General features: G+C 61.9%; 51 protein-coding genes (2 of these 51 running past the window's edge). 17 read left to right on the top strand and 34 right to left on the bottom strand.

Annotated features, from left to right (window positions below; all coding sequences use genetic code 11):
- The 4 genes from BG57_RS01890 to BG57_RS01905 form a co-directional block, all read right to left on the bottom strand.
- On the bottom strand, window positions 1–1227 hold the 5' portion of the coding sequence (locus BG57_RS01890; protein WP_052005558.1) for a fimbria/pilus outer membrane usher protein. Its footprint begins 1503 nt before the window's first position; only the first 1227 of its 2730 coding nucleotides appear in the window; its start codon is at window positions 1225–1227; its stop codon lies beyond the left edge, outside the window.
- Window positions 1228–1444: 217 nt separating this feature from the next.
- On the bottom strand, window positions 1445–2188 hold the full coding sequence (locus BG57_RS01895) for a fimbrial biogenesis chaperone (protein ID WP_035959879.1): 744 nt from the start codon (window positions 2186–2188) through the stop codon (window positions 1445–1447).
- A 234-nt stretch (window positions 2189–2422) separates the two neighbouring features.
- Window positions 2423–2968, bottom strand: coding sequence for a fimbrial protein (locus BG57_RS01900; RefSeq protein WP_035959736.1), 546 nt, complete (start codon window positions 2966–2968; stop codon window positions 2423–2425).
- Window positions 2969–3445: 477 nt separating this feature from the next.
- Window positions 3446–4846, bottom strand: a complete 1401-nt coding sequence (locus tag BG57_RS01905) for a phosphomannomutase/phosphoglucomutase (RefSeq protein ID WP_035959737.1) — start codon at window positions 4844–4846, stop codon at window positions 3446–3448.
- A gap of 436 nt (window positions 4847–5282) precedes the next feature.
- Between BG57_RS01905 and BG57_RS01910 the strand changes: the two genes are divergently transcribed.
- From BG57_RS01910 to BG57_RS01930, 5 genes are all read left to right on the top strand, one after another.
- Window positions 5283–6545 (top strand): oligosaccharide flippase family protein, encoded by a 1263-nt coding sequence (locus BG57_RS01910; RefSeq protein ID WP_035959880.1) that lies wholly within the window; start codon window positions 5283–5285, stop codon window positions 6543–6545.
- A complete protein-coding gene (locus tag BG57_RS01915; RefSeq protein WP_035959738.1) occupies window positions 6542–7345 on the top strand; it encodes a glycosyltransferase in 804 nt (267 codons plus the stop codon). Before BG57_RS01910 ends, BG57_RS01915 begins: the two co-directional genes overlap by 4 nt.
- Window positions 7346–7360: 15 nt before the next feature.
- Window positions 7361–8500 (top strand): glycosyltransferase family 4 protein, encoded by a 1140-nt coding sequence (locus BG57_RS01920; protein WP_035959739.1) that lies wholly within the window; start codon window positions 7361–7363, stop codon window positions 8498–8500.
- 25 nt (window positions 8501–8525) lie between these two features.
- Entirely contained in the window at window positions 8526–9572 is a 1047-nt protein-coding gene (gene galE / locus BG57_RS01925) for a UDP-glucose 4-epimerase GalE (RefSeq protein ID WP_035959740.1), read from the top strand.
- Window positions 9573–9644: 72 nt separating this feature from the next.
- Window positions 9645–10754, top strand: coding sequence for an MraY family glycosyltransferase (locus BG57_RS01930; RefSeq protein WP_035959741.1), 1110 nt, complete (start codon window positions 9645–9647; stop codon window positions 10752–10754).
- A 48-nt stretch (window positions 10755–10802) separates the two neighbouring features.
- On the opposite strand, the gene BG57_RS01935 is transcribed toward BG57_RS01930, so the two are convergent.
- From BG57_RS01935 to BG57_RS01945, 3 genes are all read right to left on the bottom strand, one after another.
- Window positions 10803–11507 carry a dienelactone hydrolase family protein gene (locus BG57_RS01935; RefSeq protein ID WP_035959742.1) on the bottom strand — a complete coding sequence of 235 codons (705 nt, stop codon included), beginning with the start codon at window positions 11505–11507 and terminating at the stop codon, window positions 10803–10805.
- A gap of 96 nt (window positions 11508–11603) precedes the next feature.
- Window positions 11604–12686 carry a glycosyltransferase gene (locus BG57_RS01940; protein ID WP_035959744.1) on the bottom strand — a complete coding sequence of 361 codons (1083 nt, stop codon included), beginning with the start codon at window positions 12684–12686 and terminating at the stop codon, window positions 11604–11606.
- The gene (locus tag BG57_RS01945) at window positions 12686–13909 is read right to left on the bottom strand and encodes an oligosaccharide flippase family protein (protein ID WP_371875850.1); all 1224 of its coding nucleotides are present in this window, start codon (window positions 13907–13909) and stop codon (window positions 12686–12688) included. Before BG57_RS01945 ends, BG57_RS01940 begins: the two co-directional genes overlap by 1 nt.
- A gap of 350 nt (window positions 13910–14259) precedes the next feature.
- On the opposite strand from BG57_RS01945, the gene BG57_RS01950 reads away from it, so the two are divergent.
- The gene (locus tag BG57_RS01950) at window positions 14260–15444 is read left to right on the top strand and encodes a glycosyltransferase (RefSeq protein ID WP_229753883.1); all 1185 of its coding nucleotides are present in this window, start codon (window positions 14260–14262) and stop codon (window positions 15442–15444) included.
- Between the two features lie 59 nt (window positions 15445–15503).
- Here the strand turns inward: BG57_RS01950 and BG57_RS01955 are convergent, their stop codons facing one another.
- Entirely contained in the window at window positions 15504–16640 is a 1137-nt protein-coding gene (locus BG57_RS01955; protein ID WP_035959748.1) for an acyltransferase family protein, read from the bottom strand.
- A gap of 450 nt (window positions 16641–17090) precedes the next feature.
- On the opposite strand from BG57_RS01955, the gene BG57_RS01960 reads away from it, so the two are divergent.
- Window positions 17091–18572 (top strand): hypothetical protein, encoded by a 1482-nt coding sequence (locus BG57_RS01960; protein ID WP_035959750.1) that lies wholly within the window; start codon window positions 17091–17093, stop codon window positions 18570–18572.
- A gap of 58 nt (window positions 18573–18630) precedes the next feature.
- Window positions 18631–19833, top strand: coding sequence for a glycosyltransferase (locus tag BG57_RS01965; protein WP_035959881.1), 1203 nt, complete (start codon window positions 18631–18633; stop codon window positions 19831–19833).
- On the opposite strand, the gene BG57_RS01970 is transcribed toward BG57_RS01965, so the two are convergent.
- The 3 genes from BG57_RS01970 to BG57_RS01980 form a co-directional block, all read right to left on the bottom strand.
- Window positions 19814–20263 carry a hypothetical protein gene (locus tag BG57_RS01970; protein ID WP_035959751.1) on the bottom strand — a complete coding sequence of 150 codons (450 nt, stop codon included), beginning with the start codon at window positions 20261–20263 and terminating at the stop codon, window positions 19814–19816. The two genes, BG57_RS01965 and BG57_RS01970, sit on opposite strands and share 20 nt — an antisense overlap.
- A gap of 105 nt (window positions 20264–20368) precedes the next feature.
- Window positions 20369–22093: an FAD-dependent oxidoreductase gene (locus BG57_RS01975; protein ID WP_035959753.1), complete on the bottom strand. Its 1725-nt coding sequence runs from the start codon at window positions 22091–22093 to the stop codon at window positions 20369–20371.
- A gap of 86 nt (window positions 22094–22179) precedes the next feature.
- A complete protein-coding gene (locus tag BG57_RS01980) occupies window positions 22180–22863 on the bottom strand; it encodes a DapH/DapD/GlmU-related protein (protein WP_229753884.1) in 684 nt (227 codons plus the stop codon).
- 321 nt (window positions 22864–23184) lie between these two features.
- Here BG57_RS01980 and BG57_RS33475 point away from each other — a divergent pair, with 321 nt between their 5' ends.
- Window positions 23185–23637 (top strand): hypothetical protein, encoded by a 453-nt coding sequence (locus BG57_RS33475; protein ID WP_035959883.1) that lies wholly within the window; start codon window positions 23185–23187, stop codon window positions 23635–23637.
- Window positions 23638–23684: 47 nt separating this feature from the next.
- Here the strand turns inward: BG57_RS33475 and BG57_RS01990 are convergent, their stop codons facing one another.
- The 9 genes from BG57_RS01990 to BG57_RS02030 form a co-directional block, all read right to left on the bottom strand.
- A complete protein-coding gene (locus tag BG57_RS01990) occupies window positions 23685–25001 on the bottom strand; it encodes a glycosyltransferase WbuB (RefSeq protein WP_035959754.1) in 1317 nt (438 codons plus the stop codon).
- 117 nt (window positions 25002–25118) lie between these two features.
- Complete coding sequence (locus BG57_RS01995) at window positions 25119–26261, bottom strand: glycosyltransferase family 4 protein (protein ID WP_035959756.1); 1143 nt, start codon at window positions 26259–26261, stop codon at window positions 25119–25121.
- A 35-nt stretch (window positions 26262–26296) separates the two neighbouring features.
- Window positions 26297–27253, bottom strand: coding sequence for a GDP-L-fucose synthase family protein (locus tag BG57_RS02000; RefSeq protein WP_035959757.1), 957 nt, complete (start codon window positions 27251–27253; stop codon window positions 26297–26299).
- A 6-nt stretch (window positions 27254–27259) separates the two neighbouring features.
- Entirely contained in the window at window positions 27260–28378 is a 1119-nt protein-coding gene (gene gmd, locus BG57_RS02005; RefSeq protein WP_035959759.1) for a GDP-mannose 4,6-dehydratase, read from the bottom strand.
- A 78-nt stretch (window positions 28379–28456) separates the two neighbouring features.
- The gene (locus tag BG57_RS02010; RefSeq protein ID WP_035959760.1) at window positions 28457–30685 is read right to left on the bottom strand and encodes a polysaccharide biosynthesis tyrosine autokinase; all 2229 of its coding nucleotides are present in this window, start codon (window positions 30683–30685) and stop codon (window positions 28457–28459) included.
- 85 nt (window positions 30686–30770) lie between these two features.
- A complete protein-coding gene (locus tag BG57_RS02015; RefSeq protein ID WP_035959884.1) occupies window positions 30771–31925 on the bottom strand; it encodes a polysaccharide biosynthesis/export family protein in 1155 nt (384 codons plus the stop codon).
- A gap of 51 nt (window positions 31926–31976) precedes the next feature.
- Window positions 31977–33356 carry an undecaprenyl-phosphate glucose phosphotransferase gene (locus tag BG57_RS02020; protein WP_035959761.1) on the bottom strand — a complete coding sequence of 460 codons (1380 nt, stop codon included), beginning with the start codon at window positions 33354–33356 and terminating at the stop codon, window positions 31977–31979.
- Window positions 33357–33479: 123 nt separating this feature from the next.
- A complete protein-coding gene (locus tag BG57_RS02025) occupies window positions 33480–35003 on the bottom strand; it encodes a mannose-1-phosphate guanylyltransferase/mannose-6-phosphate isomerase (RefSeq protein WP_035959762.1) in 1524 nt (507 codons plus the stop codon).
- Window positions 35004–35195: 192 nt separating this feature from the next.
- A complete protein-coding gene (locus tag BG57_RS02030) occupies window positions 35196–36197 on the bottom strand; it encodes a GlxA family transcriptional regulator (protein ID WP_035959886.1) in 1002 nt (333 codons plus the stop codon).
- A gap of 162 nt (window positions 36198–36359) precedes the next feature.
- Between BG57_RS02030 and BG57_RS32395 the strand changes: the two genes are divergently transcribed.
- From BG57_RS32395 to BG57_RS02040, 4 genes are all read left to right on the top strand, one after another.
- A complete protein-coding gene (locus BG57_RS32395; RefSeq protein ID WP_152562478.1) occupies window positions 36360–36719 on the top strand; it encodes a hypothetical protein in 360 nt (119 codons plus the stop codon).
- A 452-nt stretch (window positions 36720–37171) separates the two neighbouring features.
- Window positions 37172–37297: a hypothetical protein gene (locus tag BG57_RS34085; RefSeq protein ID WP_268237989.1), complete on the top strand. Its 126-nt coding sequence runs from the start codon at window positions 37172–37174 to the stop codon at window positions 37295–37297.
- 43 nt (window positions 37298–37340) lie between these two features.
- Window positions 37341–39272 (top strand): hypothetical protein, encoded by a 1932-nt coding sequence (locus BG57_RS02035; protein ID WP_174447178.1) that lies wholly within the window; start codon window positions 37341–37343, stop codon window positions 39270–39272.
- A 146-nt stretch (window positions 39273–39418) separates the two neighbouring features.
- Window positions 39419–39871, top strand: a complete 453-nt coding sequence (locus BG57_RS02040) for a GDP-mannose mannosyl hydrolase (RefSeq protein WP_035959888.1) — start codon at window positions 39419–39421, stop codon at window positions 39869–39871.
- A 230-nt stretch (window positions 39872–40101) separates the two neighbouring features.
- Here BG57_RS02040 and galU read toward each other — a convergent pair whose 3' ends face one another.
- Window positions 40102–41043 carry a UTP--glucose-1-phosphate uridylyltransferase GalU gene (gene galU / locus BG57_RS02045; protein WP_052005559.1) on the bottom strand — a complete coding sequence of 314 codons (942 nt, stop codon included), beginning with the start codon at window positions 41041–41043 and terminating at the stop codon, window positions 40102–40104.
- Window positions 41044–41411: 368 nt separating this feature from the next.
- On the opposite strand from galU, the gene BG57_RS02050 reads away from it, so the two are divergent.
- The 3 genes from BG57_RS02050 to BG57_RS02060 all read left to right on the top strand — a co-directional run bounded on the left by BG57_RS02050 (window position 41412) and on the right by BG57_RS02060 (window position 44124).
- Window positions 41412–42497, top strand: coding sequence for a GlxA family transcriptional regulator (locus tag BG57_RS02050; RefSeq protein ID WP_035959763.1), 1086 nt, complete (start codon window positions 41412–41414; stop codon window positions 42495–42497).
- 35 nt (window positions 42498–42532) lie between these two features.
- Complete coding sequence (locus BG57_RS02055; RefSeq protein WP_035959764.1) at window positions 42533–43123, top strand: phosphatase PAP2 family protein; 591 nt, start codon at window positions 42533–42535, stop codon at window positions 43121–43123.
- Between the two features lie 89 nt (window positions 43124–43212).
- The gene (locus BG57_RS02060) at window positions 43213–44124 is read left to right on the top strand and encodes a LysR family transcriptional regulator (protein WP_035959765.1); all 912 of its coding nucleotides are present in this window, start codon (window positions 43213–43215) and stop codon (window positions 44122–44124) included.
- A 14-nt stretch (window positions 44125–44138) separates the two neighbouring features.
- Here the strand turns inward: BG57_RS02060 and BG57_RS02065 are convergent, their stop codons facing one another.
- From BG57_RS02065 to BG57_RS02100, 8 genes are all read right to left on the bottom strand, one after another.
- The gene (locus BG57_RS02065) at window positions 44139–46022 is read right to left on the bottom strand and encodes a polysaccharide biosynthesis protein (RefSeq protein ID WP_035959767.1); all 1884 of its coding nucleotides are present in this window, start codon (window positions 46020–46022) and stop codon (window positions 44139–44141) included.
- Entirely contained in the window at window positions 46019–47068 is a 1050-nt protein-coding gene (locus BG57_RS02070) for an MraY family glycosyltransferase (protein WP_035959768.1), read from the bottom strand. The genes BG57_RS02065 and BG57_RS02070 overlap by 4 nt, the downstream gene beginning before the upstream one ends.
- Before the next feature lie 100 nt (window positions 47069–47168).
- Window positions 47169–48116, bottom strand: coding sequence for a UDP-glucose 4-epimerase family protein (locus BG57_RS02075; protein WP_035959769.1), 948 nt, complete (start codon window positions 48114–48116; stop codon window positions 47169–47171).
- On the bottom strand, window positions 48113–48922 hold the full coding sequence (locus BG57_RS02080) for a glycosyltransferase family 2 protein (RefSeq protein ID WP_035959891.1): 810 nt from the start codon (window positions 48920–48922) through the stop codon (window positions 48113–48115). The genes BG57_RS02075 and BG57_RS02080 overlap by 4 nt, the downstream gene beginning before the upstream one ends.
- A 75-nt stretch (window positions 48923–48997) precedes the next feature.
- Window positions 48998–50614 (bottom strand): hypothetical protein, encoded by a 1617-nt coding sequence (locus tag BG57_RS02085; RefSeq protein ID WP_035959770.1) that lies wholly within the window; start codon window positions 50612–50614, stop codon window positions 48998–49000.
- An 87-nt stretch (window positions 50615–50701) separates the two neighbouring features.
- On the bottom strand, window positions 50702–51133 hold the full coding sequence (locus BG57_RS02090) for a GtrA family protein (RefSeq protein WP_052005561.1): 432 nt from the start codon (window positions 51131–51133) through the stop codon (window positions 50702–50704).
- Window positions 51130–51843, bottom strand: a complete 714-nt coding sequence (locus tag BG57_RS02095; protein ID WP_035959772.1) for a class I SAM-dependent methyltransferase — start codon at window positions 51841–51843, stop codon at window positions 51130–51132. Before BG57_RS02095 ends, BG57_RS02090 begins: the two co-directional genes overlap by 4 nt.
- A 3-nt stretch (window positions 51844–51846) precedes the next feature.
- Window positions 51847–52848 carry a glycosyltransferase family 2 protein gene (locus BG57_RS02100; protein ID WP_081850806.1) on the bottom strand — a complete coding sequence of 334 codons (1002 nt, stop codon included), beginning with the start codon at window positions 52846–52848 and terminating at the stop codon, window positions 51847–51849.
- Window positions 52849–53171: 323 nt separating this feature from the next.
- Between BG57_RS02100 and BG57_RS02105 the strand changes: the two genes are divergently transcribed.
- Entirely contained in the window at window positions 53172–54212 is a 1041-nt protein-coding gene (locus BG57_RS02105; protein WP_035959773.1) for an acyltransferase family protein, read from the top strand.
- A 42-nt stretch (window positions 54213–54254) separates the two neighbouring features.
- On the opposite strand, the gene BG57_RS02110 is transcribed toward BG57_RS02105, so the two are convergent.
- The 5 genes in view from BG57_RS02110 to BG57_RS31090 are tightly spaced (at most 34 nt apart) and all read right to left on the bottom strand, a layout consistent with a single transcriptional unit that may run on beyond the window.
- Window positions 54255–55364, bottom strand: a complete 1110-nt coding sequence (locus BG57_RS02110) for a DegT/DnrJ/EryC1/StrS family aminotransferase (RefSeq protein WP_035959775.1) — start codon at window positions 55362–55364, stop codon at window positions 54255–54257.
- A complete protein-coding gene (locus BG57_RS02115; RefSeq protein WP_229753885.1) occupies window positions 55361–55801 on the bottom strand; it encodes a sugar 3,4-ketoisomerase in 441 nt (146 codons plus the stop codon). Before BG57_RS02115 ends, BG57_RS02110 begins: the two co-directional genes overlap by 4 nt.
- A complete protein-coding gene (locus BG57_RS02120; RefSeq protein ID WP_035959777.1) occupies window positions 55785–56456 on the bottom strand; it encodes an HAD family hydrolase in 672 nt (223 codons plus the stop codon). Before BG57_RS02120 ends, BG57_RS02115 begins: the two co-directional genes overlap by 17 nt.
- Entirely contained in the window at window positions 56453–57448 is a 996-nt protein-coding gene (locus tag BG57_RS02125; protein ID WP_035959779.1) for an ATP-grasp domain-containing protein, read from the bottom strand. The genes BG57_RS02120 and BG57_RS02125 overlap by 4 nt, the downstream gene beginning before the upstream one ends.
- A 34-nt stretch (window positions 57449–57482) precedes the next feature.
- A protein-coding gene (locus tag BG57_RS31090) for a glycosyltransferase (RefSeq protein WP_052005562.1) crosses the window boundary here: on the bottom strand, window positions 57483–57671 show its 3' portion. Its footprint extends 1290 nt past the window's final position; only the last 189 of its 1479 coding nucleotides appear in the window; its start codon lies beyond the right edge, outside the window; the stop codon is at window positions 57483–57485.

The following is a 57671-nucleotide window of genomic DNA, read 5'->3' on the forward strand; positions in this document are numbered from 1 at the left end:
CGTGTGCTGGCTGCCGTCGGCTTCCGTCACGATGACCCGAAGATCGCCGCCATAGCCAGTCGGATACAGGTCGTCGATCTGGAACGGACCGGGCGCGACCGTCGTCGTGTAGATGATGTTGCCGCTCTGCCTGACCTCGACCTTCGCGTTCGAATTGGCGATCCCGCGCACCGTCGGCGCGTAGCCGCGCTGCGAATCCGGGTACATGCGGTCGTCCGTGCCGAGTCGCACGCCGCGCAAGCCGAAGCTGTCGAATATGCTGCCGTCGGTGTAGGAATCGCCTAGCGTGAACTGGCTCTTGATCGGCGCGAACGAGCGCTGCAGATACGTCTCCAGACTCTGGACGTGCGCGCCCGACCCCGAGTTGGTCGTGACGTTGCCGTTATAGCGGAACCGCCAGGCACCCACGTTCAGGCCCGCGTTCACGCCAACATAGCCTTGCGTGTCCGAACGTCCGTGGCCCCTGGTGTTGAAGACGTTGGCGTTGTACTGGAGCAGCGAGGCAGTCGCACCGTCGTCCCAGAACTGTGGATCGACCCAGCCGCGCGCGTTGCGGCTCATCGCCGCCTGCGGAACGCTCAGGTCGAGCCGCTGCTCGCCCACGTCGAACGTCGCGCTCGCCTCCGGAATCAGCTTCGGCAGCAAGACCGCACCGCCGCCGGTGGTGGCGTTGAGTTGGGCGCGCGCCGTTTCGGACAGACGGGTCAGGTCCACGCCCGCCCGCATGAGCAAATCACGGGTGAACGTCGGTTGCACGTTCGCGCGATTCCCGTCGACTTCGACAAGATCGACGTCGACTACGCCGATCCAGATTCCGTTGACATGGAGCGTTGCGCGATAGTGACCGGGCAGCGCCACATTACCCTTGTCGAAACGCGAGATGTCCACCCGCGCGGCGCCGCTGCCGACCAGGAAGCTCCGGTTGAACTCGACGACCGGCGCACCCTGCGCGTCCGCGTTCGCATTTGCCGTCGGGGCATTCGGCGCACTCGCCGCACTCGCCGCACTCGCCGCACTCGCGGCATTGGCGGACGGAGGCGGCGCGGCACGATGGGCATCAGCCGATGCCGCGGTTTCCGGCTCGATCGTTTGGGCGGCATCCTGCGGGGCGTCGGCCCGGGCCTGCGCAGCGGCGAAAGCGAGCAGCACTGCCACGCTGACCTGTCCCATCAGAAGGACGTCGGCGTGACTTTCCCGGGAATTGAATTTCGAGTTACGGTCATTCATGGTAGGCCCGATTGCAGGCGTGTTACGCCGTGCAAAATCGTCGGATCATCGGTTTACGCGCAATCTGTTTGCGACGATCTTCGTTGTGACTTATGCGCATCGGGACGTGGTTTCGCGCCCGTTTGCGCACCTTCTGGCCGGAGAGTCTTGCTTGCACTCGTTTAGGAATGCATCACAAATACTCTGAGGTCCACCGTTCGCCCGATGCGCGACGCGTTTACTGCAGTGCCGCCTCGTGCTTGGCGGGGCCGCCGTAGTCGTTCAGCGTGGTGAAGGAGACCTTGCCGCCCGCAGTGGGAGCAGCGGAAAGCGGCAGCGCCAGTTGACCGCCGGGGAGAACCATGTTCCCGTCTTCGTAGGCCGGCGCATGCGGGCCATCGCCCACCTGAGCCTTGATGATCGTGACGTGATACGGGGTAGGATTCGAGACGAGCAGTGCTGGCTTGCCCTGTGCCGTGCCCAGGCGCCATGTCAGCCTGGCCGGCGCGTCTTCCGGCTTGCCTTCCAGTCCTGCGGGACGGAAGAAAAACTTCAGGCGGGAACGAAATGCAAGCTGGACATAATTCGCGCCTGCTTCTTCAGCCGATGGCTTGGGCGGAACATCCAGCAGGTTGAAGAAGAACAGCGTTTCGCGGTCTTTGGGAAGCGCTTCACCCGTATATGAAATGCGGATGGTCTGCGATTTGCCCGGCTCGATGCGCGCCAGCGGCGGAGTCAGAATGAACGGCAAATCCAGCTTGCTTGGGTCGGCCGCAGGATCGCCCCTGTCCAGCCAGACCTGAATGAGCGACGGCGACTTGCTGCTATTGGAAAGCTTGAGCGTCACTTCACTGTCCGTAGCGTTATAAAGCACGCGAGTGCCGGCGATAACAACGGATGCTCGCGCGGCGAAAGGCAACATCGCGCTCAAGGTGAGCATGCTCGCGGCAATTGCGTAGCCAACGATTTTTCGGATATTCATGAAGCTCGGCATAAAAACAGGAACTGGAGGGAACGGGCGATATGCATGGATGCATGCGTATTGCCCGAGAGAACGGCAGCGCTCGACGGCAGCAACCACTTCACCGTCAAGGGCAGACCGCACGCAGGCGAATGCATGCGCATGCCCGATATGAAGCGCCGTGAATGGCGGCGAACGGCGCTCGATTCCGTCACCGGACGGGAACCGGCTGCGCTCCCGTCCGTGTGCCAGCGATTACTGGTAAGCCAACGAGTAGGTGACGCTGGTCGTCACCGTGCCGACGCCCGCGCCGCCAGTCGGCGAGATGTATTGCGCGGCATAGTTCAGATTGGCGGTGCCGCTCGCGATTGCGACTGACTGCGAGTTCTGCGAGCCATCCGGCTTGCTGACGTCGATACTCTTGACACCGTTGTTCTTGTCGAGCAGTTGAACCTCGACTTTGGTAGCCGTACCGTTGTTCAGCAGGTGACCATTGGCCAGCGTCGTCGCGCCGCTTTCCCAGAACGTGTGAACGTTGCCCGTCGCCGGCGTGCAGTTCGACAGGGCGATCGAGAACCCGGTGGCGCCGCCGAACGAACCGGCGTCGGAGAACTCGGACGCGGACAGCGTCGGCAGCGTTACCGTGAAGTTTCTGCCTTGGCCTTCGCCGCTCACGTCGCAGGTGTTCGCCGTCAATTGACCGTTGACGGTCAGCACTCCGCCGTTGCTCGAACCGGCGGCGTGAGCTGCAGACGCAGCCACGCACATTGCCGCGATAATGGGAAACGCAATCTTCTTCATTTCGATATCCTTATTTTTTGCATCACGAATGTGACTGCACGGTTACGGACCAGCCAGCGAGACTCGAACTTCGACACACATCTCGCGACCGGCAGAGGCCTCCCTTTACCAGTCGGATTGTTTACTGCAGCCGATCGATTTCTGTGGGCCGTACGAATTATGAAATATTTCGCCTTTTCGCGACAGCGCGATTATTCCTAAATTCAAGGGTTTAGTAGGGAATTCCCAAGCAGGAAAAGCGAAATACGAAGATTAATATTGCTTGAAAACGGAGATGGCGAAAGACTCACTGCGTCTGGAGATAGCCAGTTCAGTTGAAAAGGACGCCTCGTGCGAGGTCGAGGCACCCCAAAAAAAACGGCGCGGTAAAGACCGCGCCGTTATGCGTTTGAGGCTTCCAGCTACGACGCCTCGACATCGAGTGAGACGTCCTGCTTTTGCGCCACGGAGAAACTTGCTAGAAAATTTGCCTTTGCCTCAGAACGGCAACTGCGCGTCCGGCTTCTCCGCCAGAATCACCCGGCGGAAATCTTCCTGAATGCGCTTCAGCGCTTCCTCACTGTCCGCCTCGAAACGCATCACGACAACCGGCGTCGTGTTCGACGAGCGCGCAAGGCCGAACCCGTCCGGATACTCCACACGCAGTCCGTCGATCGTCAGCACGTCGTCCGCGCCTTCGAACTTCGCCGACTTCTGCAGACGCCCGATCAGTTCGAAGTTCTCGCCTTCCTGCAGCTTCAGTTGCAGTTCCGGCGTCGATAGCGAGTTCGGCAGATCGTTCAGCAGCTTGCTCGGATCGTCCACGCGCGACAGGATTTCGAGCATGCGCGCGCCGGTGTAAAGGCCGTCGTCGAAACCGTACCAGCGGTCCTTGAAGAACACGTGACCGCTCATCTCGCCCGCGAGCGGCGCGCCCGTTTCACGCAGCTTCGCCTTCACGAGCGAGTGGCCCGTCTTCCACATCACCGGTTCGCCGCCCTGCTCACGCACCCACTTGGCGAGATTTCGCGTGCACTTCACGTCGTAAATGATCTGGCCGCCCTTGTTGCGCGACAGCACTTCCTGCGCGAACAACATCAACTGACGGTCCGGATAAATCACTTGTCCGTCCTTCGTGACGACGCCGAGACGGTCGCCGTCGCCATCGAACGCGAAGCCGATTTCCGCATCCGTTTCCTTCAGCGCCTTGATGACGTCCTGCAGATTCTCGGGATGCGCCGGGTCCGGGTGATGGTTCGGGAAGTTGCCGTCGATGTCCGTGAACAGTTCGACGCACTCGCAGCCAAGCGCCTTGAACAGACGCGGCGCGAGATCGCCCGCGACGCCGTTGCCCGCATCGACGACGATCTTCATCGGGCGCGCCGGCTTGATGTCCGACACGATGCGATCGAGATAGATCTGCGATACGTCGAACTCCGTATAGCTGCCTTCGCCCGACTCGAAGTCGTCGTTGACGATGCGCTGATACAGGCTTTGAATCTGCTCGCCGTAGATGGCCGCGCCGCGCAGCACCATCTTGAAGCCGTTGTAGTCGGGCGGGTTATGGCTGCCCGTCACGACGATGCACGAATCCACGCGGCGCTCGCCCGAGGGCAGCGGCAGCGGCACGCTCGCCGCGAAGTAACCGACAGGCGTCGGCACCATGCCGATATCGATGACATCGACGCCCGCCGCGCGCAGGCCGTCCGCCAGCGCGCCGACGAGTTCCGGACCGGACAGGCGGCCATCGCGGGCCACGACGACGGAATCGCCGCCCTGCTTGCGAATCTCGCTGCCGAACGCACGGCCGATGTTCTTCGCGACATCCGTGTCCACCGTCTTGCCGACGATGCCGCGAATGTCATACGCCTTGAAAATGGATTGGGATACCTGGCTCATAAGATGGCTACCTCTTCTGTATTAATTGATGAATTCTCGGCGATGCAGCCATAAGGGCGTGGCAAGTAGTGGCGACAGGTGCGCGCCGACTCCGCCAATATGCGCGCGAACGACTGCGAAGCTCATGTGTCGAGCGTCGGACCATCGCGAGCCTGCCGACGAAACGTTGCAAGCGCCACGCGAGGGCGGGCTTCGGTTCGCACTTATAATCGCTGTCTTTCAGCGCTTTCGATGTTGCGCGTCGCGGTTCAAGCCTGCGCATTCATTCTAATCCAATGCCCAAACGCTCTTTGGCCTTCAGGCCGACGAATGAGTCGCCTTCGCGCGCAACCGCACATAAGTTGATCCTTGATGCGGTTTTATTACGTGATGCGCAGCACGTCAAGCGGGCTTCGATAGCACGGCGCGTGCCCGCCATCATTCAAGGATGCCGCGCATGAAGGTGCTGACGCGCTCGGGCAATCCGGACGTCGCCCGCGCGCTCGCGAACATCGTCTGGCTTGGCCTCGAGCGGCTCACGCAGATCGCGGTAGCCATCGTTATCTCGGGGCTGCTCGCGCGCTATCTCGGCCCCGACGCGTTCGGCAAGTGGCAATACGCGAACACGCTGCTGCTCGTCATTGCACCGATCACATGGGTATGCGGCGCGGAGATTCTCGTCCCCACCATCGTCGATAAACCGCCCGCGGAAACCGGCGCAGTGCTCGGCAGCGCGTTCGTGTTGCGCATGGGCGTGTCGATCGTCGCGCTGCTTCTGACATGGGCGTGGATTGCAGCGGGCGGCGCCGATCCGCTCGTCGGGGCGATGCTCACGGGCCTTGCCGTCACGCTGCTTTTTCGCGAACCGTTCATCGGCGTGATCAACGCGTGGCTGCAAAGCATGACGTACAGCAAGCCGCAACTGATCGCGAGCATGACGACGGCCATCGTGAAAGCCGCGCTGGTCTACGCGCTCGTGCGCATGGCGGAGGGTGCCGCGACGTTCGGCTGGCTATGGGCGCTCGAAGCGGCGGCCATCGCCGGCGCGCTCGTGTTCTATTACATGCGCCGTCACGGCGGCACGCTCGGCTGGCGTTTCGACCGCGCGCTCTTTCGTCATTTCGCAAGCGCGGGCACGGTGTTCTGGATCGGCCTCATCTGCATGTATCTGTTTTTGAAGCTCGACCGCCTGATGCTCGCGCATCAAGTCTCGTTCGCCGAACTCGGGCTTTATTCCGCCGCGCAACAACTGAATGAAAACTGGATTGCGCTTGCGCTGATGCTCTCGCAAACCATCGCGCCGGCGTTCGTGTATGGCGTGACGGAAACGGCGCGGCTGAAGCGCAACCTGCTGCGCCTCTTCGCAATGACCGCCGTGCTGATGATCGCGGGCGCCGCCGTGCTGGATGCGCTCGCGGGCTTCATCATCGCGCGCGTGTTCGGGCCGAACTATGCGAGCGCGGCGGATATCTTCCGCTGGGCCGTGTGGCTTTCGGTGCCCGCGGGCATCGAAGCGATCGGCAATCTCGTGTTGCTCAAGTATCAGGCGAAGTACGTGCTGCTTGCGAAGTGGCTGCTTGCGCTTGCCGTTGCGTTCGCGGTCAATGCGTACGCCATTCCGCGTTTCAACGGCTACGGCGCGTTGATCGGACTGGCAGCGGGTTACGTGGCAGCGGCATCGGTGAACTTCTACTACATTCGTTTCCGGCTGCGCGCATGACCGATCTTTCCGACGTAGCCGTCCTGATTCCGGCCTATCACGGCCAGGCCGATGTCGAACGCACGCTTGCCTCGTTCAAGGAAGCGTCGCGTGTGCGCGTCTTGATCGTCGACGACGGCAGCACGCCGCCCATCGTCGCGCCTTCGATCGACGGCATCGACATTGAAATCGTGCGCATGGCGCGGAACGGCGGCATCGAGCGCGCGCTGCAAGCGGGCATCGACGCGCTCGCTGAACACGGCATGCGTTACGCGGCGCGCATCGACGCTGGCGACCTCGCGACGCCTGGCCGTCTTGCAGCACAACGCGCGTATCTCGAAGCGCATCCGCATGTTGCGGTCGTCGGCATGTGGACGCATGTCGTCGCGACGAACGGCGCCCCGCTCTTCGATCTCACGCCGCCCACCGACCCCGCCTCGATTCGCCGCACGATGCTCGCGCGTTCCTGCTTCGCGCATCCGTCGCTGATGCTGCGTGTCGATGCGGTACGCGAAGTCGGCAACTATCAGGCGAAGTACCGCGCCGCTGAAGACCTCGATTTGGTGCTGCGTCTGATGGCGCGCTACGACGGTGCGAACCTGCCCGAATTCGGGCTTTACTACGAGCTGAACGAAGGCGGCATCAGCGCGACGAAGCGGCGAACGCAGACCCTGTCAACGCTGCGGCTGCAACTGCGTTACTTCCGTGCGGCGAATCCGTTCGACTGGATCGGCGTCGTGAAAAGCATCGCGCATCTGCTGCTGCCGTATCGCGCGCTGCGTGCGATCAAGGCCCGGCTGTTCAAAGCCGCATCGCGCTAAAACCAAAACTTCCGGATGAACGAAAACAAGTCCAGCCTACGCATCGCCCTCGTGTGCAACACGGCCTGGGCCATTTATACGTATCGGCGCGGCGTATTGCGCATGCTGACCGAACGCGGCGCGGAAGTGACGATCATCGCGCCGCGCGATCGCACGTTCGAGCCGCTCGTCGAAATGGGCTGCCGCTGCGTCGAACTGCCGGTGGCCTCGAAGGGCACCGATCCGCGCCAGGACCTGAAGACGATGATCGCGCTCTACCGCGAATATCGCGCAACGCGTCCGCATCTCGTCTTTCACTACACCATCAAGCCGAACATCTACGGCTCGCTTGCCGCCATGCTCGCGCGCGTGCCGTCCATCGCGGTGACCACCGGTCTCGGTTACGTGTTCATTCAGAAGAGCCGCACGGCGCGGATCGCGAAGCGGCTCTATCGGTTCGCGTTTCGCTTTCCGCGCGAAATCTGGTTCCTGAATCGCGACGATCATCAGGCGTTCGTCGATGAAAACCTGCTCGCGCATCCGGATCGCGCGCGGCGTCTGCATGGCGAAGGCGTCGATCTCGATGACTTCGCGCTCGCACCCCTGCCGCGCCGCGAAGACTTCGTGTTCATCCTGATCGGGCGCCTACTGTGGGACAAAGGCGTGGCGGAATACGTGGAAGCGGCGCGGCGTTTGCGGCGGCGCTACCCCCAAGCGCGCTTTCAATTGCTCGGGCCGGTCGGCGTCGATAATCCCAGCGCGATCAGCCGCACGGACGTAGAGGCGTGGGAGCATGAGAATATCGTCGAGTATCTGGGCGAAGCGAACGACGTGCGTCCGCTCGTCGCCGCAGCGGATTGCGTCGTGCTGCCGTCGTATCGCGAAGGCGTGCCGCGCACGCTGATGGAAGCCTCCGCGATGGGCCGCCCGATCGTCGCGACCGATGTGCCCGGCTGCCGCGAAGTGGTCGAGCACGGCGTCAACGGCTTTCTGTGCGAAGTAAAAAGCGCCGACAGCCTGGCCGAGCAACTCGAACGCATGCTGACGCTGCCCTTCGAAGAACGCGAAGCGATGGCGCTGCGTGGCCGCGAGAAAGTCGCCCGCGAATTCGACGAGAAAAAGGTCGTCGAACGATACAAGAGCACAATACACGCCATTACCGGCATTTCACTCTGAACCGCGCTTCCTGGAGAGCATCACGATGAATGGCACGAACCCAAGCGCCAGCGGCATCAAAGGCACCATCCTCGTGACGGGCGGTGCGGGCTTTATCGGCTCGCACACGTGCGTCGAACTGCTCGACGCGGGCTACGGCGTCGTGGTCATCGACAACCTCGTCAACAGCCGCGCGAAATCGTTGCAGCGCGTGGAGCGCATCGCGGGCAAGCGCGTGACCTTCTATCAGGAAGACGCCCGCGATGAAGCCGCGCTGAACCGCATCTTCGACGCCCATGCGATCACCGCCGCGATCCACTTCGCCGCGCTGAAGGCCGTGGGCGAATCGGTGGCGAAGCCGATCGACTACTACAGCAACAACATCGGCAGCCTGCTCGCGGTGCTGAAGGTGATGGGCGAGCGCAACGTGCGCAACTTCGTGTTCAGTTCGTCGGCAACGGTGTACGGCGTGCCGCAGTCCGTGCCGATCGACGAATCGTTTCCGCTGTCCGCGACGAATCCCTACGGCCAGTCGAAGCTGATCGCCGAGCAGATTTTGCGCGATCTCGAAGTCTCCGATCCGTCGTGGCGCATCGCGACGCTGCGCTATTTCAATCCGGTCGGCGCGCACGAAAGCGGCCTCATCGGTGAAGATCCGGCGGGCGTGCCGAACAACCTGATGCCTTATGTCGCGCAAGTGGCGGTCGGCAAGCTCGAACGGCTGCGCGTGTTCGGCAGCGATTACGATACTCACGATGGCACCGGCGTGCGCGATTACATCCATGTGGTCGATCTCGCACGCGGACACATTGCCGCGATCGACGCGCTGAAGCGGCTCGACCGCAGCTTCGTCGTCAATCTCGGCACGGGGCAAGGCTATAGCGTGCTGGATGTCGTGAAGGCGTTCGAGCGTGCTTCGGGCAAGCCCGTGCCTTATGAACTCGTGCCGCGCCGTCCGGGCGATGTCGCCGCCTGCTATGCCGACCCCGGCGCCGCGCTGGCGCTGATCGGCTGGCGCGCGGAGCACGGCATCGAACGCATGTGCGCAGATCACTGGCGCTGGCAGTCGCAGAATCCGCAAGGGTTCGCTTAAAGTCGCGCCGCGCCCTGCATCGCACCTTCGTTGGTTCGATGCGGGGCGCTGTCATCAACCGGTCTATTTTTCATGCTTAGTTTCGCGCTTGCTTTTCTGGTCTCGCTGTTCGTGACCTTGTTGATCGTGCGCTTTGCACACTTGCAGGAAGGCGTGCTCGGCGACACCGATCTCGCCGGCGTGCAGAAGTTTCACGCGCGTCCGGTGCCGCGCATCGGCGGCGTTGGCATCCTGTGCGGGCTGACCGCATCGGCGGTGCAGTTGCGATGGAGCTATCCGCTCGTATCGGCCGGCATTCTCGGCATCATTGCGTGCGGCATGCCCGCGTTTTTGTCCGGGCTGCTCGAAGACCTGACCAAACGCGTGACGCCCCTCGTGCGCCTTCTCTGCACGATGGCTGCAGCCGGTCTCGCTTATGCGGTCCTGAATATCGCGGTAACGCGCATCAGCGTGCCGCCGCTCGATTTCCTGCTCTCCTACGCGGTCATTTCATGCGCGGTGACGGTGCTTGCCGTCGCGGCGCTGGCCAATGCGGTGAACATCATCGATGGCTTCAACGGCCTTGCATCGATGGTCACGTTCATGATGTTCGCGTCGCTCGCCTACGTCGCGTTCCAGGTGCATGACCCGATCGTGCTGTCGGGCTCGCTCATCATGATGGGCGCGGTGATGGGCTTCTTCATCTGGAATTTTCCGGCGGGCCTGATCTTTCTCGGCGATGGCGGCGCGTACTTCGTCGGCTTCATGCTGGGCGAACTGTCGATCATGCTCGTGATGCGCAACCGCGATGTCTCCGCCTGGTATCCGGTGCTGCTTTTCATGTACCCGATCTTCGAGACGTGCTTCTCGATCTATCGCAAGAAGTTCATTCGCGGCATGTCCCCCGGCATTCCGGATGGCGTGCACCTGCATATGCTCGTCTACAAGCGGCTGATGCGCTGGGCCGTCGGCGCGCAGAACGCACGCGAAATCACGCGGCGCAATTCGCTGACCTCACCTTATCTGTGGCTGCTGTGTCTGATCGCCGTGATTCCCGCGACGCTCTTCTGGCGGCATACGGTGCATCTGTTCTGCTTCGTCGTCGTATTCGCGGTGACTTACGTGTGGCTGTACGTGAGCATCGTCCGCTTCAAGGCGCCGCGTTGGATGGTGTTTCGGAGGCCGCATACGGTGAAGAAATAGCGCCCGCCTTTGCACGAGCCGACGCCGCCCTCTTCGGGCGGCGTTTGATTACACGCCCTGTTTCAAGTGCTTTTTGAAGAAATCGGCGGTCCGGCCATTCGCGAGTTTCGCTGCGGCGGCATCGTAATGTGCGCCCTGATTGCGTGCGAACGCATGATGACAGCCGGGATAGGTGTACGCCTCGATATTCTCGCGCCCCTGCACAGCCGCGAGCACACGATTGCGCGCTTCGGCATTGATGAACTCGTCTTCTTCCGCCAGATGAATGAGCAACGGAATCTTGATGTTCGGCACTTCATCCAGGTGCTGGTCCATGCCGCCGCCGTAGTACGACACCGATGCATCGACATCCGTGCGCGCGGCGCTGAGAAACGACAGCAGCCCGCCTAGACAAAAGCCGACCGAGCCGATCTTTCCCTGCACCTGCGATAACCCGCGCGCGAAGCCGATGGTCGCCGCGATATCCTCGACGCCGGTGTTCAGGTCGAATGCGTTGTAGTACTTCATCGCCTGCTGCCATTCGGCTTCGGTGCGATCCGTGAGATTCACGTTCGGCTCGATCCGCCAGAACAGGTCCGGGCATAACGCGACGTAACCCTGTCGTGCGTATTCGTCGGTGGTTTCGCGCATGTCGCCGTTGATACCGAAAATCTCCTGAAGAACGACGACGGCGGGCGCGGGCGTCTGCGCGGGAAAGGCCACGTAGGCGTCGAAATCGCCATCGGGTGTAGAGATGCTGAGCATGTCGGACATGGGTTCTCCTTCCATGAGAGCTGCGGCATCTCTTTGATACGCGAAAAACGACGGATGCGCCAGAACGATTCGCTGGCGCGATCGCCGTCCAATCCTTCAGGCGGGCGCTGCACCCGGCAGGCCACGGGCGACGCCGCGTGCGACGGCCAGATATTGCGCAGCGGTATCGGCGAGCGTGAGGCCGTTGAGCGGCCTGTGAGAACGCGGCTGCGTCAGCGCCGCAACGAGCGCATCGGCGTAGGCGGCGGTATCGTCGGGATCGCAAAGACGCACGCCGGGAAAATCCGCCGCGAATGCAAACGGCCGGATCGTGCTCGCGACCACCGGCACGCCTGACGCCAGCGCCTCCAGAAACGCGATGCTGTGTCCTTCGGAGCGCGAAGGCATCGCGAACACGCTCGACGAAAACAGCAGTTCCGCGATGTCCGAACGCGGCCCCTGCAGCGTCACGTTAGCGGAGAGGCCTAGCTTGTCGATGAGATCGCCCACGGCTGCGTGATACGCCGGATCTTCGATCACGCCGCACAGAAGCAGCCGCGCATCGGGCACGCGTTCGACGACCCGCTGGAACGCATGCACCGTCGAGAGCTGATTCTTCACCGACGTATAACGTCCGATCTGCACGATCTGTTGCGATGCGTTCGACGGAACATGCGCCGCTCGCATCGAAAAGCGCGACATGTCGACGCCGTTCGGGATCAGCGTCATCGACGGATGACGGCCGACGGCGCGCACGTAATCGTCGATATTCGCCGGCGATACGGCGATCACCGCGCGCGCCCGCCGCGACAGCATGCGTTCGACACGCCGGAACATCGCGCTCTCGAAGTCGTTGGTGGCCGAGTGCATCACGTAGACGACCGGCACGCCGAGCGGCAGCATGCGCGCATAGAACGCGGGGATCGTCGCGTGCGCGAAGATCACGTCCGCGCGATACCCGCTCATGGTCCGATACAGATTCCACAGCTTGCCGAAGCGTCCTTGCGCGTGCTGCGGAAAGAGACACTGCACGCCGTTCGCCACCAGTTCCGCCTGCAACGCGGTGAAGTCGTCATGTGCAGGCGTCAGCGATGCGATCGCGACCGTCTGCCCGCCGCGTTGCTGATGTATCGCCAGGTCTTTCGCCAGCACTTCCGCACCGGAAAGACGCGGCGCGAGCACGAGATGGATGATCCGCATTAAGCCTCCTTCACGCTTCGATAGAGCATCCATGCAGCAGCCGAACCGAGGCCCGCTGTCATCGCCCATGCGATGCCCGTCACACCCCACAGATGCATCGCGACAGGCACGGTCACGCACAGCACGATCGCCTGAATGATCGACGCGTGCGTCGCGACCTTCGGCATGCCCGCCGCACGCAGCCACGACACGAGCACCGCGATGACCGCGCCGATCGCCATGTTGATGACGAAGATCCTGAAGAGCGGCACCGCCGACAGCCACGCCGGTCCCAGCACGAAATTGAAGAGCGGTTCGGCGGCGATGCGCAGCACGATCACGAGCACCGTCAGGCCGACGCCCGCGAGCAGCAGATAGCGGCGAAACAGCTTGCGTGCGCCTGCAACGTCGCGCCGGAGATGCTCGGAGAACGTCGGAAACAGATACTGCGACATCGCGATGGCGGCATCGGCGAGCAGCATCTGCGCGAGCTTCGACGACATCTGATACGCGCCCAGCTGCATCGGTCCGAGCAGCTTCGCGACGACCACCTTGTCGAACTGATTGAGCAGCAGATTGACGACGCTGCCCGCCCAGATCCATCGGCTGAAGTTGACGTAGTGCGAGATGCCCGCGAACGAAAAGCGAATCGGCGGACGCGGCGACATGGCGGTCCAGGTCAGCGTAGTCTTCAGCAGTTCGCCCGCAACGAGGCCGATGAGCACCGAATAGGCGCCCGCGCCCGATAGCGCGCATACGAGTCCCACTGCGCAATCGGTGAACGCCGCCGATGTCTCCACGCCCGCCAGCGTCTGAAAGCCGCGCTGCCGCGTGACGATGAAATACGCTGGCGAGGCAACGCCGCGCATGATGGGCAACACGGCCGCAAGCAGAATCAGCCCGATGGAGCCGCTCATGTGGAACTGGCTCGTCATCAGCGGCGCGAGCGCGGCAAGCAGGAGGCCGATCAACACGCCGCGCATTGCGAGCGTGGCCCATACCGCGCCGAGTTCATCGTGCGTGGGCGCATCCCGTCCTTGCACGACGGCCTGTGCAAGCCCGGTATCGGACAAGGACTCGGCGATAGCCACTGCAAGCAGCGCAATGCTCACCGCGCCGATCGCTTCCGGCCCGAGTATGCGGCCGATGGCCAGGAACTTCACGGCAACGAGGCCGCGCACCACCACTTGTTGCAGGAGCACCCAGAACGCGGCATCGTGCCCGAATCGCGCGCGTGCTGGCATAAAAGGTAGCCGGACAGATCTCACTCAATTTCCCCGCGCTGCTGATGTTTATTCGATTCGTGGCGCGGCGATATGTCGGTATCGCGCGCGATCCACCTTGCGCGCCACGCCGACGCACCATGTCCGGACGACGGGTGCGCGCACGACGACGCTTGTTTTCAGGCGACTGACGCAAAGTATCGTGACCGCATCCGTTGCGGACGACAACGCGTAGTGCTAATCGGCCCTGCGTGGTGTTAGTGAGGATTGACGGATCACGTTGCGTGTCCTCGACCACATCCCGTGATGCCGGTGACGCCTCAAAATGCAGCGTGCCTCACTCCACCATTACCATGCCGGATACCAACATCATGGCGAACGAGACCGTCCTCATCATCGAGCCCGATTTCAGCGGCCATCGCTGGCGCTATGCAGAATGGGCCGCGAACGCGTATATGGAAGCGGGTTATCGCTGCCTCATCGTGACGCAGCCGCGTAACGCCGAGCATCCGCTCGTCAGGAAGATTCGCGAGCAAGGCGGCGGTGCGCTCGACATCACGCTCGTTGCGCCGCCGGAGCATCGCGGGCGCAAGGGTCTTTCCTCGATCAGCTATATGCGCTCGCACGAAGAATTCCGGCATGCGTATGCAATGGCCAGCCGCGAGCGCAAGGTCGCGCTCGTCGTCGTGCCTTATGTCGATTACTTCCTGCTCGCGCTGCCGTTTCTGCGCTCGCCGTTCGGCAAGACGCCGTGGGTCGGCGTCACGATGCGCTCGAACTTTCATCATCATCTCGTCGGCGTGCGCGCGCCGCGCCGGCCGCTCGTCAATGCGGTGAAATCGAAGCTCTTTGCGCGTGCGGTTCGCGTGGGCGGCATGAAGACGCTGCTGACCATCGACCCGACTTTGCCCGACTGGTGGAAGCGCAACGCGGGCCATAGCGGGCGCACGGCGATCGAATATCTCGCCGATCCGTTTCCGGATGCGCGCGCAGCCGAGCCATCGGCGGCGAAGCAAAGGCTCGGGCTTTCGGGCGGCAAGCATGTGCTCGTGTATGGCGCGATCAACGATCGCAAGGGCCTCTTTGAACTGATCGATGCGCTGGCCGCGCGCAACGGCGATGCACATGCGCCGACGCTCGTCATCGCCGGAAAGCAGGACGACGATGCCCGCGCCCTGCTGACAGCCGCGGTCGCCAGGCTTACGCCCGCGCCGGTCGTGATCGATCGCTTCATCCCGAGCGAGATGGAGCTGGACCTTTTCTCCGCGTGCGATGTGGTGTGGCTCGGCTATAAAGGCCACTACGGCATGAGCGGCGTGCTCGTGCAGGCGTTCCGCTTCGGCAAGCCGGTGGTCGCGACGGCCGATGGACTGATCGGCTGGTTCTGCCGCACGGGGGATCTGGGACCGGTCATCGATGATCTGTCGCCTGCATCGATCAACCGTGCGCTCGACGATGTGCTCGCGCGACGCACTCGGCCTGTCGTTCAAGGACATCTGCTCGAACGCAATACGCTTGCGCAATTCAAGGAAACGCTGCGTCAGGCGATGGCCTGATCCGTTGCAAATGAAAAACCGGTGCTTGCGATAACCGCAAGCACCGGTTTTTTTTCATCTCAAGCCTGACGGCCCACCACTTCGGACACTTCGACTTTCCGCTTCGCCGGGAACAGCGCATCGCGAATGCGGAGGAACGGAAACTCGACAGCACGCGTCGTTACATAGCCCACGATGATTGCGATGGCGAATTGCGCCGCCATGATGACGCCCCACGCGGGTATCGCCGGCAGATTCAGCGCCGCCGCCTTGCGGATGAGCATGTCGCCCGGCGCAAGCGCCAGCGAATGCCACAGATAGATGCCATACGAATACACGCCGATCCACCCGATCACGCGATAGATGAGCGTCTCGCGCACGCGCCCGGAATACTCGAGCGTCAGCACGATGAGCGCGCAATAGCCGAACGCCTGAACCGTATAACCGATGCTTTGATCCACCGCCGCGTTGCGCGTGCCGAGCACGAGCCACAGCGCGAGGCCCGCGACGAGCGCAATCAACACGCCCTTTCTCTCGGCGATCCCGCGATACACCGCGGGCTTGAGCCAGTAGATCGCGGCGAGCATCACGCCGAACAGCAGGCTGTCGATGCGGTATTGCGTATAGAAGAACGTGCCCTGAAGATCGCCGTTATAGACCGCGATGCTGCGCGCAATCAGCACGGCGACGCAGATGCCGGCGAGCACGGTCAGTATCGTATTGATGCGGGTTTGCCAGCGCGCGAACACGATCAGCAGCAGCGGCAGGAACAGATAGAAATGCTCCTCGACCGCGAGGCTCCACGTCTGCGCCACCGACGAGCCGAAGTAGTTCTGCATGTGCGTGAGGTTCTGCACGAGGAACGTATCGGCCGGATGCCGCCCCACGATCACATGGAAGATAATCAGCGCGTAGTACGCGGGCCATATCTTGAAGATGCGCCGCACGATAAAGCGCCCTGCATCGATGCGCCCTTCCTGCGCGTATTGCTTTAACAGCAAGCCGCCGACGAGAAAGCCGCTCAGCGTGAAGAAAAGGTTCACGCCTTCATGGCCGAAGCTCTTGAGCGGATATTCGATCGCGGCAATCAACGCACTGCCAGTCGGATACGAATGAAAGTGAAACCCCATGACTGCGATGATGGCAAGGCCCCGGATGAAATCGAGCTCGATCGATCGATTGGGTCCTGACATGCGTGTGGCGCCGAAAAGGCTCATGGCCTTCCCCCTGTCTGCGAAGGTCTTGTTTGTATTGGATGCCTCGCCGCCCGGGTCCTCATATCGGCGCACGCACGCGCATCGCGATTATCGTGGTCTCACACCGGTATTCCGGCAGTGCAATGTTCGTTCGAGAAGGGCGGTGCAATCGGCCAGAATCGCGTTGTTAGCCGACAGCGCGTCGCGCACTACGTGACCTCGCCAACACACGAACGATGCGAACCTGACGAGCGTGGTACGGCGCACATGGCCATCCGTCGATTCGCGCCGAAGACTAGTTGCTAAACGCCGCGTCGGCGGATCGCGCTTCTACCCGCTGATATATTCGACGCACAAATACGGGGTACCCGGGGACCGTCGCTCGAGCTTTGACCAAGCATCCGACACGCGACTTCAGGCTTCCAGGGCACGCACCGGCTCAATGCCGCGAAGCCATCTAAAGAGAACGCCATGCGCAACAAGTTCGCCGTCGTCTGGATCTGGCTTTTTCTGCTGCCGCTCGCTTTCGACTTCAAGGCCGCAGAAACCGCCAGCAAGGCCATACAGATTCTGCTCACCATTCCCGCGATAGGCGCGGCCTGCGCCCTGCTAATGATCGCGCCGCGATTCGCACAGCGCTCGCGGCTGCGCACGATCATCACGTCGCTCTTTCTCGTCACGATACTCGGCAGTGTCGCGACGCAAGTGCTGCAGGGAAACGATTCGGGCAACTACATGCGCGTGATCCTGCCGTTCGCGCTCATGCTGCTCGGCTATTTCGTCGCTTGCCGTCCGTGGGATTCGCAGCGGCTCGAACAGATCGAACGCGCGATGTTCTGGTCGATGGTCGCATCGCTGGTATTCAGCTTCGCCTATGGCATGGCGACCGGCGGCGGACTGGAGAACGTGCGCTTTCGCATCGTATCGGTCACGTTCCTTTGCCTGCAAGGTCTCTTGCTGCATGAGTTCGTCGTCGCCAAGCGCATGACGAAGCTGACCGTGCTGCTGTTTCTCGCGACGGTCGTGATCGAGCTGCTGAGCGTCACGCGCAGTCTGCTCGTCGGCACGATGCTGCTCTTCGCCTTCGCGACGTGGCTCGCCGCGCCTTCGGCCAGGCATCTCTTCAAGGCGGGACTGCGCGCAGTCATGATCGCCGCCTTGCTCGGCGCGATGGTCGCCGCTTCCGCTGCATTCTTCCCTGCGGTGGCCGAACACTGGTCGCAGCGTATGTCGTTTGCGAAGGCCACGGAATCGGGCCGCGATCCGACGACCATCACGCGTCTTGCAGAAATGAAGGACCAGTACGATCAAACGATGTCGGACACGCTGTCCGTTATCGTCGGCAAGGGATACGGCCACGACTACCGCTATTCGCCGGATTATCTGCCGGACCTCGCCGGTCAGTTCACGCCGAAAGATTTCTACGCGATCAAGGAATGGGCGGCGGGACACAACTTCTGGGTCTATCAGTTCTTCGCGGGCGGCGTGCTGTTCGGCATCGCGCTGCCGATCGCCGTGCTGTGGGCGCTGTATCGCGGCTCGATGGCGTATCGTGCATGGCGGCGCCGCTCGCCGGATGCCGTCTATCTGCCCGTGCTTGGCCGCGCGCTGCTCGTCGTCGCCGCGCTGCCTGCGACATCGGTAGGCGGCAATCCGCTTGGCAACCGCTTCTCCGGCATCGTGTTCGGCGTCGCGCTCGGCTTGCTCGTCGCGGCGTTCGCACGCATCGCTCAAAACATGCGGATGCGCGCGGAACATGCTTCGGCGCATCAGGCATCGATGAGAAGGCGCTATGGCGGCACGCGACCGGACGTTCATCCGAACTACGATCCGTTTTACGGGCCGATGCCGGACATGCTGCCATCGCACGCAGCAGCCATCGCGCACGATCATCACGGACAGGACCGACACGACCCGCCATCGGGTGCGGGTTCGCTCGCACCGTCCGCGTGATGCGATCGCCAGTGCCATCGCATATGTCAATGCCAACGATTCCGGGGCTCGTTGCTTCATGAAGATTCTGCATCTGCTGTCCACCGTCGATCCGCGTGCAGGCGGTCCCACAGAGGGCGTGCTGCAAAGCGGCCTCAGCATGCGCGCGATGGGCCATCAAATCGAAGTCGTATCGCTCGATGCACCGGATGCGCCCTATCTCAAGGCGTTTCCGTTGCGTCTGCATGCGCTCGGTCCGTCACGCGGCTTCTATGGGCTATGTCCGCGGCTCGTGCCGTGGCTCGCCGAGCATGCGGTTCGCTTCGACGCGATCATCGTCAACGGACTCTGGCAATACCATAGCTTCGGCGCGTGGAAGGCGCTGCGCGGCAGCAAGGTGCCGTATTACGTATTCCCTCATGGCATGCTCGATCCGTGGTTCAAGCGCACGTATCCGCTCAAGCATCTGAAGAAGTGCCTGTACTGGCCCTGGGCTGAGTATCGCGTGTTGCGCGATGCAAGGCGCGTGCTCTTCACGACGCAAGAAGAACGCTTGCTCGCCCGCGAATCGTTCAGGCTTTATCGTGCGAACGAAGAAGTCGTGTCGTTCGGCACGCGCCAGCCGCCCGCTGATTCGACGACATTGCGCAACGCGTTTCTGTCGAAGTTTCCGCAACTCGCGGGCAAGCGCGCGATTCTCTTCCTCGGCCGCATTCACGAGAAGAAAGGATGCGATCTATTGCTGAAGGCCTTCGCCGCCGTGCGCGATATCGACCCCCGCGCGCATCTGGTGATGGCCGGTCCCGACGATAGCGAATGGGCGAGGCAGCTGCGCACCCTTGCGAAGGAACTCGGCATCGAGGACCGCACGACGTGGACGGGCATGCTCACCGGCGATCTCAAGTGGGGCGCTTTCCGCACGAGCGATGTATTCGCGTTGCCGTCGCATCAGGAAAACTTCGGCATTGCGGTTGCCGAAGCGCTGGGTTCGAAACTGCCGGTACTGATCTCCGACAAGGTCAACATCTGGCGCGAAGTGAAGGAAGACGGCGCGGGCATCGTCACGAGCGATACGGTCGACGGCGCCATCGAAGCGCTATCGACCTGGCTGCGCATGGACGCCGACGCGGCAGCCGCGATGCGCGAGCAGGCGCTTGCGACCTTCATGCAGCGCTTTCATGTCGATGCGATGTCGAAAGACCTCGTGCGCGTGCTGCGCGAAACGGCGAACCGGCGCGATGGCGGCGTGACGCGCGGCCTGGTTAGCGAGGCGGCTGGATAGCGCTCGCAAAGCGGTTTTGCACCGCGATGATCTTGCTCGCGCAGTCGTCGTAATCCGAGCCCTTCGCGCGCTCGGGGCCATACATGCCCCGGCATTGCGCATAGAGCGAGATGGTCGCGCCATTGCCCTTCGCCACGCGCGTGGCCGAATAAACCGGCTTGCCGGAGCGCGAAGGCAAGTCGCTCTCGATAGCGTCGGCATCGGCGCGAATCACCGGCTGATTCGAGTTCTGCTCGATATAGCGCTTCGTCATATCCCACATCGCACTGCATTGCGCGGCGTCGCGACACGCGACCGTCGCGTTTCGCTGCGCCGTCTCGAGCGCCTGTTCCGAGCGCGTGAAACCCTGAGCCTTCAGCGCGTCCTTCTCGGGCGAGGAACATGCTGCGAGCAATACGGAAGCAAAAGCGATGACGGTGAGCTTTTTCACAGGCGATCCAATTCGAAGCGATGAACGGATGCCGATTATAGCCACCAAAGAAAACGCCGCCGGTCTTCCGAACCGGCGGCGCCCCCTTCCCCTACATGCCAGGCTTTACGCCAGGTCTCCCCGCATATGCATGGCCGATGCCGCCATCGGCAGCGATTCGGCTTGTTTCTCGTGACGCATCGGCTTGCCGGACGCCGTGACGATTGTCGGCGCTGCATCGTCGCTCTTGATGACGCGCTGAAGATGCCCCGCCAGCCGCAAGGTCAGCGCGGCGATGGTGATCGTCGGGAAATTCGCGCCGACGGTCGGGAACACCGAGCTTCCCGCCACGTACAGATTGCTCATGCCGTGGACCTTCAGATTGCGGTCCACGACGCCGTTCTTCGGCGAATCGTGCATGCGCGTCGTGCCCATGTGATGCCACGTGCCTTCGAGCTGCGCCGGCCACGGCTTGCCTTGCAGCGGCTCGTCGAGCGTGACATCGGCCACGCCGCCGCGCCGCAGTTCCGTCGCGATATGCGCGACAGTGCGATCGAACGTGCGCTTCACGAGCTCGGTCACCTGCCAGTCCACCTTCACGCGATTCATGCCGAGCGCGTCTTTCTGCGCGGACAATGTCACGCGGCTATCGCGATTCGGCTCCGCTTCCACGATGGTCTGAATCTTCACTTCCGTGATGAGCGGACGCGGCTGCAACAGACGCGCAAGACCGAAGCAGGCGGTATCGACGGGATGCGTCATCATCGTGACGAGGTCCGCCGCCATGCTGTAGCCCGGCTGGTCTTTCTTGAGCATGGCCTGCTTCGCGCGAATGAGCGCCTCGGAGCCCTTCGTGTTCTCGCCACGGAACACCGAATAGAACCACGCACGCGCATTGAGCAGCTTCTCGCGCTTCAGAGTCTTTTGCGTCAGCGCAAACTGCGACGAGATGAACGTGCCGTTCGCGGAGACCGCCTTGTTCTGATAGTGATACTTGATGTCGTAGAGCTTGTTGCGCGCCCACTCCTTCTTGAAGTGCACGCTCGCCGACATGATGCGCGGATGGTCCATGAAATAGCGGCCAACCAGATCGTTGCCGTTGCCGAGACCTGCTGCCTGCACCTTGTTCGACGAAAGCAGCAGCCGCGCATTCTCGATGCCGCCCGTCGCGAGCACGAACACCTTTGCGCGAATTGCGAAGCGGCGGCCGGACAGCGTGCCGACATCGATCTTCGTGACGGAGCGCGCATCGGCATCGGTGTCGATATTCAACGCGTTCGCGTACAGGAACACGCGCACGTTCTTCGCCGCCAGCAGTTCCTTGCGATACACCTTGCCGAAGCGCACGGGCGGGCTGAACTGCGAGATCGTGTCGCGCACGTTGCCGCTCAGGAACGGATGGCGCCGCACGTCGGGCCGGTTGATGGCCGCTTCCCAATGCGCGGGATCGAAATTGTTTTCGCCGAGTTGCAGCAGCGCATGCGTGCGCTCGTAATACGGGCGCAGTTCTTCGAGGCCGAAGGGCCAGCCGCTGTCGGCCACCCAGTCGCGCTTCTCGAAGTCCCACGGATCGAGCGGGCGGCACCATCCGCCCCAGCAATTGCTGCTGCCGCCGAGAAAGCGGCTGCGGCATCCATCGGCGAATTCGTAAGGAACGCCAACGTTCTCGCCGCGATAGAGATCGCGCGTGTCGTTGTCCGCCTTATATCCGCCGCTTTCCAGCAGACACGCGCTGATGCCCTGCTTCTCCAGCTCCAGCGCCAGCGTAATGCCGGCGACACCCGCGCCGACGATGCATACCGTGGTCTCGATGACTGCGCCTTCGTCCACGCTCCGGCTGTCAATGAACATGCCCCGTGCTCCCTCTTATTTTCATGCTTTAAGCGATGCCGCGCTGCGGCCTTCATGCAGCGCCCTCGTGATGCCTTGCCCGTCTGTCATGCAGGAAAGCGCTTCCTGATGAATCGCACCGGATTGCCGCCGTACACGCCCTCGGCTTCGAGCGAGCGATGCACCACGGAAAGCGGCGTAACGAGCGCCGATCGTCCGATGGTGACGCCCATCTGCACGACGCATTTCGATGTGATCCATACGCCGTCTTCGATCACGATCGGCGCGACCTGCAAATCCATGCTGCCGGCCGCATCGTGCGATCCGGTCGTGAGAAACGTGCCCTGCGAAATGCACACGTTCGAGCCGATGCGGATATCGGTCTGGTTATAGATCCACGCATCGACGCCAAACCAGCAGTTATCGCCGACTTCGAGATTCCACGGCGCCTTCACGCGAATGGGATGCGGCATGCGACAGTTCTTGCCGATGCGCGCGCCGAACGCCCGCAATAGCGCAACACGCACGAACGAAACCGGAATCAGCTTGTTATTGATGAAGCATGCTTCGACGAAGAACCACACGAGCTCGATGAGAAAGCTGCGCTGCGCGACGAAGTTGCCCGGACCCGCGAGCGAAAGATCGATTACATTGCCGCGTTTGATCCGCGCGTCGTGTTTGTCGTCGCTGCGCCCATCGCTGGGCGCGCCGATGCATCGCTCGTCGATCGCTCTGTCCATGAAATCCCCGGCCTTGTTCGCTGTGCGCTTGCTGCGCGTGGTCGCGCGCATTGATTCTTCGAATACAAGGTGATGTGCAGTCTTTGTTGCTTGTTATTCGTATCGATCGCGCCATGGCGCTGGACCGCATACGGTGAACCGATTATCAGCGAACGTCAAAATGCGCCACGTGCGCTATGACACGCTTGGCCGCATCGGCAAGACTTTTGGCGGCACTAGTCGGAGCCTGGCCGTAAGCTCCCGGCCATGCGTATGCGATTCATCACGCCGCGTGGAGTAGCGTACCGATGCACCGATGCAATCTCTGTACAACGCATGACAGAGCATTCAGGAATGCATGCCGATCACTGCAACAAAGTCCCGGAGGATCGAATGAAACACGAGCTACGCGCGGCGCTCATGCCGCTTGTGCTGGCTACGCTGATCGCATCGCCGCTTGCGCATGCGGGCAATTTCGCCGATGCGGCGATCGCGAAGCCGGCGGGCGGCGGCGTGCCGTCGGAAATGGATTTGCTAGGCAGTCCGGATCGATATGCCGATCCCTACGGCGCGCCGGTCAACGGCAAAGGCGGACAGCGCGGGCCGATCACGAATGCGCAGACTGCGCAGGGCATATCGCCAACGGACAAGCTGCTCGCGCAACAGAATGGCTATGCGGGAAATCCTGGCGCGGGCGCGCAATTGCGGCGCGTCGGACGCAATGCGGATGCGAAGGCGATGATGATGCCCCAAGCTGCGGCAGCGACGCTTTATCGCACGCCCGAAGGGCTGAAGCCGCCGGCGAAAGCCGTGCGGGCGAGAGAGATCTACAAGTCGCCGTATTGACGGTGGATGATCGGCCGTTCAGATCACCGAACGGCCGACGATACTGCTCACTCGATCTTTTCGACTTGCGGCATGATCGGTGCGCGTTCCTTCATGCGAACGATGGGCAGTTCGACGGCGTCGCCGCCACGGACTGCGGCCGCATCGCCGGCGAGCGACTTCAGGCGCTCTTCGAGCCGCGCGAACACCGATTGCGGCGAAAGCCGTTCCTGCGCGAAGAGGCGCCCTTCCTCACCGTAGCGCGCACGCAGCACCGGATTGCGCACGAGCATCTCGATGGCGTCGGTCAATGCGTCGACGCTTTCCGGCTCGATCACGACACCGCGCCCCGATACCGCTTCATATAACTCGGTGCCCGGATGGGCCATCGCGACAACAGCGCGCCCACTCGCGAACATGCCGGTGAGCTTCGAGGGCATGACGAGGTCCGCGACATCGCCGCGTTGCGGCAGCACGTGGATGTCCGCGAGATTCAATAGCTCGTTGAGACGCTCGACCGGTTGCAGCGACAGAAAGCGCGTGTTCGGCAGATCGGCGCAACGCTTCTGCAGCTCGGCCTTGGTCGCACCGTTGCCGCAGAAGACGAACACCACGTCGTCGCGCGAGGCGAATTGAGCGGCGGCGGCCGCCAGCACTTCGAGGCCTTGCTTCGCGCCCATGTTGCCCGAGTAAAGCACCACTTTCGTATGCTCGCCAATGCCGAGTTCGCGCCGGAACGCGTTCGGCCCGTCGAGCGGATAGATCGCGGTGGTATCGACCCAGTTCGGGAGATGGAAGGCATCGGCGGGCGCGACGCCCTTCTTCACCGCGCGCTCGACCATCTTGTCGGAGATCGAGGACACGACGTCGAAGCGGCGCATCAGCCAGCGTTCGAATGCAAGCGCGCCACGCGCCGCGCGTGCGTTCTTCAGCAGGCCGAGATCGAAGGCCGCATCTACTTCGAAATCCTGAATATGCAGCCATGACCGCGCGCCGGTGATTCGCGCCAATGCGAGCGCGCCGGGGGCGTTCGCCAGGCTCGGTGCGATGGTCATCACGACATGCGGACGCCAGAGCGCGTGCAGCATCAGCGCAGGCAGAGACAGGGCCGCGAACGAGCCCAGATGCAGCATGCGCTTCGCTCCGCTCGGCTTCTTCGGCACCCACAACGGCGCGCGCGACAGGCGCACACCCTTGCGCGTCTCGAAGCGAGGCCGCCAGCTTGCATAGCCCTTGCCGACCTTCCATTCCGGATAGTACGGCGGCGCGCAGACGACGCGCACGTCGTGCCCGCTCTGCGCCAGCGCTTCCGCCATTTCCGCCGTGTATTTGCCGGTTCCCGTCAACTCGGGCGCGTAATTCAGCCCGTATATCAGTATTTTCATGTGGTCCCTCGCCCGACAATCGCGCTTCGAATCCCGGGCGTGTCCTCGTCGCCCGCAAAGCGCCAACCCTCGATCACTGCGTGTGTTGCGCCCTCCTTCCCCGTGTCGATCGACTCATCAGTTCGTCAGCAGCAGCGCACAGCCCCGAGCTATGCTGGCCGCAGCCGATGGCGGATCGAAGCGCTGAATGACTTCGGTGCAGCGCTTCGCGACGCCCGCCGTATCGGCGAACGCTTCCAGCGATTTGAGCATGGTTCGATGCAGGCTCGCGACATCGCCCGCAGGGAACGCATAGCCCGATACACCTTCCACGACCAGCTCCGGCACGCAGCCGCAGCTCTCGCTCACGATCACAGGACAGCCGTGATTCAATGCTTCGTTCGTCACGAGGCCCCACGGCTCGCGCTTGCTCGGCAACACCATGCAACTTGCGCCGAAGTATTCGCGCGAGAGCGGCGCGTCCTGAAGGCTGCCCAGGAAATGCACCGCGCCTTGCAGGCCCGCATCGGCCACCTGCTTCTTCAGTTCATCGCCGAGCGGCCCCGTTCCTACGATGCGCAGCTCCGCATGCGGCACGCTCTTCCTCAGTATCTTGAACGCTTCGACGAGCGTATCGATACCTTTCTCCGCTGACAAGCGCCCAACGAACAGAAACACGGGCTTGTTGCCTTGCCGATGCGCGAGCCGGTCGGGAACCACCGTTTCCGGCGAAAACGAGCGCGGCAATGCAGCCGCCTGGCACGGAATGAAAATCTTCTCCTGCTTCGCTCCGAGCGACATCAGATACTCGCGGCTGCGCGTGCCGAATGCGAAATAACCATCGCACAGCGCAAAGAACACGCGCTTCGGAATGGACGTCAGCATGCGGCGCGGATTGTCGCGTGCGGTCGAATCGCAGAACACGGCGCGGCGCTTCCCCGTCACGATGCATGCGGCCATCATCGCCCAGTATTCGGGACGGTGATAACCCGGCAAAACCACGAGATCCGACTTCGCCTTCAGCACTTCCCAGACGAGGCGCGCGGTCATGCGCCAGGTGGGCACGTCTTCATAGCATCCGTTGTAGAGCTTCTTCATCGGATAGCGATGAAACGAGTAATCGACATCCGAGAAGCCGATGCGGTCGTGCTCGGTATCCGCGATCTGCACCATCGAATAGCGGATGGAGCCGGTCCCCGAAATGTTGTGCAGCGCGGACAGGACTTCCCCTTTGTGCCGCGACCACACCACGTTATGAAAGATGGTCACTGAAGCTGACATTATTGTTTTATCCCTGCGAAAGGATGCGTCGCGACTCAGGCAGTCACCAGGGTCTGCGGCATCGATGCATAGCGTTCAAGGAAGTCCCCGTACGTCGCGCGTATGCCTTCTTCGAGCGCGATCGACGCCTTCCATCCCATGCTTTCCAGTTTCGATACATCGAGCAGCTTGCGCGGCGTACCGTCCGGCTTGCTCGCATCGAACACGAGTTCGCCTTCGAAACCCACGACGCGGCACACCGTCTGCGCCAGTTCGCGGATGGTCAGATCATGGCCGACGCCCACGTTGAACACGCCGTCGTTCACGTCGCTTTCCATGAGGAAAGTCGCGGCATCGGCGAGATCGTCGACATGCAGGAACTCGCGGCGCGGCGAGCCGGTGCCCCACACCGGGAGCGATTCATCGCCGCGCAGCTTCGCTTCGTGCGCCTTGCGCATCAGCGCGGGCAACACATGGCTGCTCTTCAGATCGTAGTTGTCGTTCGGGCCGTACAGGTTGGTCGGCATCACCGAAACGAAGTGCGTGCCGTACTGACGGTTATAGGCCTCGCACATCTTGAGGCCCGCAATCTTCGCGATGGCATACGCTTCGTTGGTCGGCTCCAGCTCCGATTGCAGGAGATACGTCTCCTTGATGGGCTGCGGGCAGGCCTTCGGATAGATGCACGACGACCCGAAGAAAACCAGCTTCGACACGTTCCAGCGGCAAGCCGCATGGATCACGTTCGTTTCGATCGCGAGGTTCTCGTAGATGAACGAGGCGGGCATCGTCGAATTGGCGAGGATGCCGCCCACGCGCGCTGCCGCCAGAAACACCACGTCGATCTGATTCTCTTCGAAGAAGAGATTCACGCCGCCCTGATCGGTGAGATCGAGATGCGCCTTCGTGCGCGTGATGATGTTCTGATAACCGGCGGCCTTGAGACGGCGCACCAGCGCCGATCCCACCATGCCCCGATGCCCCGCGACGAAGATTCGTGCTTGCTTGTCCATGGCGGCTTACTCGTGATGTTCGAGGGCCTTGAAACCGGCCAGCGTGACGAGTGCGTCGCGACGTGCAATCTGGTAATCCGCGCGCACCATCTCCTTGACGAGCGACTGGAACGACGTGACCGGACGCCAGCCGAGCTTCTCGTGCGCCTTGGTCGGATCGCCCAGCAGAGTCTCGACTTCGGTCGGGCGGAAGTAGCGCGGATCGACGCGCACGATGACCTGTCCCGGACGCAGCTTCGTCTCACGGCCTTCCACGCGATCGACGATGCCGATCTCATTGACGCCCTCGCCCTCGAAGCGCACGTGCACGCCGAGTTCCGCTGCCGCCTGCTGCACGAATTCGCGCACGCTGTACTGCACGCCCGTTGCAATGACGAAGTCCTCTGCCTGCTCCTGCTGCAGCATCATCCATTGCATCTCGACGTAGTCGCGCGCATGGCCCCAGTCGCGCATCGCGGACAGGTTGCCGAGATACAGATCGTCCTGCAGTCCCGCGGCGATACGCGCGATCGCACGGGTGATCTTGCGCGTGACGAAGGTCTCGCCGCGCACCGGCGATTCGTGATTGAACAGAATGCCGTTGCATGCGTACATGCCATACGCTTCGCGGTAGTTCACCGTGATCCAGTAAGCGTAGAGCTTCGCGACCGCATACGGGCTGCGCGGATAGAACGGCGTGGTTTCGCGCTGCGGAATCTCCTGCACGAGGCCATACAGTTCCGACGTCGATGCCTGATAGAAGCGCGTCTTCTTCTCGAGGCCGAGAATGCGGATCGCTTCGAGAATGCGCAGTGCGCCGAGGCCATCGGCGTTCGCCGTGTACTCGGGTTCTTCGAAGGAAACGGCCACGTGGCTTTGCGCAGCCAGGTTGTAGATTTCGTCCGGCATCACGCGCTGAATGATGCGCACGAGGCTCGTCGAATCGGTCAGGTCGCCGTGATGCAGAAAGAGACGCTGATCCGGATCGTGCGGATCGCGATAAAGATGGTCGATGCGGTCGGTGTTGAAAAGCGAGCTGCGGCGCTTGATGCCGTGTACTTCATAGCCCTTGTTGAGCAGCAGTTCGGCCAGATACGACCCGTCCTGCCCCGTGATCCCCGTGATCAAAGCAACTTTGCGGTCCATGCTTTACCCCTATTCTTCGGTCTGAATGCGGCGCGCGTACGCGCCGCGTTATTTTTATTGCTGGCCTTGCTCGTTTTTTTATTCGGCGATGCTCTCGTAGCCGTAGTAGCCCGCGTACGTGCTGCCCATCAACATCTTCGATTGCGGCACGTCGGTCAGCAGAACGCCCTTCATGTTCACGCCGCCGTGCTGCAGGCGTTTCATCGTCTCGCCGATTTCCTGCACCTGGTTCTTGCCGTGCCGCACGACGAGCAGGCTCGTGCCCGCGTGCTTGCCGATCACGGTCGCGTCGGTGACGGCGAGGACCGGCGGGGTATCGACGATCACCAGGTCATACATCTGCTTCAGTTGATCGAGCATTTCGCCGAGACGCTCGCTTGCGAGCAGTTCCGACGGATGCGACGGCAACGTGCCCTTCGTGATCAGGTCGACGCCCGGCAACACGTCATGCAGGATCGCGCTGTCGACATCCGCGCCCATCAGCACGTCGGACAAGCCCGGCGAATGGCGCACGCCGAAGTGCGAGTGGATGTCACCACGGCGCATGTCGCCGTCGATCAGAAGCACCCGCTTTCTCGTCGATGCCACCAGCGTCGCGAGGTTCGCCGACAGGAACGACTTGCCGGCTTCCGGACGCGAGCCCGTCATCATCACGACGTTGTTGCGCGCATCGGCGAGTTGCAGTTGCAGCGAGGTGCGCAGGCTGCGAATGCCCTCCACCGCTGCATCTTCGGGCGCTTGCGCGGCCAGCACGTGCATGCCTTCGCTGCGCATGCCGACCTTGCGTTGCAGGCGAAGCTGCGTATCGCTGCGCGGCACGATGGCGAACACGCGCACGCCGAGCTGCTTCTCGATCTCTTCGGGACGCTCCACGCCGCCATACAGCGACTTGCGGACGAACGCGAACAGGATGCCGAGCGCGAGGCCCACGCCAGCCGAGATCAGGATGACGATGAGGCGCTTCGGGCGCACCGGATCATCCGCCGGCTGCGCATAGTCCACCACGCGCACGTTGCCGATCTGCCCGGCCTTCGCAATGCGCAGTTGTTGCGCGCTGTTGAGCAGGTTCGTGTACAGCTCGGTGTTCACGCGGACATCCCGCAGATAGCGCAGTGCCGTTTGCTCGGTGTCCGGCAGCGTCGATACGTTCTTGCCGAGGCGCGTCTGCGCACCGGAGAGCGAAGCGATCTGCGCATCCAGCGCTTGCACCGAAGGATGATGCGGCGTGAAGCGTTGCGACAGTTCCGCGCGTTGCTGTTGCAGGTCCGTGAGCTTGGTCTTGTTGTCGACGATCTGCTGCAGCAGCAGGCGGCTTTCCTCGCTCAGGTCCACCGTGCCCTGGCGATTGCGGAACGTGTTGTAGCGCTGCTCCGCTTCGTCGAGCTGCTTCTTCAGCACCGGCAATTGCTGATCGAGGAAGGCGAGCGTGTGCTCCGCTTCGGCCGATCGCTTGTCCGAATCCTGCTGCACGAAGCGGTTCGCGATGTTGTTGACGATCTGCGAGATCTCTTTCGGGTTGCGCCCTTCGAGGCTCACGCTGATGATGCCCGATTGCAGGGCCGTTTCAGCGACCGACAGACGCTGCTGCAGATTGTCGATGGTCGTGAGCGTCGAGAAACGCTGGACGTCGAAGTGCACGCCCGGCGCGCCGACGAGCTTCTCGACCTTCAGCCTGATCGGACCTTGCGGCGTCATGCCCGACGCTTCCTGGCCGACCTTGCCCGACAGAACCGCGACGCCGTTCGGATCGTTCAGCACATACGCGCCGTTCTCGCCCGCCACGATCGTGAACTTCTGCTCGTACAGTTCCTTCGGCGTATCGAAGAGCGGCACGTCGATCTGCTCGTTGCCCCATGCGAAGCGCGACAGATAGCCTTCCGGCACCTTCACGTCGAACGTGGACAATGCGCTGCCGATCACGCCGCCGAGGACCGGCACCGTATGCGGCGCGGCGCTGATGTCGAGATGAAGACGGCGCACCGTATCGTCGACGACGAGGCGCGAGCGCAGCAGTTCGATCTGCGCAGCCGTGGTGGATTTCGCGTCGAACATCTGCGACACGGCTTGCACCGCGTTGACGTTCGCGTTCGCGTTGTTGTTGGCGTTGGTCTCTTCGGTCTGGATCAGCGCGTCGGCCTTGTAGGTCGGCGGCGCAACGAATGCATACGCGGCGCCCAATGCGACCACCGCGAGCATAACGACCGTCACGAGTTTCCAGTTGCCGAAGACGGCCGCCAGATAGTCGGATAATCGCAACTCGTCGCCGGTCGAGACGTCCGAGTAGCGTGCATCAAAGTTTATGGCCATGGTCTCGCTCGCTTATTTCTTTGAAAAGTCGCACAGAACGCCGGCGCGCCCCGCGCGCGCCGGTTGAAGCCAGAAAAACGAAGTCTTACTTGGTGATGACCGCTGCCGTCAGACCCGCGTTGATGGCGGGCAACAGCAGGTTCAGCACGCGGCTGAAGCGGACAAGGCCGTTGTTATCCACGTAGACCACGTCCTTCGGTTGCAGCTCGAAGCTGTTCGCAAGCAGCATGGACACAGGCGAACGCGCGTCGAGTTTGTACACCTCGGGGTTGTCCGTCTGGCCATTGCGAATCACGTACAGCTCCTTCGGATCCGACGTCTCGGCGTTGAAGCTGCCGGCCTGCGAGATCGCATCCGAGAGCGTCAGCTTGCCGTTGCGCATCGGGATCACCGTGGCCGGCTTGGTCACTTCGCCCATCACGTACACGCCGTTGTCTTCGCGTGAATCGATGCGCAATGCATCGCCCGGCTTCAGCATGATTTCCGACGGGCTGCGGCCCTTCGCGGTCATGCCCGCCATGTTGATGTGATAGGTGACGCCGTCACGGATCAGCGTGACGCGGCTTTGATCCGCGCTCGTCGCGAAACCGCCCGCACGCCCGATGGCTTCGGTGAGCGTCATCGGAATGTCGTTGATCTGCAGCGAGCCGGGCGTGCGCACTTCGCCGTCGATATAAACCTGCGACGCACGGAACGAAGCGACGCGCACCGTCAGTTGCGGCTTCACGAAGACCTTCGACAGCTCGGCGTACAGCTCGCGCTGAACCTGCGATTCGGTCTTGCCCGCGACATGCAGCGCGCGGTTCACATACGGGAATTGCAGATTGCCGTCGGCATCGACGACGAAGCCAGGCGCGGCATCGGCTTGACGCGTCTGCTGCGGCGGCTGCCCGAGCGCGGCGACCAGTTCCGGGTGATCCCAGACCGTGATCTGGAGCACGTCGCCCGGTCCGAGCACGTATGCGGTCGGCTTGCCGTAGAGGCTCGCGTTCGGATCAACCGTCGACGACGGCTGCGCGGCCTTCAGCTTGCGCACGAGCGAGAGGTCGATCGGCGTGATCGGAATATTCACGGCGGTCGCGGTATCGCCCTGGTCGTTCGACGTTTCGGCGAGCGCGGCCGGCTTTTCCATGTGCATGCCCGGTGCGAGCGCGCATCCTGCGAAGATCACGCAGAGAGAAGCTGCAGCCGCCAGGCTCGAAAGCCGGAAGACGCCCGACACGTTGGTATTGGCGGCCATGGTCGTGGTGCCCGGTTGTTGTTGATTGTGCATGATGGTCGTCCCCTGCATTCAATAAGCGTTGGTGTGGCGTAGTCCCTTGAAGATCGTTGCGGCGATGATTTTCATGTCGAGGCCGAACGACCAATTACCCAGGTAGTACAAATCGTGAGCGACGCGTCCTTCCATTTTTTCGATGAGATCGGTCTCTCCCCGAAAGCCGTTGACCTGCGCCCAGCCGGTGATACCCGGCTTGATCCGGTAACGATGGATGTACCCCGACACGACCTTCTGATAAAGATCGTCATGTTCCAGTGCATGGGGACGCGGGCCCACGACCGACATGTCGCCGAGCAGAACGTTGAAGAACTGCGGCAGCTCATCGAGGCTGGTACGGCGCAGGAATGCCCCGACACGGGTCACGCGCGGATCATTGCGCGTGGCCTGCCGAACCACCCCGGCCTGTTCCGTGTGCATTCGCATCGAACGGAACTTGTAGATTCGAAACACGCGGCCATCCGCGCCCTTGCGACGTTGCCTGAAGAACACCGGACCGCGCGACGTCAGCTTGATTGCGATTGCAATGGCGATCAGCAGCGGCGAGATGGCGATGATCGCGCCGAGCGCGAACACGCGGTCGAAGATCTCCTTCTGCAACAGCGCGCTTTGCGAGATCGGCGATGCAACGAGGTTGATCGCGGTTTCGCCGAGCAGGTCCGTCGTGCTGCTTTCGAACAGCGAGAGGCTGCGCACGTCCGGCATGAAGCGCACGTTGACGAGCTCTTCGCGGAACTCGTTCACGAAGCGATGGATCGTGCGTTCCTCGGACAGCGGCAGCGCGAGCCACACTTCATGCACGTTGTGCGTGCGGACGTAGTTCACGAAGGCATCGTGATCTTCGAACACGGGAACGCGCGTATTGAGCCGGCCCGATTCGGGAGCCACGTTGAACACGGCGCTCGCACGAAAGCCCGAATTCTTCGCCCGTTCGAGCTTTCTGACGATGGAGTTGCAATGCTTGCCGCAACCGACGACAGCCACCTGATGCAGGTTCATGCCCGCATTGCGCATGCGTGCAAGCACGACATGGGTGAGAAGCCGCCCGCCGATCATGAGCACGCCGGACATCGCGGTCCAGTACGCAAACCAGAGGCGCGACACATAGTCGAGCCGATGCAGCGAGAACATCAGCGCCAGCGCGCAGCCCTGCACCACCAGCCAGCCAAGCGACACCTGACAGATGAGCATTACCTTCCTGCGGCCGCGCCATGATTCGTAGACGCCGAAGCCCGGAAAGAGGGCAAGCGAAAACGCTGCCGCAAAAGCGACGAACACCGCCGAATAGGCGGGCACCGCTATGTTCTCGAACCTGATCTGCGACGCCACCGCCGCGCCGCCGACGATCATGGCGACGTCGAAGAGGCGCGCGAGCAATCCTTGTAAATCGCGCATGTCTTTTCCCCGAACGAAATCGATCCCGCCCAGCTAAGTTTTCATTTACCCCTCGCATGCGGCGGCGAACTATCGCGCGCCGCTGCGAGGGACCCAGTGCCGTGCATCCGCTAAACGCGGTGCTCAGCTACGGCCATACGTATCGTCGAAACGAACGATGTCGTCCTCGCCGAGGTAGCTGCCCGACTGCACTTCGATCATCTCGAGCGGTACCTTGCCCGGATTTTCGAGGCGATGCCGCACGCCCAGCGGAATGAACGTCGATTCGTTCTCCGAGAGAAGGAACTGTTCTTCGCCGCGCGTGACGAGCGCCGTGCCGCACACGACGATCCAGTGCTCCGCGCGATGGTGATGCATCTGCAGCGAAAGCTGCGCGCCCGGCGCAACCACGATGCGCTTCACCTGGAACCGCTCGCCATGCTCGATCGAGTCATAGAAGCCCCACGGACGGCGCACCTTGCGATGCGTGTCGGCTTCGGGCGCATGCTGTTCGCGGATGCGCGCGACGAGACCCTTGATGTCCTGCACGCGCGAACGATCGGCGACGAGCACCGCGTCATCCGTTTCGACGACGATGATGTTGGTCGTGCCGACGCATGCGACGAGGCGTCCGCCTTCCGAGCGCGCATAGCTGGAGGTCGCGCCTTCGAACACCACGCGGCCGCTCGCGACGTTGCCCGAGTCGTCCTTGTCCATCGCGTCCCAGACGGCGTCCCACGAGCCGAGATCGGACCAGCCCGCGACGAGCGGCACCACCACGCCTTCGCACGGTGCGTTCGGCGTGCCGATGTGCTCCATCACCGCGTAGTCGATCGAGTCCGACGGCGTGCTGCCGAACTGCGCCGCGTTCGGGCGGAAGAACTTGCCGTCGTCCTTGCCTTCGCCGAGCGCCGCGCGGCATGCCGCGAACATCTCGGGATTGAGCTTCTGCAGCGCGGCCAGCCACACGCTAGCGCGCACGACGAAGATGCCGCTGTTCCACCAGTACGTGCCCGCTGCGACGTATTGCGCGGCGAGTTCGGCGGCGGGCTTCTCGACGAAGCGGTCGATCTGATGCGCGCCGTCGGAGAGCGCGCCGCCGAGGCGGATATAGCCGAAGCCGGTGTCGGGACGCGTCGGCGGAATGCCGAGCGTGGCGATCGCACCGCGTTCCGCGTGCTCGGCGGCGATCGCAATCGCGCGATGCAGCGCCGGGATATCGGCGATCGAGTGATCGGCGGGCATCGCGACCATGATCGCGTCGCGGCCATCCTTGCATGCGGCGAGCGCGGCCAGCGTGAGGGCGGGCGCCGTGTCGCGGCGTGCCGGCTCGACGATGATCTTCGCGCTGACGCCGCTTTCGCGCGTCTGCTCTTCCGTCGTGAAGCGATGCTCTTCACCGCACACGATGATCGGCTCGGCGCTCACGTTGAAGTCGCCCGTAAAGCCTTTCATGCGCGAAACGGTGGCTTGCAAAAGCGAGTCGCGACCGACGACGCCGATCAATTGCTTCGGAAACTGTTCACGGGACATCGGCCACAGGCGCGTGCCCGAGCCGCCGGCCAAAATGACGGAAACCAGCCGGCGGCACGGCGTGGCCGTCACGGCGCCCGCCTGCCCCTCGCTGCTTGTCGTCACTTCGCCTTGCGTGCGTGTTTCATTGCTCATCGTAGGACTCCTGCCTGCATGTTCGTTCGCGGCTTGCGTGACATCACTGCCGCCCGAGAATGATTGGGCCCCGGACCAAGATGGTCCGGCCAAATGTTCGACGCTTTACGCCACCCCTGTCCGGTACCCCACACAGAGGGACGCTGGTGCTTCGGCCTTGCTGTCTCCTGGCCCTTCTGACGCGTCCGGCTCTCAGCCGTTTGCCTCGCGCCGGCTTTGCATCCGGTATTCGGTCGGCGAAATCAGAAGGCGCTTGCGGAAAATCTTGGCGAGCCTGTCGCCGTTGCCCATGCCGCTTCTGCGCGCGATCTTGTCCACCGGCAACTCCGAGTCGGTGAGCAGCGCGCAGGTCACGGCAAGGCGTGCCTGCAGCAGATAATCGGATGGCGTGATGCCCATCTCGATCTTGAAGCGGCGCAGGAAGTTGCGCTCGCTCATCGCGGCGACTTGCGCCGCATCGACGACGGAGATCGGCCGCTCGCAGTTGTCCTGGAGCCACCGCGCCGCCGCGCGAATCTTGTCGCCCGCCGATGCCGCGCCGCTGTCGCCGAGAATCGACACGAGCTTCGCGGCAGAGCCGGGCATGAGACGTTCGGCCACGCTGCGCGAGATGTCGAGTCCGAGATCTCGCTTCACGATCATCAACGCGCCCTTCATCGATTCGTAGCGATCGCCGCCTTCGCCCGATTGCTCGTCGCGCACGAGCGGCATGATCGCGTTGCCATAGCGGGCCTGCGCATCGTGTGCGTAACCGATGCCCGCCGCCTCCAGCACCTTGCGGCCTTCGGAGATCGACTTGATCGCCGTGGTCTTGCCGTTCACGCGGCGCAGCCATTCGACGATGCGATCGTCCTTCGCGGCTTCCTCGGCGCCGCGTCCGCCAGCGACGAAGAGCGCATCGAAGCCGCCGTAGTGGCGTGCGTCGAGACCGTCGGTCCAGACACGCACCGACGACGAGCACGCGACGTTGCCGCCTTCGACGGAGAGGAAGCGCACGTCATAGGTGCAGTCGGCTTTCGCCTTGGCCGACGACAGTTCATTGGCCATGTGAAAGACTTCAGCGACGATTCCCGCACCCAGTAGCGAGAATCCGTCGAACAGCAAAATCGCAATCCGTTTCACCTCTGCCTGCGACGGTCTCGTCGAGGGAGGCATCCAACCCATCACTGCGGGTTCGAGAGTGGCGTAAGGCATGGTCATCCTCTGCAGCTTTGTTTCCAGGGTGCGGAAGAGTTACTCGGCCATTGCATTGCATCAAGGCGTTCCCGAACTTCGCCGGGTTGCCGTGACCGATGGGAACGAGAGGTTGGCGGAATCGTCTCCGCTGGTGTGAATAATAAGCAGACAATGTTTTCCGTGGGTTCGATTTTCGCGCTTAAACCACAAAATCTGTTCGGTTATGAGGCTGACCGCACATTGATATCCATGTCCGCATTCGGTTTGAGCGTCTTTCAATGCCTATTGCCCGAGTTTCAATATTTCTTCATACGAACGGTCGATCTGTTCGCCAATGCCGTATGGCTTCTTTTCCGTGCGGTTCCACGCTCAAACCGCCAGAAGCCCTGTCGCACGGCCTTGTGCGGTCAAACGAACCAATCAGCGCTTTTCAACGGCCCGTTTCAAAATGATTCACCGGTGAAACATCAGCCGCTTCAAAGCTGGGCGTTCGCACGCGTTGAATCGGCAATTTTTGGATTATCGCCGGTAAGATTTTGATACAGACACCGGCGCTACCAGACCGCCGAGTAAATCCGAAATCCGTTGATTTATTAATCGCCGTTTAATGTCGATTTAATTCAACGAATGCGAATCAGCGGTTCTTTAATAACACCACGACTATTTATTCACGGACATAATCCAGGCGTTTTATATGAATTGACATGCTGCGCCGCACGAGGGCTAAACGCCCGCTAAGCACCGCGAGCAAAGGCCGCCGCAGCCGGACATTTCCGCCAAAACCTAGTGCATTTGCGGCGGTGCACCGTTTAGGGTTAATACGAACGAACGGTTCCGAGTCAGCGCGATTCGTCCGGGGAATACCACTGGATTGACCCGATTAATTGCGTGACCCGTCAAAAGAAATCGTAAGACGCAACGTTGCGCGACGCCGGTCAAATTTTCCGGTCTCCATCGGCGACCAGTAACCGTGCCGCAGGCGCATGTGTTTCATGTCTGATCAGTTCGTCGCCGGCTCCGACGACGCATTCATCGGACGAAGGGGCGGCGCGCGTGCGGATACGCACGGTTCGCGGCGGGCGCTGCGGTCATCGTGGGCGCTTGCACGCGGCCTGTAGTGCCGCGAATCGCCTCGCTCCTCACAGTCCGACCACTCGCACGATGACCCGATTCCCGACCGCACGCCGCGCGACAGCAGCCATCGCCATGCTTTTGACGATGACCGCCTGCGACAACGCAACGTCCGACGAAGCCGCCACGCCCGCGGCCAGCAAGCGCGCCTCCTTCGATACGCCGCCGCTGCGCTGCGACGCGCCCGCAACCCCCGTACCGGCTGCGCAAAGCGGTCCCGCGATCGAAGCGGATACGCCCGGCAGCAACGGCACGCGCATGTTCGCGCTGAACGCGCCGCTTTCCGTTGCAATCACGACTCGCGCGAAGGCTGCCGACGCGGTGAACTGGGAGATTCGCGACGCGTGGAACGTCGTGAAAGCGAGCGGCCGCTTCGCCGTCGATGCGAAGCCGGCGACCTACACGCTCGCGTGCTCATCGCGTGCGGCTGGGTACTTCGCGGTGAGCGCATCGCTCGAATCGGACAAGACGGCCTTGCCTCCACGCGGCACGCGGCCTTCGGGCATCGCGACCTTCGGCGTGCTGCCCGATGTATCGGCGGCGCTCCCGGCCGTGACGTATGCGCGCCTCGATCAGCATCGCTTCGGCGGTCAGGGCGCCGCGTATCTGAAGCCGGGCGAGTCGTGCTGCTCGGGCGATGGTTATCGGCCGCTCTATCCCGATCTCGGTCTCACGTGGGTCAATGACAATCGCAACTGGTACGTGACCGAGGAGAAAGGCCCGCACACGTTCGATGCAGCGGCGGACAATCTCGCGCCCTTCTTCAAACCCGGCGACCTGCTGCGCCTCATTCAGCTCGATGGCATCCCCGCCTGGGCAAGCCCGACGAAGGAGCGCACGCACAGCTACGCGCCGGTATCGCTCGATGCTTACCGCGACTACATGAAGCGCGTGGGCGCGGAGTCGAACACCGTGCGCAAGACGTGGTTCCCGCGACAGTCGCAAAACTACTATCAGGTGACGTGGGAGCCGGATTACGAAGGCGGCCTGCCGTGGCGCGACTCCGATGCGAACCTCGTCGCGATGTACAAGGCCACGCACGAAGCCATCCATGCGAGCGATCCGAACGCCGTCGTGATGGGACTGACGCTGTCGAATCTCGCATCGAATACGACGTGGCTCAGGCGTCTCGCGCCGCTTGGCATCGGCAAGTATCTGGATGGCGTCAGCGTGCATGGCTACTACGATGTGGGCACGTCGCCGTCGCATCCGCCGGAGCGTTTCGATGTCGATCCATCGACGTCGGCCAAAGCGATGCCCGCCGCAATGCGCGAGTTGCGTCGCGCGATGACGGACATCGTGAAGCCGGGCGCGAAGCTCTTCGTCACCGAGACAGGCGTGAGTTATGACATCGGCAGCAAGTATGGTCCGCATACGCCCGGCTGGAACGTGCTCTATGCGCAAGGCGCGGTCGTCGCGCGCGCGCATCTGATGCTGCTTGGCGAGGGTGCGGACGTGAGCTTCGTGTTCTATAGCGCCGATCCGCCCGAAGTGGGCTATGGCGTGTTCTTCGATCTCGTCAATGCGGAGGGCGGCTTCGGGCAGACGCAGATCAGCCCGAAGCCCGCTGCGATGGCCGTGGCTGCGATGACGCGCATCGTCGATGGCACGACGACGCTCGGTTATCTCAATGGCACGCCGCGGGGCGTCTATGCGTATGCGTTTCAGCGCTTGAATGGCGGCAAGGTCGTGACTGCGTTGTGGACGCATCGCAATGCATCGTGGCCGGGCCGCGACGGTTTCGATTCGACGCATGGGGTCGACTACAGCCTCGTCGTGGATGCGCCCGGCAAGTCGGGCACGGTGACGGTTTTCGACATGATGGGCAATGCATCGGCGATGCAATACAGCGATGGGCGCTTGCCGCTGGTCTTGAGCGAAGCGCCGGTCTATGTCGTGTCCGATAACGCCGCAGCGATGCGCGCGAACGTCACGAAGCCTGCCGGTTATGTGGGGCAATAGGGACTGAATTAGTCGTTTAAGACCAGTGCTGCGGCGGACTGTCGCATGCCTGTGCGCGCTACACTGAATTTGCGCTGCGTCTGTTCAAACGGGGACCGGCATCCATCATTCATAACGATCAAAAGAAAATGACCAACGCAACGGCGATGCTGAGCGAAGCGGATTTCATGACAGTGGTTCGGCTTGCGCCGCTCGTGTCGATCGATCTCATAGTCACCGATGGGAATCGGCGAGTGCTGGTGGGGCGGCGGCGAAATCGGCCTGCACAGGGGACGTGGTTCGTGCCGGGCGGGCGCATCGCCAAGGACGAATCGCTCGATGCCGCGTTTCGGCGCATTGTGCGCAGTGAGCTAGGCGTCGCCAGTGTCGAGCGGTCTTCTGCGCGGTTTTATGGGGTGTTCGAGCATCGCTATTGCGATAATTTTTCTGGGTCCGAGGGGTTTGGGACGCACTATGTCGTGCTTGCTTATGCTCTGCCTCTGAGTGGCAATGTGGCCATTGGGCGATTTGATCAGCACAGCGAGTATCAGTGGTTGCACGCTGATGATCTGCTGGCTGCTCATGATGTGCATGAGAATACCAAGGCTTATTTTCGCTGATGCCGCGAGGGGCTTTCTTCTTTTCGTGTCGGTCTATTGGCGCGCCCCTCCCCGGGGCGCGCTAATAGACCGACGCGAGAAATCCAAAACAAAGAATGCCAACCGCGCAATGGCGAAAATATCGTTCATTGCTTTCTTGGCTACGGCTTAGCATAAGACAAAGCGCCCCCGCCCCGGCAAGGGGGCGAGCAACAAACCGACGCGAGTAACGAACTCAACGAAACCCGAACTCAACCCTCAACAACGGGAACATCGGCATCATCTTCGGCAGAGGCCTCCAGAACGGCATCCTCCACGAAAGGAACCGCAAAGTGCGCCTTCAAATACGCCTCGAATTCATCGCGAACCTCCGGATGCCGGAGCGCGAACTCGACAGTGGCCTTGAGATACCCCAGCTTGCTGCCGCAATCGAACCGTTTCCCGCGATACCGATAAGCCAGCACCTGCTCCTGCGAGAGCAGCGCCTCGATCCCATCGGTCAACTGAATTTCACCGCCTGTCCCCGGTTTCTGATTCCGCAGAAACTCAAAAATGCGCGGCATCAAAACATACCGCCCGACGACGCCAAAGTTCGAAGGCGCCAAAGCCGGCTCCGGCTTCTCGACCACGCGCGACAGCTTGAAAAGACCATCGTCCCAAGGCTTGCCCTCAATCACGCCATACGAGCGCGAATCCTTGCGATCGATCTCTTCGACGCCAATCACCGACGAGTGATAATGATCGAACACGTCGACCATCTGCGCGAGCACAGGCGGCTGACCATCGAGCAAGTCATCCGCGAGCACGACAGCAAACGGCTCGTCACCGACGAGTTTCTCGGCACACAACACCGCATGCCCTAACCCGAGCGCCTCAGCCTGACGCACATACATGCACGTCACGTGGCTCGGCAAAATGCCACGCACCATTTCCAGCAGCTTCGCCTTGCCGCGCGCTTCGAGCTCGGCTTCGATCTCATACGACTTGTCGAAGTGATCCTCGATCGCACGCTTGCTGCGGCCCGTCACGAAGATCATCTCCGTGATGCCCGCCGCCATCGCCTCTTCGACCGCATACTGAATCAGCGGCTTGTCCACCACCGGCAACATTTCCTTCGGGCTCGCCTTCGTTGCGGGAAGGAATCGCGTGCCGAGTCCCGCCACCGGAAATACCGCCTTGCGCACTTTTAGCATCGGCTCACCTTGTTGGTTGAATGTGCAATAGGCGAACGCAACGCTTCATCGAGCGTTCGCGGCCGCCTCTTCTAGTTGTCGCCGTCGCCGATTTCATCAGACGACACGAGTAGCGTCAGCTTATTCGCGCGATATCGAAATCATCTGCCAACACTTCGTCATTTTCAGACTGTCAAGCCGATGCGCATTCACTGCCGCGTATAGTGCGACGCATGTGAGCTTGGTTTTCCCGCTTTCGACGTTCCTCACCGGAACAAGGGGGATGAAAGCAACCGTCCGGCATGTGACCCGAGCGAGGCGCGACAAAGCGCCCAAAGTGGCCCCAAAGTGGCTTGAGCGCGCCCGCTCCGGTCGACAGGAGATAGTCGATGGAATACGCCAATGGTATGGGCCGGCTGCACGTCGTGCGCTCGCCCAGGCCCGATGTACGGTCTGCCGGCACGGCAAAGCGGATCGGCATTCTGGTCTTCGAGGACTTCTCTCTCGTCGAAGTCAGTTCGATTTCCGAGGTCTTCTCGCTGGCCAATCAGGTAAGCCCGTACGCGGAAGAATCGCGCGGGCAGCGTGAGCTACCGCACGCATCGTCCGCATCATTTGCGGAAATGCCGAACTATTCGCTGCAGTTCGTGTCCAGCGAAGGAGGCAGCGTTGCGAGCAGTTGCTCCATGCGCATCTGGACCGAAAGCCTCGAAGCACGATGGATGAACGAATGCGATGCGCTTTTCATCGCGGGCGGCCCCGGCGCACGGCAGGCACGCCACGATGTCACGCTGCGCAGGCAGCTTGGCCGCATCGCGCCGAAGATTCCGTTCATCAAGGCCATCGGCGAAGGCGCGCACCTTCTCGCAGCGGCGAATCTCACGCTGCAGAACCGCTCGCTCGATTTCGCCGATGAACCGGCGGCGGAAGCCATGTCGCCGGCATTGTCGAACGCGCTGTCCATCGCCGAGCAGACGCTCACGCTCGACGACCCGAAAGGTCCCATCGCTGCCGCGCTGTCGATGGTCAAGCGCGATTACGGCGCAGCCGTCGCACGCGAAGTATCGGAGCGGTCGATACCGGGCGCGTGGCAAAAGCTCGCCATGGTTCTCGACGACACCGACGGCGGCGGCGTGCGTCAAAAGATCGACGCGGCCGCGCGCTGGATCCGCGAAAACTACGTGCGGCAGATTTCGATCACCGATGCCGCACGCGTCGCCGCCATGAGCGAGCGCAACTTTCTGCGGCGCTTCAAGGCGCAGATCGGCCTGACGCCATCGGAATATCTGTTGCGCGCCCGGCTCGACGCGAGTTGCATGCTGCTCGCCGCCACCGACTTGCCAGTCGACAAGATCGCGCGGCGTTGCGGCGCGGGCAGCGGCGACGGCCTCGCGAAGATTTTTCGCAAGCGCCTCTCGATTTCGCCAACCGAATATCGCATGGCGGGCCGCCGCAAACAGGCGGACAGCTCGTAGGCATTTCTAAACCGCGATACCTACAACGGACACGTATGGAAACAAAGGTACTCTGGATTTGTTCGAACCTCGGGGATGCAGCTTTCACGCTGCCACTGGCACTCGTCTGCGCCTTGTGGCTGCGCACCGTGGACTGGCGGCTCGCGCTGCGCTGGGCCGTGCTGCTCGCCGCGGGCATGGGCCTCGTCGGCCTCTCCAAGATTCTCTATGCAGGCTGCGGGCTGGAGATTCCGGCCTTGGGCTTCCGCATGATCAGCGGGCATACGATGCTCGCCGCGTCCATCTACACGGTCGCGGGCGCGCTGATATTCGGCAGCTTCGGCGGCGGGTGGTACCGGCTGGGCGCGGCGGGCGGCCTCGGACTCGCCGCGATGATCGGCGCGAGCCGCATCATTCAGGACGCGCATACGCCGAGCGAAGTGATCGCGGGATGGCTGCTCGGCGCGGCCATCGCCGGCATGCTGCTCATGCGCGTGTTCGAGCAGCCGCGCAAGATGCCGCGCGCGGCTGTCGCGGGCGTCGGGCTGCTCGCGGTATCGTCGATTGCGTATGGGCATCACGCGCCGTTCCAGGCGCTCATCGAGCAATACTCGTGGGCGCTTTGCCGGGGGCTCGGGCTGTCGTGAGTATGATGTCGGCCTGATCGCTGACTCACACACGCCGCGCACCGGATGCTGATTCATCCGACGGCGCGGCCACGACTCCGGACTCCAGCATGGACCGCTTCCTCGCAATGAAAGTGTTCGTGCGCGTCGTCGAATCGGGCAGTTTCTCGAAAGCCGCCGACGCGCTTCATCTTCCACCCGCAAGCGTCTCCCGCACGCTGCAGGCGCTCGAAGCGCATCTCGGCGCGCGGCTGCTCAATCGCACGACCCGCAGCATCAGCATCACCGAAGACGGCGAAGCCTATTTCGACCGGTGCGTGCGCGTGCTCGGCGAAGTCGACGACATGGAAGCGTCGCTGTCGCATTCGAAGCTGAGTCCGAAGGGCAACGTCAAGGTGAGCCTTCCGCAGGTGATGGCGAAGAGCACCGTCATTCCCGCGCTGCCGGAATTCTTCGCGGCGTATCCGGATATCGGCGTCGAATTGCTGCTGACGGACCGGCAGGTCGATCTCGTGGAAGATGCCGTCGATTGCGTGGTGCGCGTCGGCGCGATCGGCGATATCGGGCTGGTCGCGAAGCGTATCGGTGCCTATACGCAGATCACGTGTGCATCGCCGGGATATATCGAGCAATACGGCGAGCCGCAGACCCTCGACGATCTCGACCAGCATCTGGCCGTCGGCTATGTGATGAACAAGTCGGGGCGCGTGCGCAACTGGGAATTCGTCGTCGATGGCGAAACGCGCAGCATCGCGCTCAAACACAAGATCGCGGTCAACGATGCGGATTCATACATCGCGTCCGGGCTCGCGGGCCTCGGGCTCATTCAGAGTTCGAGCTACACGCTCGATCCGTATCTGAGAAGCGGTACGCTGCGGCGCGTGCTCGCTGAATATCCGACGCATCCGCGCGTGGTGTCGGTGCTGTACGCGGCGAATCGGCACCAGCCGCGGCGCGTGCGTGTGTTCATCGACTGGGTCGCCGATCTCTATTCGCGGCTGCCGATCTTCCAGGAAAGCTGAAGGCGCGCCGCGTCTCAGCCAGCCGCTCCGCGCCCCTTCGCCACGCTCTGCAGCACGGGGGCGGCCGCCGTCTGATATTCCGGCACCCAGCGGCGCAAGTCGCGGCGCACTTCATCGTCGGACAACACGCGGTGCTGCATCAGCCACGGCAATAATTCGTCGATGAACGCGTCCGGCACTTCCCGCGCCTGCGCGATGCGCAGCTTCGGATGCGGCGTGCGCGTGGTGGTTTCATCGTCGGCGAGCAGTTCTTCGTAGAGCTTCTCGCCGGGACGCAGGCCGGTGAACACGATGCGAATCTGCTCGTCGCTATAGCCGTATAGGCGAATCAGATCGCGGGCGAGATCGACGATCCGCACCGGCTGCCCCATGTCGAGAATGAAAATCTCGCCGCCCCGACCCATGCTCGATGCCTGCAACACGAGTTGCGCGGCCTCGGGAATCGTCATGAAGAAACGCGTAATTTCGGGATGCGTGACCGTGACGGGACCGCCCTTCGCGATCTGCTGCTGGAACTTCGGAATCACGCTGCCCGCGCTGCCGAGCACATTGCCGAAGCGCACGGTTTCGAACTGCGTGCGCGGCGCGGTTTGCTGCAACGCCTGACACGCCATCTCCGCGAGACGCTTGCTCGCGCCCATCACGTTGGTCGGGTTGACGGCCTTGTCGGTGGAAATGAGGACGAAGTGGCGCACGTCGTGACGAATCGCCGCGCGCGCGACGCGCAGCGTCCCGAGCACGTTGTTGCGCACGGCTTGCCACGCGTTCTGCTCTTCCATCAGCGGCACGTGCTTGTAGGCGGCCGCGTGAAAGACGATGTGCGGCGTGAAGCGCGCCATGGTCTGATCGAGCAGCAGCGAATCCTTCGCGTCGCCGACGACCGGCACCACGGATAGCTCCGGAAACTTCTCGTGCAACTCTTCGATCAGGCGATACATCGCGTATTCGCTCAGGTCGTAGGCGATCAGTTGCGCAGGCGAGAAGCGCAGAATCTGCCGGCACAACTCGGAGCCGATCGAGCCGCCCGCGCCCGTCACCATCACGACGCGTCCGTGCAGCAGTTGCTCGACGTGCGGCATGTCGATTTTCACGGGCTCGCGGCCAAGCAGATCTTCCAGGTCGATTTGCCGCACGCGCGACAGGAAACCGCCCTCGCCCTGCGTCAACTGACTGAGCGCTGGCAGGACCATCACCTTGACGCCTGCGCGCACGCAGAGTGTGGCGACGCGGCGCTGTTCGTCGACGGAAGCCGAGGGAATCGCGATGATCGCGTATTCGGTCTTGTACTGCTCCGCGACCTTCGAAAGATCGCCGAACGAGCCAAGCACCTTGTGGCCGAGCACTTCCCGGCCTTGCTTCGAAGGATCGTCATCCAGCAGGCCGACGAGACGCCACTCCGACGAACGCGCCAGTTCCCGTGCGAGCATCGCGCCGGCCGTGCCCGCGCCGAGCACGATCACGGGCTTGCCCTGCCCGACGAGTCCGCCGTACAGATAGAACTCCTTCGCCGCGCGATACAGCGCACGCGCGCCGCCCATCGCCAGAAACAAAAACAACGGCTCGACGATGAGCACCGAGCGCGGAATGACGGGCGTCGGCTGAAGCAGCACTGCGCCGATCATCACGACGAGCGCGCCGACCACGACCGATTTCGAAATCCGCATGAGGTCCGGCAGGCTTGCGAACACCCACATGCCGCGATACAGGCCGAAGACGCGGAACATGACGCCGTAGACCGGCAGAACCCAGATAAGCGCGATGAGCGCGCCGTGCTGAAAGTGCGTCGGCACCGCGCCGTTGAAGCGGATCAGATAGGCGGCGAGCCAGGTCGCGGCGACCGCCACGAGATCGAACGTGAAGGCGCCAGCGGAAAGCCACGATGCTTTGAATCGAATCATCCGCGTACACCTCGAGATTGTTCGGATAGGAGCGCCCGATGGCGCCGCCAGCTTGCATCGACAACCAGTCCCGCCACCGCGACGGCGATCGCCCAGCCTGCCAGTGCCATCCATTGCGCCGCCGGCGGCCAGGCCAGCGCCAGATTGGCGAGCGCGACGCTTGCGAGCATCAGCACGTACCAAACGATTGCCGTCCGCGCGTGGCCAGCGCCCATCTGCACCATGCGCTGGTAGTAATGCTCGCGATGCGCCTGCCAGAACTTCTCGCCGCGCGCGAGCCGTCGCAGCAGCGTGACGGATGCATCGGCGATGAACGGCCCGAAAACGAGCGCCGGGAACCATACTGGCCACGTGCCCTTCAGCCAGCCCCAGTAGCCGAGTGCGCCTGCAAGGAATCCTAGGGGAATCGACCCTGAATCGCCTAGAAAAATCCGTGCCGGATGGAAATTGAAGAGCAGAAAGCCCGCCGCCGCCCCGGCGATGGCCGCGCTGGCGATGCCGAGGTCGATTTGCGGCAACGGCCCCGACAGCGCCGCCACCGCGTAGCCGCCGAAGCCGAAGAGCGCCATGCCGCCCGCGAGGCCGTCCGAACCGTCCATGAAGTTGTACAGATTGACGAGCCAGACCATCAGGAAGCCGACGGCCGCGAGCGCCCACCACGGCGCGGGCGCGGGGTTCGCGGCGATCAGCACGGCGACGGCGGCGACGTGCGCGCCGAAGCGGACGCGTGCGGGCAGGCCCCGGCGGTCATCGATCTGCGATACGGCGGCGAGCGCGGCGGCGAGCAGCGCGGCGAGCCACATCGAGCGCGTGAGCGCCAGCATCGCGATGATCGAGACCGGCACGATGCCCCATCCGCCGACGCGCGGTGTCGGACGCGTGTGCAGTGAACGATCGTTCGGAATGTCGGTGGCGAGTTTCCAGGCAAGGCCGGTGCGCAAGAGCTGAGACAGAATCAGCGCGCAGATCGCCAGCGATGCCGCCGCGACGCACGCAGCGGCGATCCACGGCGAATCGACGACGAAAGGGGACAGCGGGGCATTCATTTGCCGGGTATTGCCTACGTTTGTGTTCTTTTACCTGGCGGATGATGCCGGTTTCCGGCTCAACCGCGTGTTACTGCCGGCTTTCGGTTGTTACGGGACGTTAGCTCGTCGTGTTCTTGTGGGTGAGGAACCAGCCGGCGGTGGCGGCCAGGCCCGCATCGAGCGAGCTTGGAGGCCGCCAGCCTAGCACATCGCGAATATAGGACGAATCAACTTGCAAGCTGCCCGTCAGCCGCTCGATTTGCGCGGCCTTGCCGGTGAGCCGCCCCGCCGCTTTCAGCACGCCGACCGGCACGGGCACGAGGCGCGCCGGCCGCTTCAGATGGTGCCCGAGCCGGCGCGCGAGTTCCGCGACGCCGGGATCTTCGCCATCGGTGACGTGGAAAAGCTGATTCGCGGCGCGCGGATGTGTCGCGCATTCGACGAGCGCGCTCGCCAGGTTGTCGACGTAGACGAGACTCCTGCGCGCCGTGACCGCGCCGATCGGCAGCGGCATGCCTCTGGCGATCGCGCGCATCAGCGCGAGGAAGTTCGCGCGCACTTCGGGACCGTAGACGAGCGGCGGGCGCACGATCACGATTTCCATCCCCGTGCGTGCGCCGAATTCCTGCAGCATGACTTCGGCTTCCGCTTTCGATACGCCGTACGGATCGGGCGGACGGCGCGCGTCGGTTTCGGTCAGCGGGCGGCCGTCGTCCAGTTCGGCGAGCGCCTTGATGCTGCTCACGAAGACGAAGCGCGTCGCGCCGGCGCGGCGGGCGGCATCGGCGGTTTTGAGCGCGCCATCGACGTTGATTGCGCGGAAGGCGGCGAGCGGATCGGCGGCGGCGTCGTTCATCACGTGGACGCGTGCGGCCAGATGGATCACGGATGCGCAGCCTTCGAAGACGGCGGGTGTGATTGCATCGAGCGACGGAACCTGCTTTTCGTAAGCGCCTGCGCCTTGGCGGACGATGCCGAGCGGTTCTTTGCCCGCATCGAGCAAGGCGCGCGTCACCGCGCGTCCGACGAAGCCGTTCGCCCCCGTGATGCCGATGCGCTCGCTCATAGCCACTTCCAGCCGAATCGATTGAAGAACTTGTATGCCGACGCGATGAACAGCTTGATGTGCGTCCAGCCCTTGCCGGCTGCGTCGCCGCCGTGATGCAGCACGCGCACGGACGGCACGTAGGCCACGCGAGCGACGTCGTGCGCGCGCAGGCTCAGGTCGTAGTCTTCGAAGTACAGGAAATAGCGCGGATCGAAGCCGCTGAGCTTTTTCAGGACTTCGGTGCGGAAAAGCATGAAGCAGCCGCTGACGATGGGCGGGTCCCAGACGATGTTTTTATCGTTGATGACGTCGCGCATTTCGTATCTTTGCAGACGCTGTGTGAACGGTTTTCTCAGGCTTCGGGGAAGGAAGCCGCGGATGAACAGATCGAAGACCGCGGGGTAGCGGCGGCAGAGGTACTGCTGGCTGCCATCTTCTTCCAGGATCAGCGGGGAAAGCAGGCCGACTTCGGGATGGGCGTCCATGAAGGCGATCGCGTGGGCGAGCGCGTCGCTATCCAGCTCGATGTCCGGGTTCAGGATCAGATGGTAACGGCTTGAGGTGCGTTGTATCGCGAGGTTGTGGCCGCGGCCGTAGCCGACGTTGCCTTGGCCGCGAAGCACCTTGATGTCGGGACGCTTCGTGCTCTCCGTATCCGGCATTCCGCCGTTGTCGATCAGGAAGAGTCGCGTGCCGCCATCCGATGTACGCGCGCCCAAGTGCCCCAGTGACGCGTCCAGCGTGCCGAGCGTACGGTCGAGAAGTTGCCGATCGGGCTTATACACCACGACCGAGACAGTCAACAGAGTAGCTTCAAGTTTCATGCCTTGTTGTTCCGCGGCGTTCTTATACATGATCCGGCAACTGACAGCGGAACGGCGCCGCGCGATATCGCAATGTCATTTGGTCTCGATGGCCTCGCGGCAACGGAGCGCTCCTGTCGCACCGAACATTTTCATTCCTTGTGGAAGTCCGGGCACATTCAACTCCGAGTAATGCCGGGTGATGTCTTTCATCAGGAGTGGGTAGGTGTTGTGCAGTTTCAGCCGTTCGAGCCCGTCCACGGTGGCCTCGGGTGCAAACAATATCAGGCGCGTATTCGTCATCGCCGCAATATGTCTGCGCTGAAACTCCGGCGGACGCGGGTAGAGATAATACAGTTCCCAGAACGGCGCCTTTGCATCGAGGTAGGCATAGATGCCGGGAAAGTGAGGCGCTGTCCAGAACTCGCCTTTACCGATGCCGCAAGAATCGACCGTCGCTCGCACCGCTCGCAGGACATCCGCTTCATATCTGGGTACTGCAAAGCGTTTTCCGCTGATCGGCTCCCACGCGACGGCGTTTGGATCTCGCGCACTCAATCGCGAGAAAGCGACGACGGGCTCATTGGGCAACCACGCACCCAGACATACAAGGCAAAACACCGCAGCGAATACGGAAGCAATTAGCCTTGCTTTGGCGTTCGCCCCGCAATAGCTCGCCAGAGCGAAGACTGCCGGAAAAACAGGTAACGTCGCCTGCGCAATATGGCCGAAGTCAGCGCGATCGAATGCCTGCTGTAGATAAGAGATGCCAGCAAGCGAAGAAGCCGCCAATAAGGTAAGTGAACGGCTGAGTTTCCCCGTGCGGTGAGCCCATGCAGCAAACCCAATTCCGCAAATGTAGATCGCTGGAAACGCAATGCAGGCAATACTGATTGAAATCGCCTGGAGTGCATCCAGAACGGAATCCTGCCCCAGCTGGAGCCGCCACGGGAAAGGAATTGGCAGCGACAATTGCCACTGTTTCGTGAAGATCACTGAATCAACGAAGGCATCGCGGAAACCGGGGACCGCGACGATCATGATTAGCAGCGGCGAGTAGCCAATTACTATGCCGGCGACATAACTGACGACGGTGCGGCCGGCAGGCCACTTCCTTTCGCACACCGCGATGAAAACGACACCGAGCGAAGCAGCGATTACATAGAACACTCCGTGATTGCGTCCGAGTATTGCCGCCGCTCCGGTTGCAATGCCGAAAACGAACCAGGGTATGGCTCGCTTCGGCCGCCGCAGAACAAGAAATACTAATGCAACGAGAATCAGCGATGCTGTCTGTTCAAAGACCTTATGCCTTGGATATCCAAGCGCGATGGTAATCATGATCGCGCAAGCGATACGCCATGTCCATCGCAAATTCGCTTTGCACATGGCGAACCATATTACCGCGAGACCGATGGCCCCGAACGCTGCGCAAGACGCAAGCAAAGTGAACAGGCCCTCATGTCGTGTCAAACGAAAAATGAGCGCAGCCCAGTAATAGCGACCGGGATCGTAGCTGAAGAAGTCACGCAACGGCACTTCGCCGAGGGCCGTCCGCTGCGAGGCGTACCAGAGAAGCCCTTCGTCCGCCCATCCGAATCCGTATCTCCATTGCACGGGAAACGCGAAGCCGCAGAGAAGTGCTGCGCCGGTTATGGCCTCTGTCAGGTCGAGAAAACTGCCTCGACGTGTCGGCGCGATGATTGGACGCATTCGATAAACCGTTGTTATGAGACTAGTGAAGTCATGCGGAAGGACTATCCCGCCGTGTCCTTGCTTGAAGGGTCACATATTCTCTAGCTAGTTCGCCTTGAAACACCATAGCCGGCTTGCCAGAAGCGAAATAAAAGGAATAAGCAAAGCCGAGCCGACGGTTGAGACGACCGGAGGTATTGCAGTGTTGTGTAAAAGCAAGGCCAGCAGCGCCGTGTTGCCAAGGAAAGTCGTGAGAGAAACCGCCAGGAAACGGAAGAGTGCTCTGTGCGGCTTACCTGGCCGGCTAAAGGTCCAGAAGTAATGCCCGCAAAAGGAGAACAAGAAAGCACAACAGAACGCGCAGGTGTTTCCGGCGAGTGCAGGAACTGACAGCTTTCCAACGAGGAGCACGGCCGTTGCAACATGCACGATCGTCGCAATGACTCCGACGAGCAGAAAGCGGCCAGCGATAATGGCCTCGTACAGCAGGCCAGCCGTGCGTTGCGGCTGCTTCTCGTCGACTGATCGCAAACTCATGGCTTTTGAGCCAGGCAAAAAACGGACAGCCCCGCCACGCGGTTTGTCCGCATCAGCGGCAACTCGGCGGCGCACGCCGCCGCAAGCGCCTTGTTGACCAACCAATGATGACGAGTCAGTTGTGATTGCGCCGGCGCAGTCTGCCGGCGGTAACGTTGGATTAACCGTATAGTCGCTGCAATCGGAAATACCGCACCGAAGTAATATCCGGCATTGCGAACATCAAGACCCGCCGCGCTTGCGACACTTTCGACCTGCGGAAGCACGTAACGACGCTTATGTTCCAAGAACTCGTCGTGCGGACTCCAGAGAAATTGGAAGGCAGGAACCGTAAGCAGGAACCGGGCACCCTTGGGCACCTTCTCCACATATTCCTTGAGCAACGCCACATCGTCGTCGACGTGTTCGAGCACATCCATTAAGAGAACGAGATCAGCGCTTACCGGGCCCACCTCCCTCCTGTAATGGATGGACTTGTTTCCTAGGTTCGAATCCGAGTCCCTGGGGTAACTCGTGTCGACGCACCAGGCTTCGCAAGCATCCGTGTGCTCCAGCAGATGCCGCGAGAAGAAGCCCGACCCCGCGCCGACGTCGAGTACGCGCGTCGTCACAGCCGTTCCCAGCATGGTCCGCATCGCCTTGGCTTTCGATGCGTAATACCAGTGGCTCCCGATATCGTCGCCCAAAATGTCGGTTTCTTTAACGTCCATAGCTCAGCCTTTGGGCTCGTATATTTTTCTGACGAGGAATATCGGGCGTCGCTTCGATTCGAGATAGGTGCGCCCAAGATACTCACCGATGACGCCAATTCCTATGAGTTGCAAGCCGCCCAGAAACGTAACTGCAACCATCAGCGATGCATAACCGGGTACGTCGATACCGTGAATGATGACCCGAACGGCAATGAAAATCGCGAACAGAAACGAGACGAACGAAACGAGGCAGCCGACGTAAGTCCAGATTCGAAGTGGATCGGTGCTGAAGCTCGTCACCCCTTCCAGCGCGAGATTCCATAATCGCCAACCATTGAATTTCGTCTGTCCGGCAAACCGTCGTTGACGCTCGTAGTCGACGAATGCGGTCCGGAAACCGATCCACGCAAAGAGACCTTTCATGAAGCGCCGGGACTCGGGCAACTGCTTGAGCGCGTCGACGACGACGCGATCCATTAGCCGAAAGTCACCGACATTTTCCGGGATGGTCAGATCCGCGATCCGGTTGTGTACTCGATAGAACCACGCTGCCGACGCGCGCTTCGCCCAACTATCTGCATTTCGATCGATTCGCCGGGCGAGCACGACCTCATAGCCTTCCCGCCACCTCGCAACCATGTCGAGGATCAACTCGGGCGGGTCCTGTAAATCTGCGTCGATCGGGACGATGACTTGTCCCCGAGCCGCCTCTAGACCGGCCGTAAGCGCCGCCTCCTTGCCGAAGTTGCGGCTCAAGTCGACGATCCTCACGCGCGCGTCCGTTGCCTGATGCTGCATCAGCCGCTCCAGCGTGGAATCGGTGCTGCCGTCGTTGATGAAGACTATCTCGAGTTCCACGGAAGCGGCAGCAGCGAAGACTTCGCTCACACGTGCCAGGAAAGCAGTGACTGATTCGGCCTCGTTGTACGTCGGGACGACTAGTGAAAGCAGCAACGCGCTAGTGGCGGACGCTTCCGTATCCTCTAGAGAAACGCGGTTCGATGGGGCGTCGTCCTTCAACATGCTGTATGTGCCATCCCGCTTTGTTTCCTGGGTTCAAATGGTGTCGTCGACCGTCTCGCGCACCGTTCAGCAACCGATTGAACTCGTCCGTTGCTCGTTGATCGCAATATTGGGCTTTCCCGCCGTGTTAGAAGCCCGAATAGCCGTCGCAAATAGGCGGCAAATTTCTTGCCCGCACTTGCCTCAGGCGATTCGATTACGGCAAGATGTGGCCGCGAACTGCAGCGACGTGAAAGGCCGTACTCGGCCTATCGAAAACGCCACTGCCAATCTCACAGTTTACCTCGGCGGAACCACCGACTGCCGATTCCGCCGGAACACACATGAAGCCAACGACACGTGAGCGCCTTTTTTACATCGATCTGATAAGAGCTCTTTCCGTTCTGCTTATCATCACCTTTCATTTCAACCAGCAAATAGGCTCTCACAGCATACGCGCACCCGAAATATTCAAGCAGACGTTCCATAGCGAGAACATCGGTTCTCTGGGCATCACGCTGTTCATCATCCTCTCTGGTGCAGCTCTCATGATCAGTTCTGGGAATTCGCTCAGTGTCGCTACCTATGCAAGGAAGCGCTTTCTCGCGATATTCCCTCTTTACTGGACCGGATTCCTGCTGACGGCTGCGGCGCTGTTCATCCTTCACGGGCATGTGCGCGGGGATTCATCGCATTGGAAGTTCATCCTCACCATCCTCGGAATGGATGGCTTTCTTTACTATCGAATTCCCAACTACTACCTGCTAGGTGAATGGTTCATCGGCTTCATTCTGATCCTGTACGTCGCCTTTCCCCTCCTGCGCCAGGCCGTACTTCGCCGCCCTGTCTTGCTGGCAGTCGCCGTCTCGGCGGTCTACATCGCGGTCACACTGAACTACGGCAAGCTCTTTCAGATCGACGTTGTACATAATCCGATCACCCGCCTTCCGGAGTTCGTCTTCGGCATGTTGTTCGTCCGGTACGCTCCCAAGGTGCGCTGGCACTTCGCCGTTACCGCAGTCATCGCGCTGTGCATTCCGCTCATCTGGACCGTCCCTGTGCCGCACATCTATGTTGCGTTGGAAACAGGCATTGCCGCGTTCACTATTCTCGCCTATGCCGGCCAGACCATCAGCTTCGGACCGCGCACGCAGAAAGTGATTTCATTTCTCAGTACATACTCGTTTGCCGCTTTCCTGGTCCACCACAACATCATCGGTGAGTTGCTCGTGCGCTTCATGAATGGCGCCCTGTCCCACGTCGAGGTGTACTTTCTCTACGTGATCGTACTGGCTCTCGCCTTCACCGCCGGCAAGCTCCTGACGACGCTGGCCGATGCGCTCACGCGATTCTTCATGCCCGCGCCGCCCGCTGCACAGCCGTAATTGGCGAATAAACGCCCCGCGCTACGCGGGGCGCGGGGCGTCTTACTTTCGCAGCGCCGAAAGGGCCTGGCAGACGTGATCGATTTCTGCATCGGTCATGTATTCGCCCATCGGCAAGCTCAATACCGATTCGCTCAGCCGTTTCGCGACAGGCGTCGCCGTCGGGTCAAGTTCAGCGAAGGCATAGCACTCTTGGGCGGCGGGAATGACCGGATAGTGGATGCTCGTACCAACGCCCGCTTCCTGCAGACGCGCCTGCACGGCGGCCCGGTCGTCGCAGACGATGACATAGTTGTGCCACACGCAAGCCTGTTTCGGATCGAGCAGGCGATAAACGGGACCATCGCCCGGCGTCATCGCGACGGCCTGATCGTAACGCGCGGCAATTCGCCGACGCTCGTCGATGATCTCGTCGAGATGCTCCAGTTTGATCGACAGGAACATTGCCTGCAGCGGATCGAGCCGCGAGTTCGTTCCAAGCGACTGGTGGTAGTACTTCACCGCGCTGCCGTAGTTGCCTAGCTCTCGCACCTTGGCGGCGAGTTTGTCGGAATCCGTGACGATTGCGCCGGCATCGCCAAGCGCACCGAGGTTCTTTGACGGATAGAAGCTGAACGCAGCAATATCCCCATGTGCGCCGGCTTTCTTGCCGTCGCGCACGTCGCCGTGCGCCTGAGCGGCATCCTCGATGAGATAGAGGTTATGACGTGCGCAGATGTCCTTTAATTGGGCGACGTTCGCAGTCGCGCCGTAGAGGTGCACAGCAATGATCGCCTTCGTTCGCGGGGTGATGGCGGCTTCAACGAGCGCCGCATCGAGGTTGGCGCTGCGCGGCTCCACGTCCACCGGCACGTTCGTCGCACCTACTTGGGTCACCGCCAGCCATGTCGCAACGAACGTCTGAGCCGGGACGATCACTTCATCGCCAGAACCGATCTCGAGCGCACGCAACGAGAGCGTCAGTGCGTCGAGCCCGTTGCCGACGCCCACGCAGTGCCGCGTCCCACAATACTCGGCAAAGCCGCTCTCGAAGTCCGCCAGGTGTTTGCCACCGATCAGCGAGCCTGCGTCATAGAAGCCTTCGACTTGCTGAAGAAACGTTTGCTTGTATCGAGCATTGAGCCGGGACAGCTCTAGAAAGGACACGTTCATGCCAGGTCACTTTTGATAGGTTTGCCAATTTCCCGGAGGAATTCTAGGAAACTGTCGTAGGTTCGAAGATAGTCGGACTCGCTGTACGTCTCGCTGGCGAGAACGGCGCAGACCGCGCCCGACGTGAAGTTGTTCACGACGCGCCAGATGTGCGGGCACACGTAGAACGGCCTGTTGGGCTGATTGATCACGACGGTGCGAGTGTTCAACCCATCGTCCAGATGGAGTTCATACGAACCGGCGAACGCAAAGAACAACTGATGCAGGTCCTTGTGCGCATGACCGGCCCGCTCGACGCCGAACGGCACGTCGTATAGGTAGTAAAGCCGTCGGAAGTCGAACGGGACATCCCCTTCCTGAACGAAAGAGAGATTGCCGCGACGGTCGGCAAATTGGGGCAGCTCAATGAACCGACACTCTTCAACTGAGAAACTCACGTTCCACCTCATGTATTGCGCCAGCCAGTTCTTCGAATATCGGCATGGCGGCTTGTCTGCGGGCTGCGGCCCGCTCCAGAAACGACCTGCTGCGCTGTCCGGTGGATACGACGAATATCGGCACGCCGGCCTGCTCGGCCGCATCCATATCGCTCTCGGTGTCGCCGACATAGCACATTGCACCGTGAGCACGAAGTCTCAGCGCCTTCCTTTGCGCAGCCTCCTTGCCCGATTTCACCACTTCGACGAAATCAAAAAACCGCGCAATTCCCAAATCGGCTACCTGCCGATGGAAGAGCTCCGGTTCCCGGCGCGCCGACAGCAGCAGCATCCGCGACTTGGGCTTGAGCCTCTCGAGCAACGGAACCACGCTTGCAAACAGTTCGTCACGCTGCATGTGCGGCCATGTCTCGACACGCTCGACCCACGCTTGGGATACGGCGCGCGCGCGCGCTTCATCCAGTCCCGTCGCAACGAGCGCATCAATGGTGGTCGCGCCGTCTCGCTTGAGTTGCCACAAGGCATCATCCGAGTCGTATTCTACCGCGCACACCTGCAGCGCCTCCCGCAGTGCCGAGAGTTGCTTGGCGCGGCAAGTGATGAGCGTGCCATCGAGATCGAAACCGATCAGCGGCACATCGGACGCGCGGCTCATGATGCTGCACCTGCCGATTCGAACGTGACGACTTCTTCATAGTAACGGCACACCAGCGCCGATCCACCCTGCGCCTCACGTTGTCGGCATTGCTCCTTCATCGCGGCGGCGCCGGGCAGGCCAAGGAGATCGCTGAAGTACGTTTGATAGATCGGGAAGCCACAGGCGTCGGTGAGCGCAGTGCCGCCGCCGCATCGGGGATTGATGTCGACGATGTCGTAGCCGCCGCCGGGATTCGTCATGACCTGGAAGCAGAACATCCCGCTCAGGCCAAAGGCCGTCGCAACGCGTTGGCTCAGGGCCTTCAGTTCTTCGTCGAAGAAAACGCGCGCTTTTACGCATACGCCAGCTTTGGTTTCGAGCCGGTCGCGTACAACGGCGCCGAAATAATCGTCGAGCGCGAGGACGTCGATCGTGTATTCCGGCTTGGTGCAGACGGTCTGGAAAATGACATTGTCGGCAAGGTCCTCGGGACGCAGTTCGTCGAACGCGGTGACCACCCGGACGCCTGCGCTTCCCACGCCGCGGCGCGGTTTGCGCACCATCGGGCCGGCGAAATTCTCGCGCGTCAACTCGCTACCCAGCACGGTTTCCGGAACCGGCAAACCAGCACTGCGGCACTTCTGAACATTTGTCCACTTGTCGTTGCACTCCCGCACCGCATCGGCGGACAGCGCCGGCGTCCTGACCTGGCTGCCGAAACGAGAACGCGACTGCGCCACCGCAAGGATTTCCTGGTCGTGGATCGGGTAGATGGCGTCGACGCCTTCCTGCTCTGAAATGCGGCTGAGTGCATCGACGAACGCATCGACGTTCGAAGCAAGCGGCACCTGATGATGGACGGTCCGCCAGCGTGTCGGCGAAGCGATCATCTCCGCAGGATTGGAGTCCGTCGTAACGAGGCGCACGCCGTCGAGCGCGCTCAAGCTCTTGATGACGTTGACTGCGGTCGCGGTTCCCGCGGCCGTGACGAGTAAGGTTTTCGGCTTCATATTGAACTGCCCAGTCATGATTTTTGGCGATCTTTCAGCGCCGGCGCAACAGGCGGCGCACTCCCGCCGCCACGGCGGGCCGGTATCGTGCAGGCACGAAAGCACCGGAACGATGATACAGACGACGCAACAAGGTTCTTTGCTGCGGCGTTTCCATACGACGCCATTCGGCGTGCACCTGAAACGACCCGTGATCTTCTTCGAAGAACCGGAAGATCTTGTC

It is taken from the genome of Caballeronia grimmiae, from assembly GCF_000698555.1.
Taxonomy (GTDB): domain Bacteria; phylum Pseudomonadota; class Gammaproteobacteria; order Burkholderiales; family Burkholderiaceae; genus Caballeronia; species Caballeronia grimmiae.

Coding starts and splice junctions, on each gene's coding strand:
- BG57_RS01895 (WP_035959879.1), bottom strand. CDS start 2,188: ATGAATATCCGAAAAATCGTTGGCTACGCAATTGCCGCGAGCATGCTC.
- BG57_RS01900 (WP_035959736.1), bottom strand. CDS start 2,968: ATGAAGAAGATTGCGTTTCCCATTATCGCGGCAATGTGCGTGGCTGCG.
- BG57_RS01905 (WP_035959737.1), bottom strand. CDS start 4,846: ATGAGCCAGGTATCCCAATCCATTTTCAAGGCGTATGACATTCGCGGC.
- BG57_RS01910 (WP_035959880.1), top strand. CDS start 5,283: ATGAAGGTGCTGACGCGCTCGGGCAATCCGGACGTCGCCCGCGCGCTC.
- BG57_RS01915 (WP_035959738.1), top strand. CDS start 6,542: ATGACCGATCTTTCCGACGTAGCCGTCCTGATTCCGGCCTATCACGGC.
- BG57_RS01920 (WP_035959739.1), top strand. CDS start 7,361: ATGAACGAAAACAAGTCCAGCCTACGCATCGCCCTCGTGTGCAACACG.
- galE (WP_035959740.1), top strand. CDS start 8,526: ATGAATGGCACGAACCCAAGCGCCAGCGGCATCAAAGGCACCATCCTC.
- BG57_RS01930 (WP_035959741.1), top strand. CDS start 9,645: ATGCTTAGTTTCGCGCTTGCTTTTCTGGTCTCGCTGTTCGTGACCTTG.
- BG57_RS01935 (WP_035959742.1), bottom strand. CDS start 11,507: ATGTCCGACATGCTCAGCATCTCTACACCCGATGGCGATTTCGACGCC.
- BG57_RS01940 (WP_035959744.1), bottom strand. CDS start 12,686: ATGCGGATCATCCATCTCGTGCTCGCGCCGCGTCTTTCCGGTGCGGAA.
- BG57_RS01945 (WP_371875850.1), bottom strand. CDS start 13,909: ATGCCAGCACGCGCGCGATTCGGGCACGATGCCGCGTTCTGGGTGCTC.
- BG57_RS01950 (WP_229753883.1), top strand. CDS start 14,260: ATGGCGAACGAGACCGTCCTCATCATCGAGCCCGATTTCAGCGGCCAT.
- BG57_RS01955 (WP_035959748.1), bottom strand. CDS start 16,640: ATGAGCCTTTTCGGCGCCACACGCATGTCAGGACCCAATCGATCGATC.
- BG57_RS01960 (WP_035959750.1), top strand. CDS start 17,091: ATGCGCAACAAGTTCGCCGTCGTCTGGATCTGGCTTTTTCTGCTGCCG.
- BG57_RS01965 (WP_035959881.1), top strand. CDS start 18,631: ATGAAGATTCTGCATCTGCTGTCCACCGTCGATCCGCGTGCAGGCGGT.
- BG57_RS01975 (WP_035959753.1), bottom strand. CDS start 22,093: ATGTTCATTGACAGCCGGAGCGTGGACGAAGGCGCAGTCATCGAGACC.
- BG57_RS01980 (WP_229753884.1), bottom strand. CDS start 22,863: ATGCGCGCGACCACGCGCAGCAAGCGCACAGCGAACAAGGCCGGGGAT.
- BG57_RS33475 (WP_035959883.1), top strand. CDS start 23,185: ATGAAACACGAGCTACGCGCGGCGCTCATGCCGCTTGTGCTGGCTACG.
- BG57_RS01990 (WP_035959754.1), bottom strand. CDS start 25,001: ATGAAAATACTGATATACGGGCTGAATTACGCGCCCGAGTTGACGGGA.
- BG57_RS01995 (WP_035959756.1), bottom strand. CDS start 26,261: ATGTCAGCTTCAGTGACCATCTTTCATAACGTGGTGTGGTCGCGGCAC.
- BG57_RS02000 (WP_035959757.1), bottom strand. CDS start 27,253: ATGGACAAGCAAGCACGAATCTTCGTCGCGGGGCATCGGGGCATGGTG.
- gmd (WP_035959759.1), bottom strand. CDS start 28,378: ATGGACCGCAAAGTTGCTTTGATCACGGGGATCACGGGGCAGGACGGG.
- BG57_RS02010 (WP_035959760.1), bottom strand. CDS start 30,685: ATGGCCATAAACTTTGATGCACGCTACTCGGACGTCTCGACCGGCGAC.
- BG57_RS02015 (WP_035959884.1), bottom strand. CDS start 31,925: ATGGCCGCCAATACCAACGTGTCGGGCGTCTTCCGGCTTTCGAGCCTG.
- BG57_RS02020 (WP_035959761.1), bottom strand. CDS start 33,356: ATGCGCGATTTACAAGGATTGCTCGCGCGCCTCTTCGACGTCGCCATG.
- BG57_RS02025 (WP_035959762.1), bottom strand. CDS start 35,003: ATGAGCAATGAAACACGCACGCAAGGCGAAGTGACGACAAGCAGCGAG.
- BG57_RS02030 (WP_035959886.1), bottom strand. CDS start 36,197: ATGCCTTACGCCACTCTCGAACCCGCAGTGATGGGTTGGATGCCTCCC.
- BG57_RS34085 (WP_268237989.1), top strand. CDS start 37,172: ATGTCTGATCAGTTCGTCGCCGGCTCCGACGACGCATTCATCGGACGA.
- BG57_RS02035 (WP_174447178.1), top strand. CDS start 37,341: ATGACCCGATTCCCGACCGCACGCCGCGCGACAGCAGCCATCGCCATG.
- BG57_RS02040 (WP_035959888.1), top strand. CDS start 39,419: ATGCTGAGCGAAGCGGATTTCATGACAGTGGTTCGGCTTGCGCCGCTC.
- galU (WP_052005559.1), bottom strand. CDS start 41,043: ATGCTAAAAGTGCGCAAGGCGGTATTTCCGGTGGCGGGACTCGGCACG.
- BG57_RS02050 (WP_035959763.1), top strand. CDS start 41,412: ATGGAATACGCCAATGGTATGGGCCGGCTGCACGTCGTGCGCTCGCCC.
- BG57_RS02055 (WP_035959764.1), top strand. CDS start 42,533: ATGGAAACAAAGGTACTCTGGATTTGTTCGAACCTCGGGGATGCAGCT.
- BG57_RS02060 (WP_035959765.1), top strand. CDS start 43,213: ATGGACCGCTTCCTCGCAATGAAAGTGTTCGTGCGCGTCGTCGAATCG.
- BG57_RS02065 (WP_035959767.1), bottom strand. CDS start 46,022: ATGATTCGATTCAAAGCATCGTGGCTTTCCGCTGGCGCCTTCACGTTC.
- BG57_RS02070 (WP_035959768.1), bottom strand. CDS start 47,068: ATGAATGCCCCGCTGTCCCCTTTCGTCGTCGATTCGCCGTGGATCGCC.
- BG57_RS02075 (WP_035959769.1), bottom strand. CDS start 48,116: ATGAGCGAGCGCATCGGCATCACGGGGGCGAACGGCTTCGTCGGACGC.
- BG57_RS02080 (WP_035959891.1), bottom strand. CDS start 48,922: ATGAAACTTGAAGCTACTCTGTTGACTGTCTCGGTCGTGGTGTATAAG.
- BG57_RS02085 (WP_035959770.1), bottom strand. CDS start 50,614: ATGCGTCCAATCATCGCGCCGACACGTCGAGGCAGTTTTCTCGACCTG.
- BG57_RS02090 (WP_052005561.1), bottom strand. CDS start 51,133: ATGAGTTTGCGATCAGTCGACGAGAAGCAGCCGCAACGCACGGCTGGC.
- BG57_RS02095 (WP_035959772.1), bottom strand. CDS start 51,843: ATGGACGTTAAAGAAACCGACATTTTGGGCGACGATATCGGGAGCCAC.
- BG57_RS02100 (WP_081850806.1), bottom strand. CDS start 52,848: ATGTTGAAGGACGACGCCCCATCGAACCGCGTTTCTCTAGAGGATACG.
- BG57_RS02105 (WP_035959773.1), top strand. CDS start 53,172: ATGAAGCCAACGACACGTGAGCGCCTTTTTTACATCGATCTGATAAGA.
- BG57_RS02110 (WP_035959775.1), bottom strand. CDS start 55,364: ATGAACGTGTCCTTTCTAGAGCTGTCCCGGCTCAATGCTCGATACAAG.
- BG57_RS02120 (WP_035959777.1), bottom strand. CDS start 56,456: ATGAGCCGCGCGTCCGATGTGCCGCTGATCGGTTTCGATCTCGATGGC.
- BG57_RS02125 (WP_035959779.1), bottom strand. CDS start 57,448: ATGAAGCCGAAAACCTTACTCGTCACGGCCGCGGGAACCGCGACCGCA.